This is a genomic window from Qipengyuania sp. HL-TH1 (assembly GCF_036365825.1).
Lineage (GTDB): Bacteria > Pseudomonadota > Alphaproteobacteria > Sphingomonadales > Sphingomonadaceae > Qipengyuania > Qipengyuania profunda.
Genome location: NZ_CP142675.1, coordinates 2386569 through 2443749, shown reverse-complemented (window position 1 = coordinate 2443749; position 57181 = coordinate 2386569). Strand labels below are relative to the sequence as shown.

55 protein-coding genes and 1 pseudogene (2 of these 56 only partly in view) are annotated in these 57181 nt (G+C 59.0%); 39 read left to right on the top strand and 17 right to left on the bottom strand.

All coding sequences use genetic code 11. The annotated features are described in order from the left end of the window. Positions 1-1005 carry the 3' portion of a tyrosine-type recombinase/integrase gene (locus VWN43_RS12585; protein WP_320181539.1) on the top strand. The gene continues 216 nt to the left of window position 1, outside the view, so 1005 of the gene's 1221 nt are visible here — the last part of the coding sequence; its start codon lies beyond the left edge, outside the window; it ends in the stop codon at positions 1003-1005. Between the two features lie 23 nt (positions 1006-1028). On the opposite strand, the gene VWN43_RS12580 is transcribed toward VWN43_RS12585, so the two are convergent. Beyond that, positions 1029-1250 carry a helix-turn-helix transcriptional regulator gene (locus tag VWN43_RS12580; protein WP_320181540.1) on the bottom strand — a complete coding sequence of 74 codons (222 nt, stop codon included), beginning with the start codon at positions 1248-1250 and terminating at the stop codon, positions 1029-1031. 371 nt (positions 1251-1621) lie between these two features. Here VWN43_RS12580 and VWN43_RS12575 point away from each other — a divergent pair, with 371 nt between their 5' ends. From VWN43_RS12575 to VWN43_RS12550, 6 genes are all read left to right on the top strand, one after another. Further along, a complete protein-coding gene (locus tag VWN43_RS12575; RefSeq protein ID WP_330767540.1) occupies positions 1622-1936 on the top strand; it encodes a HigA family addiction module antitoxin in 315 nt (104 codons plus the stop codon). Positions 1937-1966: 30 nt separating this feature from the next. Continuing rightward, positions 1967-4348 (top strand): EcoAI/FtnUII family type I restriction enzme subunit R, encoded by a 2382-nt coding sequence (gene hsdR / locus VWN43_RS12570; RefSeq protein WP_320181542.1) that lies wholly within the window; start codon positions 1967-1969, stop codon positions 4346-4348. A 62-nt stretch (positions 4349-4410) separates the two neighbouring features. Continuing rightward, positions 4411-5919: a class I SAM-dependent DNA methyltransferase gene (locus tag VWN43_RS12565; protein WP_320181543.1), complete on the top strand. Its 1509-nt coding sequence runs from the start codon at positions 4411-4413 to the stop codon at positions 5917-5919. Continuing rightward, positions 5919-7718, top strand: coding sequence for a restriction endonuclease subunit S (locus VWN43_RS12560; protein ID WP_320181544.1), 1800 nt, complete (start codon positions 5919-5921; stop codon positions 7716-7718). The genes VWN43_RS12565 and VWN43_RS12560 overlap by 1 nt, the downstream gene beginning before the upstream one ends. 607 nt (positions 7719-8325) lie before the next feature. Next, positions 8326-8556 (top strand): hypothetical protein, encoded by a 231-nt coding sequence (locus VWN43_RS12555; protein WP_320181545.1) that lies wholly within the window; start codon positions 8326-8328, stop codon positions 8554-8556. After that, entirely contained in the window at positions 8553-8936 is a 384-nt protein-coding gene (locus tag VWN43_RS12550) for a DUF3768 domain-containing protein (protein ID WP_320181546.1), read from the top strand. The genes VWN43_RS12555 and VWN43_RS12550 overlap by 4 nt, the downstream gene beginning before the upstream one ends. Positions 8937-8977: 41 nt before the next feature. On the opposite strand, the gene VWN43_RS12545 is transcribed toward VWN43_RS12550, so the two are convergent. Beyond that, positions 8978-9793: an HNH endonuclease gene (locus VWN43_RS12545; protein WP_320181547.1), complete on the bottom strand. Its 816-nt coding sequence runs from the start codon at positions 9791-9793 to the stop codon at positions 8978-8980. A gap of 249 nt (positions 9794-10042) precedes the next feature. Between VWN43_RS12545 and VWN43_RS12540 the strand changes: the two genes are divergently transcribed. The 3 genes from VWN43_RS12540 (at position 10043) to VWN43_RS12530 (ending at position 12085) form a co-directional block, all read left to right on the top strand. Further along, positions 10043-10267 carry a hypothetical protein gene (locus tag VWN43_RS12540; RefSeq protein WP_320181548.1) on the top strand — a complete coding sequence of 75 codons (225 nt, stop codon included), beginning with the start codon at positions 10043-10045 and terminating at the stop codon, positions 10265-10267. Between the two features lie 167 nt (positions 10268-10434). After that, on the top strand, positions 10435-11043 hold the full coding sequence (locus VWN43_RS12535) for a DUF6088 family protein (RefSeq protein ID WP_320181549.1): 609 nt from the start codon (positions 10435-10437) through the stop codon (positions 11041-11043). Further along, positions 11036-12085 carry a nucleotidyl transferase AbiEii/AbiGii toxin family protein gene (locus VWN43_RS12530; RefSeq protein ID WP_320181550.1) on the top strand — a complete coding sequence of 350 codons (1050 nt, stop codon included), beginning with the start codon at positions 11036-11038 and terminating at the stop codon, positions 12083-12085. The genes VWN43_RS12535 and VWN43_RS12530 overlap by 8 nt, the downstream gene beginning before the upstream one ends. An 11-nt stretch (positions 12086-12096) precedes the next feature. Here VWN43_RS12530 and VWN43_RS12525 read toward each other — a convergent pair whose 3' ends face one another. The 3 genes from VWN43_RS12525 to VWN43_RS12515 are packed head-to-tail and all read right to left on the bottom strand — an operon-like array spanning position 12097 to position 13648. After that, complete coding sequence (locus VWN43_RS12525; RefSeq protein WP_320181551.1) at positions 12097-13038, bottom strand: HEPN domain-containing protein; 942 nt, start codon at positions 13036-13038, stop codon at positions 12097-12099. A 51-nt stretch (positions 13039-13089) separates the two neighbouring features. Continuing rightward, on the bottom strand, positions 13090-13290 hold the full coding sequence (locus VWN43_RS12520; protein WP_320181552.1) for a conjugal transfer protein TraD: 201 nt from the start codon (positions 13288-13290) through the stop codon (positions 13090-13092). A gap of 37 nt (positions 13291-13327) precedes the next feature. After that, positions 13328-13648 carry a conjugal transfer protein TraD gene (locus VWN43_RS12515; protein ID WP_320181553.1) on the bottom strand — a complete coding sequence of 107 codons (321 nt, stop codon included), beginning with the start codon at positions 13646-13648 and terminating at the stop codon, positions 13328-13330. 156 nt (positions 13649-13804) lie between these two features. Here VWN43_RS12515 and traA point away from each other — a divergent pair, with 156 nt between their 5' ends. Next, positions 13805-16690 (top strand): Ti-type conjugative transfer relaxase TraA, encoded by a 2886-nt coding sequence (gene traA, locus VWN43_RS12510; protein ID WP_320182172.1) that lies wholly within the window; start codon positions 13805-13807, stop codon positions 16688-16690. A 103-nt stretch (positions 16691-16793) separates the two neighbouring features. Here the strand turns inward: traA and VWN43_RS12505 are convergent, their stop codons facing one another. Genes VWN43_RS12505 through VWN43_RS12490 form a run of 4 tightly spaced genes read right to left on the bottom strand, consistent with a single transcriptional unit; the run spans position 16794 to position 19832 of the window. Beyond that, complete coding sequence (locus VWN43_RS12505) at positions 16794-17825, bottom strand: CBASS cGAMP-activated phospholipase (RefSeq protein WP_063505801.1); 1032 nt, start codon at positions 17823-17825, stop codon at positions 16794-16796. Further along, positions 17815-18306, bottom strand: coding sequence for a type II CBASS E2 protein (locus VWN43_RS12500; RefSeq protein ID WP_197458258.1), 492 nt, complete (start codon positions 18304-18306; stop codon positions 17815-17817). Before VWN43_RS12500 ends, VWN43_RS12505 begins: the two co-directional genes overlap by 11 nt. Beyond that, the gene (locus VWN43_RS12495) at positions 18299-19600 is read right to left on the bottom strand and encodes a nucleotidyltransferase domain-containing protein (protein ID WP_320181555.1); all 1302 of its coding nucleotides are present in this window, start codon (positions 19598-19600) and stop codon (positions 18299-18301) included. The genes VWN43_RS12500 and VWN43_RS12495 overlap by 8 nt, the downstream gene beginning before the upstream one ends. 7 nt (positions 19601-19607) lie before the next feature. Next, the gene (locus VWN43_RS12490) at positions 19608-19832 is read right to left on the bottom strand and encodes a DUF2188 domain-containing protein (RefSeq protein ID WP_063505905.1); all 225 of its coding nucleotides are present in this window, start codon (positions 19830-19832) and stop codon (positions 19608-19610) included. Between the two features lie 184 nt (positions 19833-20016). Here VWN43_RS12490 and VWN43_RS12485 point away from each other — a divergent pair, with 184 nt between their 5' ends. The 3 genes from VWN43_RS12485 to VWN43_RS12475 are packed head-to-tail and all read left to right on the top strand — an operon-like array spanning position 20017 to position 21775. Next, a complete protein-coding gene (locus VWN43_RS12485) occupies positions 20017-20583 on the top strand; it encodes a hypothetical protein (RefSeq protein ID WP_063505904.1) in 567 nt (188 codons plus the stop codon). Beyond that, positions 20580-21014, top strand: coding sequence for a hypothetical protein (locus VWN43_RS12480; protein ID WP_063505903.1), 435 nt, complete (start codon positions 20580-20582; stop codon positions 21012-21014). The genes VWN43_RS12485 and VWN43_RS12480 overlap by 4 nt, the downstream gene beginning before the upstream one ends. Positions 21015-21019: 5 nt before the next feature. After that, the gene (locus VWN43_RS12475; RefSeq protein WP_063505902.1) at positions 21020-21775 is read left to right on the top strand and encodes an ImmA/IrrE family metallo-endopeptidase; all 756 of its coding nucleotides are present in this window, start codon (positions 21020-21022) and stop codon (positions 21773-21775) included. A gap of 131 nt (positions 21776-21906) precedes the next feature. Here VWN43_RS12475 and VWN43_RS12470 read toward each other — a convergent pair whose 3' ends face one another. Next, positions 21907-22065 carry a hypothetical protein gene (locus VWN43_RS12470; protein ID WP_320181556.1) on the bottom strand — a complete coding sequence of 53 codons (159 nt, stop codon included), beginning with the start codon at positions 22063-22065 and terminating at the stop codon, positions 21907-21909. Between the two features lie 68 nt (positions 22066-22133). On the opposite strand from VWN43_RS12470, the gene VWN43_RS12465 reads away from it, so the two are divergent. Both VWN43_RS12465 and VWN43_RS12460 read left to right on the top strand, forming a co-directional pair. After that, complete coding sequence (locus VWN43_RS12465; protein WP_156488746.1) at positions 22134-22757, top strand: hypothetical protein; 624 nt, start codon at positions 22134-22136, stop codon at positions 22755-22757. A gap of 656 nt (positions 22758-23413) precedes the next feature. Continuing rightward, positions 23414-24637, top strand: coding sequence for a tyrosine-type recombinase/integrase (locus tag VWN43_RS12460; protein WP_063506960.1), 1224 nt, complete (start codon positions 23414-23416; stop codon positions 24635-24637). A 136-nt stretch (positions 24638-24773) separates the two neighbouring features. On the opposite strand, the gene VWN43_RS12455 is transcribed toward VWN43_RS12460, so the two are convergent. The 3 genes from VWN43_RS12455 to VWN43_RS12445 form a co-directional block, all read right to left on the bottom strand. Further along, complete coding sequence (locus VWN43_RS12455) at positions 24774-24968, bottom strand: DUF6961 family protein (RefSeq protein ID WP_067695924.1); 195 nt, start codon at positions 24966-24968, stop codon at positions 24774-24776. Continuing rightward, positions 24959-25510 (bottom strand): thermonuclease family protein, encoded by a 552-nt coding sequence (locus VWN43_RS12450; RefSeq protein ID WP_197458270.1) that lies wholly within the window; start codon positions 25508-25510, stop codon positions 24959-24961. Before VWN43_RS12450 ends, VWN43_RS12455 begins: the two co-directional genes overlap by 10 nt. A 64-nt stretch (positions 25511-25574) precedes the next feature. Next, entirely contained in the window at positions 25575-26159 is a 585-nt protein-coding gene (locus VWN43_RS12445) for a lytic transglycosylase domain-containing protein (RefSeq protein ID WP_063506971.1), read from the bottom strand. 138 nt (positions 26160-26297) lie between these two features. Here VWN43_RS12445 and VWN43_RS12440 point away from each other — a divergent pair, with 138 nt between their 5' ends. The 5 genes from VWN43_RS12440 (at position 26298) to VWN43_RS12420 (ending at position 35564) form a co-directional block, all read left to right on the top strand. Continuing rightward, entirely contained in the window at positions 26298-27206 is a 909-nt protein-coding gene (locus VWN43_RS12440; protein ID WP_330767530.1) for a DUF7146 domain-containing protein, read from the top strand. A 75-nt stretch (positions 27207-27281) separates the two neighbouring features. Next, on the top strand, positions 27282-31529 hold the full coding sequence (locus tag VWN43_RS12435) for a strawberry notch family protein (protein WP_067695919.1): 4248 nt from the start codon (positions 27282-27284) through the stop codon (positions 31527-31529). Positions 31530-31633: 104 nt separating this feature from the next. Continuing rightward, complete coding sequence (locus tag VWN43_RS12430) at positions 31634-33607, top strand: ParB/RepB/Spo0J family partition protein (protein WP_067695916.1); 1974 nt, start codon at positions 31634-31636, stop codon at positions 33605-33607. A gap of 305 nt (positions 33608-33912) precedes the next feature. Then, entirely contained in the window at positions 33913-34656 is a 744-nt protein-coding gene (locus VWN43_RS12425; protein WP_067695913.1) for a recombinase family protein, read from the top strand. 458 nt (positions 34657-35114) lie between these two features. Continuing rightward, a complete protein-coding gene (locus VWN43_RS12420) occupies positions 35115-35564 on the top strand; it encodes a hypothetical protein (RefSeq protein ID WP_067695907.1) in 450 nt (149 codons plus the stop codon). Positions 35565-35599: 35 nt separating this feature from the next. Here VWN43_RS12420 and VWN43_RS12415 read toward each other — a convergent pair. After that, a pseudogene (locus VWN43_RS12415) lies at positions 35600-36951 on the bottom strand (IS3 family transposase). Between the two features lie 107 nt (positions 36952-37058). Here VWN43_RS12415 and VWN43_RS12410 point away from each other — a divergent pair. From VWN43_RS12410 to VWN43_RS12390, 5 genes are all read left to right on the top strand, one after another. Then, positions 37059-37682 (top strand): hypothetical protein, encoded by a 624-nt coding sequence (locus VWN43_RS12410; protein WP_067695897.1) that lies wholly within the window; start codon positions 37059-37061, stop codon positions 37680-37682. 44 nt (positions 37683-37726) lie between these two features. Then, a complete protein-coding gene (locus tag VWN43_RS12405; protein ID WP_157075206.1) occupies positions 37727-38089 on the top strand; it encodes a hypothetical protein in 363 nt (120 codons plus the stop codon). A gap of 127 nt (positions 38090-38216) precedes the next feature. Beyond that, a complete protein-coding gene (locus VWN43_RS12400; protein WP_083508390.1) occupies positions 38217-39014 on the top strand; it encodes a Fic family protein in 798 nt (265 codons plus the stop codon). 67 nt (positions 39015-39081) lie between these two features. Then, complete coding sequence (locus VWN43_RS12395) at positions 39082-40176, top strand: MvdC/MvdD family ATP grasp protein (RefSeq protein ID WP_198147725.1); 1095 nt, start codon at positions 39082-39084, stop codon at positions 40174-40176. Between the two features lie 139 nt (positions 40177-40315). Next, complete coding sequence (locus VWN43_RS12390; RefSeq protein ID WP_320181557.1) at positions 40316-41161, top strand: hypothetical protein; 846 nt, start codon at positions 40316-40318, stop codon at positions 41159-41161. Between the two features lie 192 nt (positions 41162-41353). Here VWN43_RS12390 and VWN43_RS12385 read toward each other — a convergent pair whose 3' ends face one another. Further along, on the bottom strand, positions 41354-42409 hold the full coding sequence (locus VWN43_RS12385) for a hypothetical protein (RefSeq protein ID WP_067695885.1): 1056 nt from the start codon (positions 42407-42409) through the stop codon (positions 41354-41356). 111 nt (positions 42410-42520) lie between these two features. Between VWN43_RS12385 and VWN43_RS12380 the strand changes: the two genes are divergently transcribed. The 7 genes from VWN43_RS12380 (at position 42521) to VWN43_RS12350 (ending at position 48421) form a co-directional block, all read left to right on the top strand. Then, a protein-coding gene (locus VWN43_RS12380; protein ID WP_320181558.1) for an IS3 family transposase occupies positions 42521-43662 on the top strand; the annotation gives its coding sequence in 2 pieces (ribosomal slippage) (positions 42521-42758 and positions 42758-43662; 1143 coding nt in all). A 19-nt stretch (positions 43663-43681) separates the two neighbouring features. After that, a complete protein-coding gene (locus tag VWN43_RS12375; protein WP_157075204.1) occupies positions 43682-44632 on the top strand; it encodes a patatin-like phospholipase family protein in 951 nt (316 codons plus the stop codon). A 245-nt stretch (positions 44633-44877) separates the two neighbouring features. Next, entirely contained in the window at positions 44878-45807 is a 930-nt protein-coding gene (locus VWN43_RS12370; RefSeq protein WP_067695873.1) for an ArdC family protein, read from the top strand. 11 nt (positions 45808-45818) lie between these two features. Further along, positions 45819-46259 carry a hypothetical protein gene (locus tag VWN43_RS12365; RefSeq protein ID WP_011413780.1) on the top strand — a complete coding sequence of 147 codons (441 nt, stop codon included), beginning with the start codon at positions 45819-45821 and terminating at the stop codon, positions 46257-46259. 219 nt (positions 46260-46478) lie between these two features. Continuing rightward, positions 46479-47414: a DUF2493 domain-containing protein gene (locus VWN43_RS12360; RefSeq protein WP_067695871.1), complete on the top strand. Its 936-nt coding sequence runs from the start codon at positions 46479-46481 to the stop codon at positions 47412-47414. A 70-nt stretch (positions 47415-47484) separates the two neighbouring features. Continuing rightward, the gene (locus VWN43_RS12355; RefSeq protein WP_067695868.1) at positions 47485-47754 is read left to right on the top strand and encodes a hypothetical protein; all 270 of its coding nucleotides are present in this window, start codon (positions 47485-47487) and stop codon (positions 47752-47754) included. A gap of 268 nt (positions 47755-48022) precedes the next feature. Next, positions 48023-48421, top strand: a complete 399-nt coding sequence (locus VWN43_RS12350; protein WP_067695865.1) for a single-stranded DNA-binding protein — start codon at positions 48023-48025, stop codon at positions 48419-48421. A 66-nt stretch (positions 48422-48487) separates the two neighbouring features. Here VWN43_RS12350 and VWN43_RS12345 read toward each other — a convergent pair whose 3' ends face one another. Then, positions 48488-48754, bottom strand: coding sequence for a DUF6437 family protein (locus tag VWN43_RS12345; protein WP_067695862.1), 267 nt, complete (start codon positions 48752-48754; stop codon positions 48488-48490). A 345-nt stretch (positions 48755-49099) separates the two neighbouring features. Here VWN43_RS12345 and VWN43_RS12340 point away from each other — a divergent pair, with 345 nt between their 5' ends. From VWN43_RS12340 to mobF, 4 genes are all read left to right on the top strand, one after another. Next, positions 49100-49321: a hypothetical protein gene (locus VWN43_RS12340; RefSeq protein ID WP_067696232.1), complete on the top strand. Its 222-nt coding sequence runs from the start codon at positions 49100-49102 to the stop codon at positions 49319-49321. A gap of 731 nt (positions 49322-50052) precedes the next feature. Continuing rightward, positions 50053-50385, top strand: coding sequence for a hypothetical protein (locus VWN43_RS12335; RefSeq protein ID WP_083508388.1), 333 nt, complete (start codon positions 50053-50055; stop codon positions 50383-50385). Next, on the top strand, positions 50375-52687 hold the full coding sequence (locus tag VWN43_RS12330) for a type IV secretion system DNA-binding domain-containing protein (RefSeq protein WP_067695856.1): 2313 nt from the start codon (positions 50375-50377) through the stop codon (positions 52685-52687). The genes VWN43_RS12335 and VWN43_RS12330 overlap by 11 nt, the downstream gene beginning before the upstream one ends. A gap of 59 nt (positions 52688-52746) precedes the next feature. Next, positions 52747-55671, top strand: coding sequence for a MobF family relaxase (gene mobF, locus VWN43_RS12325; protein ID WP_067695853.1), 2925 nt, complete (start codon positions 52747-52749; stop codon positions 55669-55671). 15 nt (positions 55672-55686) lie between these two features. On the opposite strand, the gene VWN43_RS12320 is transcribed toward mobF, so the two are convergent. Beyond that, on the bottom strand, positions 55687-56322 hold the full coding sequence (locus VWN43_RS12320) for a S24 family peptidase (protein WP_067695850.1): 636 nt from the start codon (positions 56320-56322) through the stop codon (positions 55687-55689). A 385-nt stretch (positions 56323-56707) separates the two neighbouring features. On the opposite strand from VWN43_RS12320, the gene VWN43_RS12315 reads away from it, so the two are divergent. Together VWN43_RS12315 and VWN43_RS12310 are read left to right on the top strand one after the other, a co-directional pair. Beyond that, entirely contained in the window at positions 56708-57058 is a 351-nt protein-coding gene (locus VWN43_RS12315; RefSeq protein WP_067695847.1) for a HigA family addiction module antitoxin, read from the top strand. Then, positions 57055-57181, top strand: the beginning of a protein-coding gene (locus VWN43_RS12310) for an N-6 DNA methylase (protein WP_067695844.1). It continues 1490 nt past the right edge of the window; only the first 127 of its 1617 coding nucleotides appear in the window; the start codon lies at positions 57055-57057; its stop codon lies beyond the right edge, outside the window. Before VWN43_RS12315 ends, VWN43_RS12310 begins: the two co-directional genes overlap by 4 nt.

Here is a 57181-nt window from a genome sequence, read left to right as displayed (position 1 = left end):
TCCAAGCTGGATGCGGGCAAGGACCCACTGGCTGAGCGCAAGCGTGAAAAGCTTGTCGCGGCGTTCAACGCGGCAAATACTTTTGTTGAGATCGCCAGGGAGTATATCGACAAGCGGGTCGCTGAAGGACAGTCGGAGGCGACCACGCAGAAAGCCAACTGGCTCCTCGAGCAGCTCAAGCCGATCTGGACCTTCCCAGTCGCGGACATCAAGCCTGTGGACTTGCTGGCTGCGCTCAAGCGGATTGAGGCGCGGGGGAAGTATGAAACCGCGCGGCGTTGCCGATCCTTTGCGGGCCGTGTCTTCCGCTATGCCGTCGCTACCGGACGCGGCGAGACGGATCCCAGTTCAATTCTGCGCGGCGCGCTGGTCGTGCCAAAGGTCACGCATCACGCGGCAATTCTTGATCCCAAGCAAATGGGTGAGTTGCTGCGCGCAATGGACGCATATGCGGGCAATGCAGTCACGCGACTTGCTATGCAGATGTCGGCGCACGTCATGGCGCGACCGGGTGAGATCCGCATGGCAAAGTGGTCTGAGATCGACTTCGACAATGCGGTCTGGAAAATTCCCGCCGAGCGCATGAAGATGCGCCGCGCGCATGAAGTTCCGTTGTCACGCCAGGTGCTCACCTATCTTGAAGAGCTCTTCGCTCTCACGGGGCCCGACGGGTTTGTCTTTCCGGCCTTCCATACTTGGCGACGTCCAATGAGCGAGAACACCGTCAATCAGGCCTTTCGCCGCATGGGCTATGCGACTGGTGAAGTGACGGCGCATGGGTTGCGAACCACCGCGTCGACCTTCCTCAACGAAAGCGGCAAGTGGTCGCCGGACGCCATCGAACGGTCGCTCGCTCATGCCGACGCCAACAGCGTTAGGGCAGTCTACAACCGGGGGCGCTACTGGGAGGAGCGCGTGACCATGCATCAATGGTGGAGCGATCATCTCGACATGCTGCGCGATGGCGCGGAAATCATGCAGATCAGCAAATCGGCAAGATTGTAGCTGCACAGCATGATTGTTCCGAACTAGTCAGAACTAGCCCCTCTTCGCGCTTCAGGTACGCGATAACCCGGCGGGTTTGCCACCCAGCGGTTGATCTCAGCTTCGCTCCAGCCCGCCCCATGGACACTGATCGGTATCTGCGGCGGGAACGTCCCTTCGGCGATCTTGCGGTATACGGTCGACCGCGACAGCCCTGTGCGGTGAAGAACGGTCTTGAGGCGGATGATACGGTCTGGATCTGGCATGTTCGGCATTCCATTGATTGGTGGTCGCTGACACCCCCTGCGATGAAATTGATGGTCTTGTCCGATGAGGAAAGAGCTACTTGCGCCGATCGAAGACAGGCGCGCAAAAGGCGGCTCCCGGTGACCTCTAACTGTATGGCGTCACTTGACGCCATACAGTTAGAGGATAGAAACCTTCATGCGAATCAACAACGTGACCCACTAAGGGTTGCGGCGCTTCATTGGGATTGACGATGCCAGCAGCTTGCAGCTCGCTGTTGTCTCCAAGGTGCGGCGGATCGTGTCGTTCTTCCAAGACATGGAGCGTCATCGACCTTGATTATGAAGACTACCCTTAGGAGGTGGCCATGAGCGCGACTGCAGGCATCCGCATGAAGAACCCCGCACATCCGGGCGGCTTCGTGAAGTCGGAGATTATCGAGCCGCTTGGCCTTTCGGTGACTGCGGCGGCGCAGGTTCTGGGCGTTACCCGCGCGACGCTTTCGACCTTGCTTAATGAGCATTCGCAGCTTTCTTCGGAAATGGCGCTGCGGATCGAAAAGGCTTTCGGCGTCCCGATGGACACGCTTATGCGGATGCAGAACAGTTACGATATTGCTCAAGCCCGGAAACGCGAAGGGGAGATCAAGGTTGCCCGTTTTGCGGGGCTAGATCGACCGATCGGTTCACAAGGGGCGAGTGTGTAAAGCTTCTTGCGAGCTTTTTTGGGGGCAAAGATGGACACCGAAGCAGATACGTGCCGCAAAGAAGTAGTCCCCAAGTTGGTGGAAGCCGGGTGGGATAACGCGCCCCATGCCATCAATGAGCAACGCACCTTCACTGACGGCCGAATTGTCTTTGTCGGGGGTAAGGCCCGGCGCGGACGCCAAAAACGCGCTGACTTTATCCTTCGCTATCGTACCGATTTCCCTATCGCGGTTGTCGAGGCAAAATCGAAATACAAGCATGCGGCCGATGGGCTTCAGCAAGCTCGCGAGTATGCCGAGATACTGGGCCTAAAGTTTGCCTATTCCACGAATGGGCGTGAAATCATCGAGATTGACTACACGACCGGCATCGAGCGTGAAGTGTCTTCCTATCCTTCGCCTGAGGAGCTTTGGGCCCGTCTCTCGGAGACTGAGGAAATCACTCCTGAGATTAAGGCGCATCTCCTCTCTCCGACCTATCCTGATAAATCGAAGCCGCTACGCTATTATCAGGAGATTGCGGTCAACCGCGCGGTCCAGGCAGTCCTGCAAGACCGCAAGCGCGTTCTGCTAACCTTGTGCACCGGCGCAGGAAAGACAGCCGTCGCGTTCCAGATTTCTTGGAAGCTCTGGAACGGGGGTTGGAATGCGAAAGGGACCAATCGTAAACCCAAGATTCTCTTCCTCGCGGACCGCAATGTCCTCGTAGACGATCCCAAGGACAAGGATTTCAGCGTTTTTGGCGACGCCCGCTTCAAGATCAGCGGAGGGGAAATCAGCAAGGGGCGCGACATTTACTTCGCGATATATCAGGCGATCGCTGGCAACGAAGCGCGCGACGGCATTTACAAAGATTATGCGAAGGACTTCTTTGACCTAATTATCGTTGATGAGTGCCATCGCGGCAGCGCTCGCGATGACAGCAACTGGCGCGAAATTCTTGAATGGTTCGATCAAGCCCATCAAATCGGCATGACGGCCACGCCTAAGCGCGAAGACAATGCCGATACCTACAGCTATTTCGGCGACCCCATATACGAATACAGCTTGGCGCAAGGCATCGCAGACGGCTTTCTCGCGCCTTATCGAGTCCATCGGGTTATCTCCGACTTCGATGCTGTTGGATGGCGACCGTCAAAAGGGGAGTTAGATCGCTACGGACGAGAAATTCCGGACTCGGAATACGGAACTCGTGATTTCGAAAGGGTCATCGCAGTGCGCTCGCGAACCGAAGCGTTTGCGGGACACCTAAGCACTTTCATGAAGGAAACGGATCGGTTTGCAAAAACCATAGTGTTCTGCGTGAACCAGGAACACGCACTGGAAATGCGAAATGCATTGGCCCGTTTGAACGCCGATCTGGTGAAAGACTATCCAGACTATGTATGTCGGGTAACGTCCGACGAAGGGGACATCGGCTCAGGTCACCGTGCCAATTTTCAGGACATCGACAAACGCACACCTGTCATTCTAACCACATCGCAATTGCTTACGACCGGCGTAGATGCCCCCACCTGCAAGAACGTTGTCCTGGCACGCGTCGTTGGATCCATGCCAGAGTTCAAGCAGATCATCGGACGCGGCACTCGGCTTCGAGCCGACTATGGCAAACTGGCGTTCAACATCATTGATTACACCGGAACGGCGACAGAGAAGTTCGCTGATCCCGCTTTTGATGGTGATCCGGTCAGAGAGCGCGAAGAGGTCATCAACGAAGAGGGTGACGTCATCGAAGAAGCCGACGTTTCCCCAGAAACAGACTTTAGCAATGAGGTTGATGACACCGCGTTCGAAGACCCAGTTGATGGCGGCTTGCCTGAGGAGATTGAGTCGGACGGCCCGAGAAAGTTCTATTATGATGGCGGCAAAGTCGAGATTATCAGGCAGCTGGTTTACGAACTCGACTCTGATGGCAAGAAGCTGGCCTGCCGTCATCTAACCGACTACACAGGCGATAAGGTTCGCACGCTATACCCGAATGCCTCCGAACTTCGTAAAGATTGGCTGGACCCTACCCGCCGTGCGGAAATTATCGATCAGCTCGAAGAAAAAGGGATCGATCCCGGCACTCTGGGCGAATCCGTTGGAAAGCCAGACGCGGATCCCTTCGATCTATTGTGCCATCTCGCCTACAACGCACCCTTGCGGACTCGGCGCGAGCGAGCCGACAGTCTCAAACGAAACGAAACAGAGTTTTTTGCCAAGCACGGCCCAGAGGCACGCGAGGTTCTCGACGCCCTAATAGAAAAATACGCCGAGCATGGCGCGGCTCAATTTACCCTTCCCGATGTACTCGAAATTCCGCCCTTCAACGATTGGGGCAACGTGATCGAGATCGCCGCCCGTTTCGGCGGAGGCAAAGCAATGCGTGAAGCCGTCAACGAACTCCAGATGCGCCTCTACGGCGCCTAGAAAGAAAACTGTAAGTGACACGTCGAACTAAATCCAAAGCACCTCTCACCACAGCTCAGCGCTTGGACAGCATCATAAAGTCTGCGCGCAAGATCATGCGCAAGGACAAAGGTCTAAACGGGGACCTTGATCGGCTTCCCATGCTCACTTGGATCATGTTCCTCAAATTTCTCGACGACATGGAATTGATCGAAGAGGAAAAGGCTGAGATGTCTGGCAAGCGCTTTCGCGGTGCAATTGAAGCGCCTTATCGCTGGCGGGATTGGGCTGCGGACGAGGCGGGCATCACGGGACCAGATCTGCTTCACTTTCTGACGGCAGAAGAAGCCGAACTTCCGGACGGTTCCACGGGGCCGGGCCTCTTTGCCTATCTCAAGGGCCTGCGCGGAGATAACGGCAAGCGCGACAGGAAGGATGTTGTCGCAACCGTATTTCGTGGGCTCACGAACCGCATGGAAAGCGGCTACTTGCTACGGGATGTGATCAACCTCGTTCACGGCATCCATTTTGATTCTTCCGAGGAGGTCCACACACTTGGACGGCTCTATGAAACCTTACTGCGCGAAATGCGTGATGCAGCGGGTGACAGCGGAGAATTCTACACTCCGCGTCCGATCGTCCGTTTCATGGTCCAAGTTACCGATCCGAAGATTGGCGAGAAGGTTCTCGATCCAGCATGTGGTACTGGCGGATTTCTGACCGAAGCCTTCACCCATATGGCCGATCAGGCCAACACGGTGGAAAAGCACAAGACCTTACAGGAAAGCAGCATTTTTGGCGGGGAAGCCAAATCCCTGCCTTTCCTGTTGGTGCAGATGAATTTGCTGCTGCACGGGCTTGAGGCGCCGCAGATCGATCCGGGCAATTCGCTCAGTACGCGCCTTGCAGAGATTGGTGAGGCTGACCGCTTTGAAGTGATCCTGTCGAACCCGCCTTTTGGGGGCGAGGAGGAAACTGGCATCCTCAACAACTTTCCCGAAGACCGCCGGACAACAGAAACAGCGCTACTGTTTTTGCAAATGATCATGCGCCGGCTGAAACGGCGCGGGAAAGGCCGCGCCGCCGTTGTTGTTCCGCATGGTGTGCTGTTTGGCACCGGCATTGCCGCGCGGATCAAGGCGGACTTGATCCGCGAATTTAATCTACATACCGTACTGCGCCTGCCTGAAGGTGTGTTCGCGCCCTACACGGATATTCCAACCAATGTGATCTTCTTCGATACCGCCAAAGCTACGGGCGATATCTGGTATTACGAACAGCCGAAGCCTGAAGGCCGGAAGAAGTATTCCAAAACCGCACCGCTGACTTCACCAGAATTACAGCCATGCTTGGACTGGTGGAGCGACAGAACACCCAACGAACAGGCCTGGAAAATCAAGGGCACCGATCTGATCGAAACCGATGAGGCAGGCCGCGTTGTCGCCTGCAACCTGGATCAGAAAAATCCCAATGCGGGCGGTGTGATCGATCACCGCACACCTTTGGAGATCGTGGACAGCATTTCAGCAAAGGAAGAGCGGATTTTAGGGATCGTGAGCGACATCAAGCGCACACTGGCGGAGCTGGCGTAGTGGCCTGGAAATCAGTGCCGCTTGGTGAGGTGGTGTCAGTTTCGATCGAAACTGTCGAGATTGACCCCACTGCAGCTTATCAGATGGCCGGGGTTTACAGCTTTGGGCGAGGCCTGTTCAGGCGAGAACCCCTGTCTGGCGCCGAAACATCATACAAACGGTTCCACAAATTGTCTGAAGGGATGATCGTCCTCAGCCAACTGAAGGCATGGGAAGGAGCGATCGCGCTTGTCGATAAACGCCATGCAGATTGTTTTCTCTCGACGCAATTTCCGACTTTTCGCTGCGACTCGGTTAGCGCCGATAGCGAATTTATCGCCTGGTTCTTACGACTGCCTTCCGTTTGGGAAAGGCTGCGTCAAGGCGCAAGGGGGATGGGCGCACGACGGGATACCGTTTCGCCAACGAAGTTCTTGGAACTTGAAATCCCGCTTCCCTCGCTAGACGAACAGCACGCCATCGCGCAGCGCCTAAATTATGTAGAGGCGCATTTGCAGGAGCGTGCAACGGTTCTTCAGGCGCTTGAGCGCGAGACCAGAGCGATGTTGCAAAACGCATTCAATAAGATCGTGGAAGGGGCAGACTATCGCCCGCTAGGAGAAGTAGCCCCTCTGGTGCGAAGACCCGTTGAGGTGGAGCTCGACGGAGAATATCCTGAGCTTGGCGTTCGTTCCTTTGGCAAAGGAACATTTCATAAGCCTGTGCTCACTGGTGCGGATGTTGGCAATAAGCGGTTATTTGAGATTCATGACGGTGATTTGCTGTTCAACATTGTGTTCGCTTGGGAAGGTGCGATCGCGGTTCCGGGCGAGAAGGATCATCAGCGAGTAGGTTCTCACCGATTTTTGACCTGCGTGCCTGAACCGGAATTGGCGACTGCCACTTTTCTGCGGTACTACCTCTTAAGCCCCGAGGGCCTGCACAAGATTGGTACAGCCTCACCAGGCGGCGCAGGCCGCAACCGGACCTTGGGGATCAAGAAAGCGGAGCAAATCACTGTGCCGGTTCCGTCTCTCGAAGCTCAGCTCGGCTTCGACAAGCTTTGCGCGTTGGCCGACGAAATACAGACGATCCGAGCGGAAACGGCAAAGGAAGCCGACGCATTGCTCCCCGCAATGTTGCATCAGATTTTTGAGCAGCAATCTTCCGCCTCGGCTGCACCAGCCGGAAAAACTGGCAATGTCGTATCACTCCCGGTTCCATCTGGCCGTAGTGAGGTTGACAGCCGGTTCAAGGAAGCCGTGCTTGTCGCTGCGATTATCAAAGCATTTCATGAGGAGGGCGGCCAACCGCTTGGCAATTTCCGGTTGCAGAAAGCGGTCTATTTCGCGCGAAGGTTTTTGGGCGAAACCGTTCTGGATGGCGAGTATCTTCGCAAAGCAGCAGGTCCGTATAACCCAACGATGCGCTATTCAGGCGGCATCAAAGTAGCGCTGGACAAGAACTGGATCACGCCAGCCTCCGGAAAATACGGGCCCGGGCACTCTCCCGGTGCAGCAATTGGTGAAGCGCAAAGCTGGATGGACAAATACAACTTTACCCAAGCCGCCGCATGGGTTCGCGATAAATTTAAATTCAAGCAGAAAGACATTTGGGAGCTGCTGGCGACAATCGATTACGCAATGCTAGCGCTCAGTCACCAGGGTACAAACCCCACTTCGCAGGCGGTTCTGAGTTACATCGACCAGGACCCGGAATGGCATCCGAAGATTGCCAAGCTCGGTCTCACGGAGCCTGCTATTCAAAATGCGATGGTGGAGCTGGAAAGCCTTTTTCCCGCCGCTATAGGCGCGAAGTGATTAAAGCGCCTTTGCCTCAGACCGTTTATTAAATCGGCGTAGGACATGGTGAAGGGTTGAGGCCAACATTGAGTTCGGACAGCAGATTGGGTGCTGCCCTCCGGGCGACCCGCTCTATCCGCTGCGCGGACCGGGCCTGTAGTCCCGGCCCATCCGGGTGACGATCGGGAGCAGTTCCAAGTTGAGCGGGAATTTCCGAAGGACGCGCTCGGTCCCGCGCATTCTGCGCTCCTGCGGGCGCGGTGTTCTTGTACTGACCCGCAGCCGCTCTCGCCTCTCTCCTTGCCGGGCAAGCGCCGGTCGCGCGCTCGCTTGAGACAGCGGCGCTGCATCTACGATGCAACAGCCTTGTCGCGCACTCGGCTTGCCGACACATCGCCCGACTGCGTCGCGCCGTGCGAGGGCGCCGTTTTTGTGAGCCGCTGACGCGGCCCGGGCAGCGCCTGACGGCGCAATCTTTTGTTGGAGGGAACGCCAAGGGCTTCGCCCTCTCGTTCCCAAACCGGAATCGACACCCCCGTGTGGCGGCCTTCGCCCGTTGGCCCGCGCCAGGGCATCGATTCCGGTTGTCCCTCCCCCTCCCATCCTCGCCGGAAGGCAGAGCCGCATGCCGCAGGCAGTGCGGCTTTCAGCCGGAGGAGAGCAGAAGGTGGGTGATTTGATGTTGAACTATCGCGCCTGCGGGGCGGAGTGCCGCGAGGACTGGCTGCGGATGCTGGCCAATGACAACGGGTTGCCGTTCGGGGCTGTGCAGCGTCTGGCGGAAAAACTGGGCGAGCGGCAGGATTTCGGCGAGCTGGTCAATTTATGCGAATGTGGCGTGAGGGCGGTGCAATGAGTGCTGGCACTCTTTCTCGCAGCGAACGGATCGCTCGGCTCAACGATAGGGCACGGCAAGCGATGGGTCTTGCCTGCGTTGCCGTGGTGACCGAGGGTTTCCGGGCCTTGCCCGAAGAGGATCAGTCGCATGTGCGCGAACTGGTTGAGACATTCGACGCCTTCACGCCGGATAGCGATCCTTACGGAGAACGCGATTTCGGGGCGATCTATCAAGATGGCGATGGCCGCTGGACTACTGAGCGACCGGCGCGGCCTGCCGAAACCGTATTCTGGAAGATCGATGCTTACGACCGCGACTTGCAGTTCGGTAGTGAGGATCCGGCCAATCCCGCTGTGACACGGCGGGTGCTGACCATCATGCTTGCCAGCGAATATTGAAGAAGGGCGGCAACTTGGAGTTCCGCGCGCCGCCTGACACGTCAGGCGGCGCGTTGATCCACGAAGCAGTGTTCGTTGTGCCAATCGAGAAACGCCGGTTCGGGATCGAACCGGATTGCTGATCGCAAAGTCGCCTTCTCGAATTGCGCAAAATAGTCGCGCGTCTCGCGGCTCTGGCTTTCGCGCAGTTGCCGCGAGACGCGAATGCGCCGTTGACGATCTACCGTGATAAGCCCGCGATCGAATGCGCGATCGAGCGTCGCTGACAGTAGAAGGCCATTGGCAGGATTGTGCCGGTTCTCGCTGTCTTTGCCCCATGGCTTGATGTGGCTCGCGGTTAGCAGGCGCGGATCGGCGATGCCGGTAACGCAACACGTCTCTTCGTAATTGGCGAGCACAGCGCGGCGAAAGAAGTCCTGGCCGATGCGTTGGTTGACGAGCGCCTGCGCCGTGGATTCGCCTTGATAGGGTTCGAACCGGAATTCGCTACGCTTCTCATTTAGGTGCGTCGGAGTGGGTGGTGCCTCGAACTGGCCGACCTGTGCAGTCCATAGGTCTTCGGCCCGCGAGACAAGTCCGGTCCAGTCCTGGCCAAACTCTGCATAAGTCGCGCGATCCAGCTTGGACGCACCATCCAGACCTTTCCGTCCGCTATCCGTGATCTTGGGGTCGAGGCTGGCGAAGTTGCACAGCTTCATCGCGACCGAGCTGTTTGTGCGCCCGAGCGCAGAGGCAAGCTCTTGGATTTCCGGATTGCCAGAGTGCAGCTTTCCGAACGGCAGCTGGAAATAGAGATACAGCGCAAGCACCGTCTCCTCTTCGCTCCAGCGTTTCCGTGAACTGCCCTCGATTGCCATGGCGAAGGTTTGGGCGAGAGTGATCCAGCGCGCAAGTGTGACGGTTCGCCATGTGTTTGCATGCCTTGCGATCAGGCGGTTCCGTTCTTGAGCACATAACTGGCCACACGCGGTCAGCCTTCAATGCCCGGCCCGCGCCGGTTCCCCCGGGCTCCGCCGGGGTCACCCGTGTTGGACATGAATTCTGCCCTTGGCCGTGCGGCCTTCCCGTTTGGTGCAACGAGCCACCACACACGAAAGGAAATCATTATGGCACGCAGCAATACCGCACCCGCGCAGGAAACCAATCCGCCGGACTTCCTCGCCTGGCATGTCGCCAACAAGGGCGACAAGGGCTTCTGGACCCGTATCGGAGCCGCGTGGTTCCATCGCGACCGCAAGGGGCTTTCGCTTCAACTGGAGATGGTGCCGATCAATGGCCGGATCGTCTTGCGTACGCCGCTGGACGACGAGAAGAAGGAACCGGGCGCTTAGCGCCCGGCCTTCATAGAAGACCCGCTTGGTGCGCTGCTTTGTGAGGCGTGGCGGGCTTTGTTGTAATCCTTGTACGGGCGCATTTAGCCACCGGCAGTCTCTCCCGCTCTGAGCTAATTGCTTGTTAGAAATATCTATGCTAATTTCTAACAGAAAGGAGGCCCGGAATGGCCGCGATGGTCGACAGAATCATGAAGCGCGTGCGCAGCAAAGGCCGTGGCTGGGCCTTTACGCCCAAAGACTTCATAGACTTCGGCACGCGCGGTTCGGTCGACATGGCTCTATCGCGTCTCGCCAAATCTGGCCAGATTCGCCGTGTCGGACGCGGCATTTACGACTACCCCAGGCTGCATGGCAAGCTGGGCGCGCTCAGCCCTGATCCAGACAGTCTTGCCCGCGCTCTTGCAAGCAAGAGCGGCGACAGGATCGGACCCGCTGGGGCAGCGGCGGCAAATCGCCTTGGTCTCTCCACACAGGTTCCGGCGAAGTCTGCCTACGCCACCGATGGCGCAACGCGCACGAAACGGGTGGCAGGGCGTACTGTGGCGCTCAAGCATGCGCGCGCGCCCATACTCGATAAAGCATCCAATCAAGCCAACGCGGTGCTTCAGGCCATGGCGCATATCGGGAAGGACGGTATGGACAGCGACATCATCCATCAGTTTGCGGCCAGATTGGGCGACGCCGACATGAAGGCCCTGATTAATGCTCGCCCTCAAATGACCGGATGGATGGGCGACGTCGTGCTGCGGATCGCGGAGGCTCGGCATGGATGAGTTTGCCCGAAGGGACGCCGCGGACCGACGCGCCTTCATTGAGGAAGCCGCTGGAAGGCGCGATCTGACGCCAACGATCATCGAGAAAGACTTCTGGGTCTGCTGGACGCTGCGGCGGCTCATGACCTGCAAAGAGCTAAACGGTCATCTGATGTTCAAAGGCGGAACGTCGCTCTCCAAGGCTTACGACATCATTCACCGCTTCTCGGAAGACATCGATCTCACCATCAGCAAAGGCGCCCCGCGCGTTAGCGAAGTGAACTCGCCGATGGAGGACGGGATAAGCGGCAAAGAGCGACAACGCAGGACCAAGGCGCTCAAGGAAGCGGCGCAAGGCTATGTTGCCAAGGACATCATGCCAGTACTCGCCAGGGAAATCGAAGCCGCGCTGGGGACTGCCGATGGCTGGAACCTCGAATTCGACTCTGACGACAATGAACGTCAGACCCTGCTGTTCAATTACCCGCAAACTACCGGCTATGGCCTGAACTACGGCAACGACTATGGCGGAGACGCCGACGCAGGCTACATCAAGCCGCGCATCAAGCTCGAATTCGGCGCGCGCGGCGACACAGAGCCGTCAGAACTGAAGGCGATCACGTCCTATCTGGCCGCCGAATTTCCTGACGAATTGCCGGACGCGATCGCCGAAATCCCGACCTTGGCGGCGACCCGTACTTTTTGGGAAAAGGTGACGATCCTTCACATGCTGCACCACAGCGGCAAGCTTCGCGATGGGATGTCACGGCATTATTACGACACGCTCATGCTCGCGCATGCCGGTATCGATGCGAAAGCCTTATCGAAACCGGACCTGCTGGCCGAGGTGGTACACAACAAGAGCCTGATGTTTGCGGACAAATCGGCCTCATATGAGACGGCAGTGCTCGGATCCCTTCAGCTTTTACCATCGGAGGCAATCGCTGAAGACCTTAAACGAGACTACAGCGCCATGAGCGAAATGTTCATGCAAGAGCCGCCTACCTTTGCGGAATTGCTTGAAGGGATCGAGGCACTCCAAAAGCGACTGAACGCGGCCTAGCTTCGCGCTGGTCAAGGCTTCAATTCGTCCGACGCCTTCGCCTCGGCCTCGAGCTTTTCGATCCGTTGAGAGCACACCTCGTGCACGACACGGCCCAGTTCCTCGACCTGTTCGCCTAGCCATTCGAGCTCGTCTTTTGTGATCCGGTAGTGCTTCGAGTAGCGCGCCTTGACGTAGGCTTCCTTTAGCTTCTCGAAGCGCGCGCGGTCGCGCTTTGTTTCACGTGGCCAGACGTAGGTCAGACGCGGATCGGTACGTTCGGCCTGGGTGCGCAGGAAACCGAGATTGTGCACGTGCGGAGTGTAAAACGTGCAGACGAGAAGAACGGTATGGTAGAGACGCTCACACGCTTGGTGCAGGTCGAAAGCGGCTTTCTTTAGGTCGCCATCGTCAACCGCATGGCCGTATCCACGCATGAAGCTCTGAGCGCTCGGTAACCAATCCTCGAAATACTCCTTCGCCATCGCAAGCGCCTGTGTGGGCGTTTTGGGCTTAGGTGTATGCAGTTCGGTTTCGTCGAACTGGTACAGCGCCACCCCGTCCTGCTTTACGTCCATGAAGAAGTAGCGCCCGTGTGCAAGCCCGTCGTTCACCTCCTGAAGGGTGTGGACGATGAAATTCACCGGCGTTTTGAGCGTGCCGGTGACCCCGTACTCGCGCATCAGCCGGTCATCGAGCTTCGCCCAGTATTTGACCCGATCGGTAAGCCGCTTGTCGTTGACGATGATGAGCAAGTCATAGTCGGACTGGTATCCCTTGGCAGTGTGCGGCTCATCGACCCAGGTCCCTCGTGCATAGCTGCCGTAGAGAATGACCTTGAGGATCCGGCCGGCCTTCTTCCAGTCATGCTTTGCGAGAGCGAAGGCGTCATCGAACTCTTCAAAGATCAGCTGGACGACGCGTTCGAGCTCGCGCTGCTTTTGCGGCGGCAGATGATCGAGATCGGTACGCATCCTCTTCAGCTTAGCAAAGCCGGACTCAGCCTGCACCCTTAATTCGCTCCATTATTGTTTGAAGGCCCGGCCACCACGCCGCCGCCACAGGGTCAGAGCCTGTTCGCGTTCTTCGCCCTGAAGTTTGCCCGCGACCGTGAGGAACGCGCCGAGCAGGACCGCACGGTCATCGTCAGTCAATTCGATGAGCCCTGCCTTCTGGACCAAACCGCCCAGTTCGATCAATTGTCGCGTGCGTTCACGTCGTTTCATCGCCCAGTCCTTCTTCTCGGTGCGGCGCTGTCGCGCTTCAAGCCGCAGTATTGCTGTCTGGACCTTTCGCGCTGCCTTGATTGTTGCCCTTAGGTTGGTTGCGCGTAGTCCGCGTCTTCCCCTGAAAGAATGCCAGGCCCTTCGTCGCCCAAGCCTCCCGCTTTTGAGGGTCATTGGTGGCCGCGATGGTTACGAGTGCGCCGGTCAGTTCCTCGATGCTGAGGGTGTCGGCACCAGTCGCAATCACCAGTTCGCCAAATTGCTTGACCTTGCGGGTCTTGAGCTGTGCTGCCTTCTCATTGAGGGCCTTGAGCTCGGCATCGAAATCTCTGGGTCTGCGCATGATTTTCTCCATCATTTTGTGATGAGATCATCCTAAAGCGGCCCGCCTCCGATTGCTGCAATGTTGCCGAGACGGGCTGATACGCGCCGGTCCCGAACAGGATTTTATCCTGTGAGGGCGCGCTTATACGTCGTGCCGACGTCGCTTGTTTGCAGTAACTGGCTTGCCGTCATGGCGATCTACCATTTCTCGGCAAAAGTCATTTCGCGCAGCGCGGGATCGAGCGCGGTGGCCTCCGCCGCCTACCGTTCCGCCGAGCGGCTCCACGATGATCGACTGGATCGTTCGCACGACTTCACCAACAAGTCGGGTGTCGTCCATTCCGAAGTGATGCTGCCCGAGGGTGCGCCCGAACGGCTCGGCTACCGCTCGACCCTGTGGAACGAGGTCGAGGCAACCGAACTGCGCAAGGACGCGCAGCTCTCGCGCGAGATCGAGTTCGCGATCCCGCACGAACTGAACCAGCAACAGGGTATCGAGCTTGCCCGGGACTTTGTGCGGTCCGAGTTCGTGGATCGCGGCATGATCGCCGACCTCAATGTCCATTGGGATGTGGGCGCGGACGGTCTCGCCAAGCCGCATGCCCATGTCATGCTCTCCATGCGCGAGGTAGGCGAAGACGGGTTCGGCAAGAAGGTGCGCGACTGGAACCGCACCGAATTGATCGAGACATGGCGCGAGCGCTGGGCAAGCCACGTCAACGAACGGCTGGCTGAGCTCGATATCGATGCGCGGATCGATCATCGCAGTCTGGAGGCGCAGGGGATCGAGCTGGAGCCTCAGACCAAGATCGGTGCGCCGTCATTGCGCATGGGGGCGGAAGCAGACCGGCTGATCGAACATCACGCCATCGCGCGCGAGAACGGCGAGCGGATCATCGCCAAACCCGACATTGCCCTCGATGCCATCACGAAGGGCCAGGCGACATTTACCCGCCGCGACTTGGCGAGGTTCGTCCATCGCCATTCGGATGGAAAGGACCAGTTTGATCGCGCGCTGAGCGCGGTGCAGTCTTCGCCTGATTTGGTTGCGCTCGGCAAGGATGGGAAGGGACAGGAGCGATTCACGTCGCGCGACATGATCGAGGTGGAGGCGCGGTTGGAACGCGCGACCGCTTCGATCGCCGAACGCGAACAGCACCGCGTGCACGAGCAGTTTCGCGACCGCGCGCTGGCCGCCGCCGAGCAGCGGGGTCTGTTTCTTTCAGGCGAGCAGCGCGCGGCCTTCGAGCATGCTACCGCCGGTAGAGATCTCGGCGTAGTCGTTGGCTATGCCGGGACCGGCAAGAGCGCGATGCTGGGCGTTGCCCGCGAGGCCTGGGAAAGCGCTGGGTACAATGTTTGCGGCGCGGCGTTATCCGGCATCGCGGCCGAAGGGCTGGAGAACGGCTCGGGCATCGCATCACGCACCATCGCCAGCCTCGAACATCAGTGGGCGCAGGGCCGAGACCGGCTCACCTCGCGTGATGTGCTGGTCATCGACGAGGCTGGCATGGTCGGCACGCGCCAGATGGAGCGGGTTCAGTCTGTCGCGAATGATGCCGGAGCCAAAGTCGTTATTGTGGGCGATCCGCAGCAGCTGCAGGCGATTGAGGCAGGCGCGGCGTTCCGCGCGATCCATGAGCGCCACGGCGGGGTCGAGATTACCGAGGTGCGGCGGCAGCGCGAGGACTGGCAGCGAGATGCCACGCGCCATCTGGCAACGGGCCGCACCGCCGAGGCATTGGACGCATATTCGGCAAACGGCATGGTGCATGTTGCCGAGACGCGCGACGCTGCGCGCGAGGAACTGATCGTGGGCTGGAATCGCGAACGCGCCGCACGACCCGATCAGTCACGCATCATTCTCACGCACACCAACGATGAGGTTCGCGCGCTCAATGAGCTGGCGCGCGACAGGCTGCGCGAGGACGGCGCGCTGGGCCAAGACGTTTCGATCAATGCCGAGCGCGGCACAAGACAGTTCGCGACCGGCGACCGGTTGATGTTCCTGCGCAACGACCGCGAGCTTGGCATCAAGAACGGGAGCCTCGGCACGATGCAATCGGTCAGCGCGCAGCGCATGGCGGTGCTGCTCGACGATGGTCGGAGCGTCGCGTTCGACACGAAGGACTATGCCCATTTCGACCACGGTTACGCCGCGACCATTCACAAATCGCAAGGTGTCACTGTGGACCGCGCCCATGTTCTGGCGACGCCGGGAATGGATCAGCACAGCAGCTATGTTGCACTATCCCGCCATCGCGACTCCGCCGACCTCCACTATGGCAGCGATGATTTTGCAGACCGCGACAAGCTCGCCCAAACTCTGTCGCGCGAGCGCGCCAAGGATATGGCAAGCGACTATGGCGAGATCGAGAGCATTGAGCGGCGGTTTGCCGAGCGGCGCGGGATCAGCTTCCGTGAGCGGGTTGCCGAGATTATTCGCAAGGTGCCAGAAAAAGTGCGCGGCCTGATCGATGGAATGCGCACGCCGGAAGCAGACCGCCAGATCAGGGCGCAGGCCGCTGTTCGACGTCACGCCCGCGCAGTTAGCAACTTGTTCATGGCGCAGGAAAATGGCGCGACCCTCGATCAGCGTGTCGAGCAGGGAAGTCAGGCGGCGCTGAAGAAGGAGCTTGCGACGGCGCGCAAGGAACTGGACGCGTTTGGTGCGAACTATTCACGCGACATCGAGCGGGCCTATCTTGCCGATCCACCGTTAGCGCATGAGGCGGCCAAGGGTGAAGTCCGACGTGCCATCCTTGCCATGAAGGCCGTGCAGAAGGCTCGCGGTGCAGGGCAGGAAAAGGCCGATCAGTTTGTGGATCGCTGGCAGAAGCTTCAGAGGAACAGCGAGCAAAGCTACAGGCATGGCGAGATGAGCAGTTACCGGTCAGCCCGCTCTGAGATGTCGAATATGGCAAAGAGCCTCCAGCGCGATCCCCAGCTTGAGTCGCTCCTCGCCAGTCGCAAGGCCGAGCTGGGCATCGGTATGACCAGCGGTCGCTCGCTTGGTGGCGAACTAGCCTTCCATCATGGCCTCGATCTTGGGCGAGGGCGGGCGATTGCGATTTAAGGGCAGTTGCCGACAGGCATGCAAAGCGGTCAGTCTGGAATGCGCCCCATGCCCGGTCATTCGACAGGTAGATTTGATGACCCAATAGTGGCCGTCTTTTCGGCTATGCATCAGTGTAGTGACGTTCCCTTGGGAGCGCAGCTTCGGCAAAAAACCGCGCGACTTCCTCTCTCAATTCGTCGAAATCCCGATCCGCCGATCTCGGAAGGATAGATAGCGCTCGATCGTAATCGTCCATTTCGATAGTCCCGTCATCGCCAGCGGGCTCGACCCGGAGACATGTATCAGGTCCGAGCAATAACTTGGCCTGAGCCGTTGCATTGTCGGTGGTCAGGAACATCGCCGCTTTGATCGCCCCTCGCCAAGAAACTGCGCCGCCTAGCGCCGCTTTCGGCCGCAATTCGAACGGCGGATTGCCGGTGCCAATGCTAAGGATGTCGATTTGGTCAGGTGAAATCTCATAGGCGCTCAATACGTCCACTAGTGCCACCATCACCGGGTTGTTTGCCCAAACGCCGCCGTCGATGAAAATTCGGCCTGAGGGCGTGTGTTCGTACCCTTTCAAATAGGTGGGAGCTGCGGAAGTCGCGCGGGCAACCTCCCAAGCCCGCGTCTTGTAGTCGTTGCGGAAATCGGAGTGGTGGTCGGTCTTGAACACCGCGATTTCGGTCTTGGGGACCAAAAAGGCGGGGATGACGACCCGCGTCGTTGCTTCGCCGAGGAAACGGTCGCCAAACCTTAGTCTCAGCGCCTTTTCCAATTCCTGGTGGTTGAGATGCGGCCGGAACAGCCAGCGGAAGCCTCGCCACCATTTGCCGAGCCGGGTAGTGGGCAACGGAGGAAATATTCTGCGTCCGTCGTTCGTGTAGAAATCCAGAATATCCGAGGTGGAATAGCCGAGCGCGAGTCCCAGCGCGATAATGCCGCCGGTTGACGTTCCGGCGATCATGTCGAAATAGGATGCCAGGGGCTTGCCAGCGGTCAGCTCCTGCTCGCATCGGGCAAGGAACTGAGCACTGTAGATGCCCTTGATCCCTCCGCCGTCGAGGGAAAGTATCTTGAAGACCTTGCCCTCCGGCCAGGGCTGGCGGCCCCGGCGAATCGCCAGGCTTCCGGCACGGCGATCAGTGAACATCAGCCACGGCTGCGCGAATGGACTCAGCTTCAATGGCGTTCATCTGTGCGACCGACTCGTATCCGACGCTCGGTCCCAGCCACTCCCCGGTGAGGTGCCACAGCTCGTAGTAGTGCAGCCACTCGCTAGTCCATTTCACTGTCGTCTCCGAGATGAGATCCGCATCGCTCCACTCCCGCCCGTCCGGATCGAACAGACAAAGCCCCGACTTTATAGGGTTGTCCGAATCAAACATCAGGTGAGGAATCTGGACATAGTTGCCTCCAGGCCGAGGCTCGATTGGCGGATCGGCGATCATCACATAGGGGCGATCAATCTTCCCCGGCCACCACAATATGTTCACGGCGTACGCTTGTGCGCGTGGCTTGAGCACTCCGCGCCAGACCACCAGGCCGTTTTCGTGACGCCGCCCGTGGAAGTTCGGCCACAGGCGGCGCATGGCATTCAGTTGTGCATGTGTGGATCTTGAGCCATCAGCCACCCGAGGCTTCTCCATCCGAGGGCAGGCGACCGGGATGGAAGCGATGCTGCGGAATTGGCTGCACTTCCTGTTTCGCGGCAGCAATCGCCGGTGTGTAGATCGTCCCGGAACCCGGCTTGATGAGCAAATCGCCCCCGCTTGTGGTTCGCCGATCGTAGCGATCCTTGAGAATGCGGCGTTCTTCCTGCCCGAACCGTTCGCCGAACAGTTCGTCGATCTTCTTCAGGATCGCGCTCTGCGAAGAGCAGTTCATCTTTTCGATGGCATCCGCGAGCAGGTCGAGGTGGTCCGCCAGCACGGTCATGTCGGATTCCGCCTCCGGCCATGCACGCGGCCAACGATCATTGATCTTGTCGGGTGGGTAGCTCGGATTCACTTCACGAGGCACCGTGCGGCGTGCCAGGTGCTCGCGCAGGCTATCGGAGATGAACTTCGACAGGGCATAGAGTTGAAGAGTAAGCCCGCCCTGAATCAGCCCCATGTCGCCGGTCAGCTTGGTGAGCCAGATCGACGGCGGCCGCTTCAGGCGCGAGTGCGTGTAGCGCAAGTTAAGGTAACGCTTCAGGAGCTTTAGCGCGACCGCTTCCTGCGCGTCGATCCGAGATGGGATCATCGGCGGAAGCGGTACTTGCTCGGCATCGGCGAGGATGCGGCGCTCCGCTTCGTCGACCACAATCAGGCGGGACAAGCCCGCCGCGTCGCGCGCAGCTTTAAGCCGCTGCTCAAACAGGCGCTCACCAATGCCTACCTGAGTCCGAAACCAACCGGTGAATCCCCAGGGATTCGAATCGACGCGATAGGTCGGTCCGGTATCTGGCGAATGGAAAATATGGCCGGGCCGCTCACCACCCATCCGCTGCCGACGATCCATGACGGTGACGTCCATGTGCATGAAGGCAAAGCGGATCTGAACGCAGCGGGTGCAACGAACCACCTCAACGGCGCCGGGGAAGTTCTTCAGTGTCTCGAACAGCTGGTCGAGCGGTTCGCTTTCGGGCCAGTGCAGCGGCACGTCAATTTCCACGATAGCGTCGACGTCGAAACGGTCGTCGTTGTCGCCGCTCAAGATCGTCGTGCTGGTAGCGACGGATCCTTGCGCATAGATCAAGCTCTCGCCATCGACGAGATATGGCCGCAACGGGCTCGTCGGACGTTCGACATATTCCTTGAGCCGCCGGTAGCGGTTTTCCGCGATCTCACGATCGTGCGGGCTGAGTTCGATGAGGACGGCTAGGTCGAGAAGAATCTCGTCGAGCGTAGAGGTATCGAGTTCGGGGGCGGGAGCAGTCGCCATTGTTCGGTTATCCTTTCGGGGGGAACGGATCGTTGCCGTAGCTGTTGCGTTCACGAATGCGACCATTGCGACCGTGGATCAGCACTTCGCTGGACTGATTCTGCGCGATGTCACGCGCTTGCTCGTTCGCCTCACGTTGCGTCTGATGCACCGAGGTCACGCGGTTATTGCCCGCGCCCCGAACCGCCCATCCATTCGCGTGGGGAACAACATGCTGGTTTTTTCCTGCCATGATATATGCCTCATCAGTTCGCCGACCAACATTTCGTACGACTTCGCCGCTAGTTGATCTTCTGAACACGTAGGCTGGTGGAAGCTGGGCCTCGGACATTGCCCAATTATTTTTTTCTCGTAACGTCCGAGATCGACGCCATCGCAGCCTATTGTGTCGAGGGGTCAAGAACGGGGGCAATGATTTGAGTACGGCGGTCCTCACGACGCAGGAGGTACAAGACGCTCTTGCCGCGCTAACGGCGGCCGACTTCTTGCGCCTAGAACGTGCAGCCGTAATTTATGCGGTCGGGATTGGGGTCGAGGCACGTGATGTCGTCAACGAAGCCATCCGAAGGGCGCTGGATGGCACACGAAAATGCCCGAAGGACTTGCCTCTCTTGAACTTTCTCATTGGCGCGATGCGCAGCATGGCGTGGGCCGCGCGAGAGAGCGAGAAGGAGGAACCCATGATCGAAAGTATGAGTTCCACTTTGGACGATGGCCAGGTTGTCATCGAACCGCGGGCCACCGATCGAAATGCGGAGGAGACGTTGCTGGAACGCGAAGATTCCCAAGCACGATTGAAGGCGCTTGAAGGTTTGTTCCACGACGATGAAGATGCTCAGCTCGTCCTTATGGGCGATCTCGAGGATATGAACGCCGGGGAAATACGCGCACTCGGCGACTGGGATGAAGCGACCTTCGCTACGATTCGGCGCAGGATGCGTCGGCGCATCAATGTCGCCTTTCCGAAAGGCTGGGTCCAATGACACGTAACACGACGCCTGGGCAAAAGCTGTTGCCGTTCGCAGACGCGTTGGTCGAGGACTGGATGACCCTTTCCGATGAAGAGGTGTTCGCGGAGACTCGTGCCGACGGGTTCGATCCGGAAGTTGTTGCCGCAGAACTGCGCGCCCATATTGAGGGCTTGGTTGCTGAAAGCGGGAAGTTGCGGCTCGCGCGCGCTCGCGCTGGACTAGCGGAAGCGCGAGCAGATCGCGCTGCCTCGAACTTGTTCCACCTGCCGATCTCGCGCAAGCAGGAGATTCTCGCACAGTTTGCGGCAAATGATGGCCGCCTCCGGGATCGCATGACCATGGCGGCGCGTAAGGGCGAGGGTGCATCCGAGCGTGAGATTGACGATATACTGCGGGATCTCCGCGACTTGGGTGCAATCGACGATCAAGGCAATCCGCGTTGAGGTCGATGAGCGCCGCCGAGAAGCTGTTGCGGGAACTAGGCATTGACGCCGCGAAGGACATTGATGTCGAGGCCATCGCCTGGGACGCGGGTGCAGAGGTCCGGTTTGCGAAGCTCGATAGCTGCGAGGCTCGTATAATCGGCTACGGTGATCGAGCGATCATCACCGTCGATTCCAGCGGGATTTGGCAACGGCGGCGCTTTTCGGTCGCGCATGAGCTGGGTCACTGGAAATATCATCGCGGCCGCTCGTTCGTTTGTCGTTCCGACGAGATCGGTAACCAAAGACGCAGCCTCACGGATCCGGAGCGCGTCGCGGATGCCTATGCCGCCGACCTGTTGCTGCCCGGTTTCCTCTTTGCGCCAATGGCGAAGCAGTACGGCAAAGCGACCTTCGATGCGGTGGATCAGATCAGAGCTGAATTTCAGACCAGTCGGACAGCAACAGCGCTGAGAATGGTGGACTATGGTCCGGAGCCCGCATTGCTCGTTTGTCACGGCCCAAACGGGAGGCGTTGGTTCAAACGCGGCCCCACTGTTCCTGACCGCTGGTTTCCGCGCGATGAGATTGACGCCGATTCCGACGCTCTTGAGGTTCTTCACGGCACGAAAGAACGGACGACCAGAAGCCTGATTGGCGCCGATGCTTGGTTTGATCGTTGGGAGGCGGAACGATACGAGGTCTATGAGCAGACCGTTCGGATGTCGACGGGTGACGCCCTCACTTTGGTAGTGATTAAATCCGCCGAAATGCTCGAGTAGAGTTCAACCCGAGCCTTGTTCGCACAAGGGCAGCTATCTCGAAAGGGTGGTCCCAAAAGCGCCTGTCGGCTCACGGCCCAATGTTGGCCAACGTGTCGCTTTGATCTTCACTTCCGACTTCGCTGGCATGGTTAGTGGGCCGTCTGTTCAAATTCCTGCCGCACCGGTTTCGACTGGTGCGTATCAGCAAGCAGCCATTCCGCTATAAGGTAGCCGTGCTGTGCATTGTTCACGTGGCCGCTGAGCAGCGGGTGGGGCACGTCGGGATCGCCGTTTGCAGAGTTCGACATCCGAGGATAACTCCGCTGAGGTCTTTGTGCTTGCCCAGCCGGGCCGGTGTTGGGCAGTATTGCTTGTCATGGACAGTCTTCCCGACCAACAGTCAATCCGCATGGGAGCCGCTCAAGAAGCGGTCGAACATCTCGGCCTTCTTAAACCGGGAGCCGCGGCAACGATCAAAGACTTGCTGTGCGATTTCCATGGGGAGCATCCGCGGTCGGTCTGCACCACTTACCGTAAAATGGGAGGTCAGCTCTCCGATGATGAAAAGCGTGCGATCGGAATCAGGGCAAACGCCTTTCTGAGCCGCGCGGCACTTGCCGAAATCAGCGAAAAAGGCATGCTGGATCCGATCCGAGCGCACGAGATCACGCTTTTGCGAGCATCTTTCGTGATCTTCCGGCACCGCAATGCGCAGTCCTATGCACGTATGATGGCCAACCATCCCGATTATCCGATCGAAATCCAATACGACGTATTTCATCCTGATGCTTGTACGGTCTGTTCCGGCCTCGACCGAACACCAGTGCCTGCCGATTGGGGGCTGTTCGCGCCGACGGGGTGCACGTGCTTGACGGCGCCCTACGGTTTACGGTCTGAAGTTGATTTCAACGCTCCGCTGCTTGCAGCGACGAAGAAAGTGGGAGCAAAATCCGCAAATTCGTTTCTCGCCAAAGTGCGCGCGTTCTTTACGCCCGACTAACCAACACTGTCGCAGGGCCCGGGACCGAAAAAGGCAGCGACGTGCGGACCATCCCCATGGCGTAACAGTCAGAGAAGCGTCCGCTTTTCCTAAAACTGTTTCAGAACCTGCCATTCCGTTTCCGGCCCATTAGTTGACTATGCTGCAGAGCGTTAGCGACCTTCGCGTACCTGTCGTATATTGCGCTGCGCACAAATGAGCAAAACAAGGGGTGCCTTGCCCTCACCGTTTGCAAGGTGCTGCCGCACGATTGCGAGCTTGCCAACGATTAATATCAAAGCCTACAGCCCCAATCGAGTTGATAAGAAAAGCTTGTGGTAAGACGTGATGAGATGTAATGAGAATAAGTGATTTCAATAGAGATTGGTAATCGAACCAATACTTTGAAATCATTTAGTGCCAGTGGTTGTGCCATATTCGTAGATCAAATTTCCCTTTGAAAACAATTACAAATTCTTATTAAGTATTATCGAGTCCTCTTCTGGGCACCATTTGTTCTTCTCACGTTCTCCCAAATAATCTATAAAACCCGCAGAAATCCTAGGGATTTGGCCCTTGGATCGTTCCGGATCGTCCCGCCTGTTCTCGGGGGTTCCAGACACTTTTGTGGGCCTTTTGAGGCCGTTTCGCAAAGGCCCAGATGAAAAGGCCCCCACATGCCGCTGACAGATACTCGCCTCCGCGCACTCAAGCCCAAGGATAAGCCGTACAAGGTAACCGATGAGCGCGGCCTATATGTTGAGGTCACGCCGACCGGCGGCAAACTTTGGCGATTCCGATACCGGATCGGCGGCGCGCAAAAGAAGCTCTGCATCGGCAGCTATCCCGACATCAGCCTCAAGCAAGCGCGAGACGCGGCCTACGAGGCGCGACGAGCTGTTGCTTCAGGGGGCGACCCGGCTTTTGAGAAGCGGAAGCGGAAAATCCGCGCAGAGTTCCTTTCTGCACAGACGTTCGAGGCAGTCGCACGTGAGTATATTGAACAGATGATGGTCCAGAACGGCCGCGCCGATGGCACGATCGTCAAGGCCAACTATTTCCTCGACAAGCTTGCGCCTGCCATCGGGAACCGACCCATCAACGAGATCGAGCCGTTCGAAGTTCTGGCTCCCCTCAAACGGCTGGAAGCCACCGGTAAGCACGAGACTGCGAAGAAATGTCGGTCGTTCGCAGGCCGCGTGTTTCGCTACGGTGTTGCTACCACCCGCTGCAAATCCGATCCGACCAGTATGCTGAAGGGCGCTCTCGTAACGCCGAGAGCCACGCATTATGCAGCAATCCTCGAGCCCACCGAGCTAGGTGGGCTGCTGCGCGCAATCGACGACTTTACTGGCTACATGGTGACGAAGTTGGCCTTGCAGATAGCGCCGCATGTGTTCGTACGCCCCGGCGAACTCCGGCACGCCGAATGGCATGAGATCGACCTCGTCGATGGGGTCTGGAAGATCCCTGCCGGTAAAATGAAAGCGCGCCGAGCGCATGCCGTCCCACTTTCCAAGCAGGTTAGAGGCTATCTCACTGATCTGGCCGAGATGCTCGGCCGCGAAGGATATGTTTTCCCATCTGCGCGCAGCTCCAAGCGTCCCATGAGTGAAAACACGCTCAATGCCGCATTCCGTCGCATGGGATACTCGAAGGAAGAAGTCACCGCTCATGGACTCCGGGCGACAGCATCGACATTCCTGAACGAGTCGGGCCTTTGGAATCCTGATGCGATCGAGCGTGCCTTGGCACATGGCGACAGCAATGTTGTGCGTGGCATCTACCATCGCGGCAAGCATTGGGACGAGCGCGTGCGGATGGCTCAATGGTGGAGCGACTACCTCGATGAGCTCCGGACTGGAGGAAAGGTCATCATGGGGAAGTTTGCGAAGGGTTGATCGGGAGATCGAATTTCTTCTCAGCCAGTGCAGGATTGAAGGCTCAGGACCAGCCCTATCAGGGACACTGACGCGAGCAAGGCGAACTCAATTCTGATGCCCCAGACCTTAAGCCACTTCCGCATCGTGCCGAGCCTCAGTTCGTAGAGCTTTGGCAGCTAAGCTGATCGAACCGTTCAGCAACAGTCTTCCACGTTGCTATGCCAGCCTCGTCCCCTTCGTTGGATAGCCGCTGGATTTGCTGCGCGATATACGCGGTTCCCTCTCCGCCATGGTTCTTTTCGACCCAGAGCGCGACGGCCCACAATTCCTGATCGCGGTTCAGCACCATGGTTCACGTCTCCCGGTCCAGGTTCGCGCCAGGCCTTCGCTGACCAGCTGATCGCCAAGCGAGCGGCCGCCGCGCGTTACAACCCGCAATTTGCGACCGTACTGATCCTCGTCTCTGCTACCGATGGTCCTCAGTTCAAAGGGCCCGCCATTCAGCAATTCGACAAGGCGGTGCGTCGCGCGCATGCCGAGCTGGTATTCATAGTCGCAACGAGGCTCGCTGATCTCGGGAGTGTCGATGTCGGCAATCCGGATTTTCACGCCATCAAGCCAGAAAGTATCTCCATCCACGACGCATGTGCGCCGGACGGATCCGCAGATGTCGAATTGTGGGGAGCTTGCTTGCTGGAATAAAGCCTGAGGCTGCTGATCGTCGTTAGCAAGGCTGGCATCATGGACTGACCAGTTGAGTGCCAGCATCCCTCCAGCAAATACGATCGCGAATGCTCCCAAACCCAACGCGATCTCCTTTCTCAGCTTCCGGCGCTTCTGTGCCTTCAACGCCTTGCGAAAGTCGAACGGCTCACCGGGGGTCTCATTCACTGGCGTTGTCCGTCTTCATTCCGGCACATGATTTCAGACAATAGCCGGAAATCAGGTAGTTTCGTCAATTGTACGTACCAATTGCTTGCCAACGTCCCAACACAGACCGGACATATTGCGGCGTTTCACCATTGTTGGGAATGCCGCGTGATCGGGAGACGGCACCTGGGCCCGCATTGTAAGCAGCCAAGGCCAGGTGGACCGCGTCGAACCGGTCCAACATGTCGCGAAGGTACCTGGCGCCACCGTCGATCGATGCAAGAGGGTCATGACGGTTCCGGACGCCCAGTTCTCGCGCCGTGGCTGGCATAAGCTGAGCAAGCCCGGCAGCACCGGCTGGACTCACAGCCATCGGATTGAAGCGGGACTCAGCCCAGATGAGAGCACGAAGCAGATTGGTCGGAAGCCCGTAACGGCGCTCGGCCTCGGCTATTGCCGCCATATACAGGCCTTCCCGGTAGGATACGTCTGCTGGCCCTGTTTGGTAGATTGCAGGTAGATATTGCCTTGCCGGCTGCTGGTCCGTCTTTGGTGGAACGATCGCGTGCTCGAACAAAGTGAAATCCTGGGCGCGGACCTGCTGTGAGGAGGTCGCGATCATCCCCAGACAGGCGACCGCTATCGCAGTCAGACGATTGAGGGAGGTCATCTCGACTTGTGCTCCATTGATTCGAATCGAAAGAGAACATAGATAGAACATATCCCTGTAGGAAAGCGGCGAACGCCTGCCTTTGGGAGAGGAGAGGAGCGCTGATGAGGGGGCTACTTTGCATGCTGAGGAGCTCGCATGTCCCTGTCTGTCCAAACTCATCCCAACCGGTCGCTTGCCGAGACCGCCCGTCGCATTTGCGAATCGCGAGGGGGCAAATGGTCCGGCACAAAGGGCATGGCCTGTTGCCCCGCGCATGATGACCGCACGCCGTCACTCGGTGTGTCGCTCGGTCGACAGGCTATCCTTTTCCATTGCTTTGCGGGATGTGATCAGCAGAGCGTATTGTCTGCATTGGCGCGTGAAGGTTTCGAGGCACCGGCGCTCTTTTCAGCTTCTGCGACTACCGAAGGTCCCGAGCAGACCAGAACGCGCAAACCCTCGGCGGCAGCGCTGAGGATCTGGCGCGATGCACAGCCACTGCGTGCCAGCCCGGCAAAGGCATATCTGGAGAGCCGCGGCATCCTTGCCGCATCTCCGGCGCTCCGCTTCCATTCACGAACGCCGCTTGGTCCGAAAGGACGAACCCCCTTTTTGCCGGCGATGATTGCGGCGGTCAACCTCGACGAGGGGCCGATCGCCATCCATCGCACTTTCCTTTCGGGCGATGCCAAGGCTGATTTCGACAAGCCGAAGCGCGCGCTTGGCGCGCTCGGTGAAGCTGCTGTTCGTCTCTTCGCTCCGGCCTCCGGCCTGCTCGGCCTTGCTGAAGGGATCGAGAGCGCAATGTCGGCTTATGCTCTTACCGGCATCCCCGTCTGGGCGACCCTGGGCAATGAGCGCTTCGGTCTCGTCAGCGTGCCTGAGAGCGTGACCGAGCTTCACCTCTTCGTCGATCACGATGCTGGCGGCGAGCTGGCTGCGTCGCGTGGCCTGGCCGCTTATGCCCGCGATGGGCGGACGATCCACGTTCGCAAACCATCCTCACGCGACACCGACTGGAACGATGAACTTACAGCATGGCTGCGCCGCAAAGCGGCGCGGTAGAGGAGAGAGAGCTTCTCGAATTCCTGATCCGGCAGAGGGCGTGTCCCGATGCCCCCATCAGGAGGACGAATTGCCATGTTTCAATCAGACCTGTTTCCCGCCGGCGAGCAGTTGCCGTCCATGCCCTTGGCCTATGCCATCGGCACCCGAGTTGCCGCGCTTCTTGCTTCGGGACGTCATCTTACCCGTACCGACATTTCCGGGCTGTTCGCCGAGGAGACTGGATCTTTGGACTGGGGAAGCGCCTGGACCATCGCTGACTACAATAACGCGGTCGAGATCGGCGCACTGCTCTGGTTGCGAGAGTCCTCACGGATCGATCTGGCGACGAACGTGCATGAAGCCGAAGCGCGGTTCGACTGGCTCCAAGCTGCCTTTCCGCCGCGGCATGTGCGCAGCGAAGCACAGGTCGAGCTCCAGCAGTTCTCGACCCCGCCAATGCTGGCCTGGCTGATGGCGAAGGCCGCAGCTGGCTGCGCGCAAGACACGCTCCTCGAACCGTCCGCAGGCAATGGTGCCCTTGCTCTTTGGGGCAGCGTCCAGAACGCTTCGCTGCTCCTCAACGAGATCGATCCGGCAAGACGAGACGGTCTGGCCCACGTCTTCCCCACGGCCACCATCACTGCGCATGACGGGGAACTGATCGCCGACTTGCTTCGCGGCCCTGTTCCGTCTGCCGTGCTGATGAACCCGCCGTTCGCTCACAGCCTGGAACGCGGCAAGGACGGTGAGACCGCTATGCGTCACCTACGCGGTGCAATCCGGGCCGCTGCTAATCGGGCGAGGATCGTCGCCATTATGCCTGAAGGCTTCGACGCCTCCGCCTTCGCCAAGGAACAGGACGAAGCATCGCTGCTCCTCGATGTTCGCCTGCAGCAGATGTTTCGCCGGACAGGGACGGGGATCGCTGTTCGCCTGGTTGTGTTCGACAAGACGCCGACTGCGTCCTCGCCTGCGATCACCGGAGATACTGCCGACCTCATCTCGCTCCACGAGCTTATCACTGCGCTTCCGCCACGCATACAGACCTCCGCCAACATCCACCGCCTGCCGCTCGGCAAGCCAGTGCGCCTCGTTGGCAAGACTTCGGCCCAAAGCGCGCCGGTTCGGCCGGTGGCGCCGTTCGCCGCGACACCAGCAGCCACGGCGAATGCGATCGACCTTGCCTATTCGGTCCTCGCCGACCCCGCGCCTGTGCCCGAACAGGCAGGCATCTACCTGCCTTACCGGCCCAGCCGCATCGCGTTCGAAGGCGCTCCGGCCCATCCCACCCCGCTCGTGGAATCGGTCGCCATGGGTTCGGTCGCGGCACCGCAGCCCGATGTTTGCCCGCGCCTTCCCGCATGTTGGCAGGCCGATGGCCTGCTGTCCGAAGCGCAATGCGAGACACTGGTCTACGCTGCCCAGGCATTTGCGCGCGATCTTCCGGGTCAGTTCAAGGTGAGCCAGGAAGGCACCTCGCTGGAACTCTCCGAGGACGGACACTCCTACCGCCAAGGCTTCTTCCTCGGCGACGGAACCGGAGCGGGCAAAGGACGGCAGATCGCCGCGGTCATCATGGATCGCTGGCTCGCAGGCGAGCGCCGACATGTCTGGATCACCAAGAACGAGGCGCTGCTCGAAGATGCACGCCGCGACTGGGAGGCGCTTGGCGGGCTGCCGCTCGATCTCCAGCCGCTCTCGCGCTGGAAACTCGGCCAGCCCGTAACGATGTCCGAAGGCATTCTCTTCGTCACCTATCCAACGCTGCGCTCGGGCCGCGCCGAGGATACGCGGCTCGACCAGATCCTTGCCTGGGCGGGCGAGGATTTCGACGGTGTGATCGCCTTTGACGAAGCCCACGCGATGGCCAATGCGCTTGGGGGCTCTTCAACCCGCGGCAAGGTCAAGGGCTCCGAACAGGGCATGGCGGGCCTCAGGTTGCAAAACCATCTCCCACGCGCCCGCGTGCTCTACGCGTCTGCCACTGGCGCTTCGGATATCGCCAACCTCGGTTACACTTCCCGCCTCGGCCTTTGGGGACCCGAGACCGCCTTTCCGACCCACGAGGCATTCATGACCGAGATCCGCGCTGGCGGCGTCGCGGCGATGGAGCTCGTCGCCCGTGATCTCAAGGCCCAGGGTCTCTATCTTGCCCGTGCGCTGTCCTTCGCCGGGGTCGAGTACGAGATCCTCGAACACAGCCTGACCGAAGCGCAGATAAAAATCTATGATGCCTATGCTGATGCCTGGGCGATCATTCACCGCAACCTCGAAGCTGCGCTCGAAGCAACCCGCGTGGTCGACGAGGACAGCGGCGACACGCTCAACCGCAATGCCAAGGCTGCGGCGCTATCGATCTTCGAAGGCACCAAGCAGCGCTTCTTTGCCCAGCTCCTGCTTTCGATGAAATTGCCGAGCCTGATCCCCGCGATGGAAGTAGCGCTTGGCGAAGAGCATTCGGTTGTCGTGCAGCTGGTCTCGACCGCCGAGGCCATGCTCGACCGGCGCCTTGCCGACCTTACCGTGGAAGAACGCGAAGCTCTCGATATCGATCTGTCCCCGCGTGAATACGTCATCGACTACCTTACGAAGAGCTTCCCGATACGATTGATGCAGGTCTTCGCCGACGAGGACGGCAATCTTCGCTCCGAGGCGATGAGCGACGGAGAGGGCAATCCCGTTTTCTGCCCGCGCGCCATTGCTGCGCGCGATGCGCTGATCGAACAGCTTTGCGCACTGCCGCCCATCGCCACTGCGCTCGATGCGATTATCGAACATTTCGGAACCGACGCCGTGGCCGAAGTCACGGGCCGGACCCGCAGGCTTGTCCTCGGCCGCGATGGTGAGCAGCGCCTCGAACGGCGTAGCCCCAGCGCCAATGTCGCCGAAGCGCAAACCTTCATGGAAGGGACCAAGCGCATCCTGGTCTTCTCGGATGCGGGCGGCACGGGGCGTTCCTATCATGCCGACTTGGGCGCCAGGAACCAGCAGCGCCGGGTTCACTTCCTGCTTGAACCGGGATGGCGCGCCGACAACGCCATCCAGGGCCTTGGTCGCACGAACCGCACCAATCAGGCCTCAGCCCCGCTGTTCCGCCCGGTCACCACAGATGTGAAGGGCGAGCGCCGGTTCATCTCGACTATTGCGCGAAGGCTCGACGCTTTGGGCGCGCTTACGCGCGGCCAGCGCCAGACCGGCGGACAGAACCTGTTCGACCCGGCCGACAATCTCGAAAGCGATTATGCGCGCGACGCGCTCAGCCGCTGGTTCCAGCTGCTCTATGACGGCAAGCTCGAAGCCACCACTTTCGGCCACTTCGTCGAGCGAACGGGCCTCCGTCTCGAAAACCCAGATGGGGGACTGACCGACAATCTCCCCACGATCCAGCGCTGGCTCAACCGCATCCTCGCGCTGCCGATCGCGCTCCAGAACGCCATCTTCGATGAATATCTTGGCCTCGTCGAAGCGCGGATCGAAGCCGCGCGCGAGGCCGGAACGCTCGATCAGGGACTGGAAACCGTGAAGGTCGATCGTTTCACGGTCCTCGCCGATGAACTCCTGCGCACCGACCCCGTGACCGGAGCGGAAACCCGCCTCGTCTCGCTCGAAGTGACGAGGCACCTGCGGCCTCTGCGCCTGCAGCGCCTGCTACGGATGCACGAGATTGGCAGCCCGCACGCAATCCCGATGCGCAATGCGCGCTCGGGCAAGGTCGCGCTGTCGATACCAGCCCGGCGTCTCATCGCCGACGACGGGGAGGTGATCGAACGTCGGCGCCTGCTGCGACCGCTCAAGTCCGCGAACTGGACGCTTGAGGCACTGGGTGAAAGCCACTGGGAAGAAACTGGCGTCACCGCGTTCACGAGCGCCTGGCGTGCCGAGGAAGAAGAGGCTGGCGCTTCACCGGTGACCGAGCGCGTCCATCTCGCTACCGGGCTGCTGCTCCCGGTCTGGAAGCGCCTGTCTGGCGATCATGTCCGGGTCACCCGGCTCGTTGCCGAGGACGGCCAGTCGATCATCGGACGTGAAGTGCTCGATGTTGATCTCTTTGCGATTTCCAAAACCTTTGGCCTGTCCGGGGTTACCGGACCATCGGCAGAGCAGATCGGCGACCTCGTCCTCGCAAGCGGAAAACCGCTGGGCCTCGCAAGCCATGATCCACTTACCGTGAAGCGCTCGTTGGTCGGCGGCGAACAGCGCCTCGAACTGACTGGCTTCTCGCCCGATCGGCTCGACTGGTACAAGAACAAGGGCTGCTTCACCGAGATTATCCGATACCGCACGCGGCTGTTCGTGCCAGTCTCCGCAGCCTCGTCGGTCCTCCCCGCGCTTGCCGCCTGATCCCTCGGGCAGACCCCAATCTCAGAATGAGAGTGGAGGGAGCCCTTTGGGCTTGTGGGCCTCGTGATCCTCACCTGCGCCTGCATCCTATCAGGAGAACACCCATGATCCAGTCAATTCCCTTGAAGAAGCTCGTCCCGAGTCCGCGCAACGTTCGCAAGTCGAGCGACGTGCTGGCCGACCTCCAGTTGCGGGCAGACATTGCTGCGCGCGGCCTGCTGCAGAACCTCGTCGTGCGCAAAGGAAAGCGCGGCAAGTTCGAGGTCGAGGCCGGCGGTCGCCGTCTCACCGCGCTGCAGGCGCTGGCCGAAGAGGGCACCTTGCCTGACACGCACGAAGTCACTTGCCTCGTTATCGAAGGCGAGGAAAGCGAAGTGCGCGAAGCAAGTCTTGCCGAGAACTTCCAGCGCCTCGCGATGAACCCCGCCGACGAGGCGCAGGCCTTCGCCTCCATCATCGAGGCAGGGGCTACCACGGAAAACGTGGCGCGCCGCTTCGGCCTCACTGTCCGGTTCGTCGAAGGACGTCTGCGCCTTGCAAGTCTCGCGCCTTGCGTCTTCGAAGCGCTCGCCGAAGGCACGATCACGCTCGACATGGCCAAGGCCTACGGCGCGATCTCCGACGTGGAGCGCCAGGCGCATGTCTATGCCGAACTGCAGGACGCCTGGTACCAGATCACGCCCGACACGATCCGCCGCATGGTGCTCGATGCCACGGTGCGCGGTTCCGATCCGCGTGCTGTTCTCGTCGGACGCGATGCCTATATCGCCGCAGGTGGCCGGATCGAGCGCGAACTGTTCGACGATGATGCCAGCGAGAGCTGGATCGACGTCGCGCTGCTCGAGGACCTAGCGCACAAGGCCATGGACGAAGCCGCAGAAAAGACCGCGCTCGAATATGGACTTGCCTGGATTCGGCCGACCCTTGGCAATTACGTCAGCCACGACCTTGTTGAAGGTCTGAGCCGTCTGCCTTGCGAGCCTGCGCCGATGACCGAACAGGAAGCGAAGGAACTTGGCGAGCTCGAGGCCGACTACGACCGCGTCGCCGCTGTGCTCGAAGACGAGGACAGCGACGAGGATGAGGTCGCCAAGGCCGAACAGGAACTCGTGGTAATCGACCGCGCCATGCGCGCGATCAATGATCGGCCGCCGGTACTCGCCGACGAGCTGAAATCCGAAGCTGGCGCCTTCCTAGTCCTCTCGCGAAATGGCGAGCCGACATTGGTCCAGCAATACTACACCGAGACCGAAGTCATCGCTGACGAATGTGTGGTCGAGGCCGTCGAGGAGAGCGGAGCGGCGAAGCCTAAAGGGAGCTCGCTGTCCCAGCGCCTGCTCGACGAGCTCGCGATGCAGCGCCGCGACATCCTCGCGATCCATCTCGCAAACGATCCGGCACTGGCACTCGACTTCATGGTCTTCACGCTCGCCGATGCCGATGGGCACGACTGGCGCGCCAAGAAAGCGTCGACGCTTGTCGGATCGGTAGCGTCCGGCCCGGTCACCGGGTTTGAGGCCAAGGATGCGCCGGCGAGTGCTGCTTTGGCCGAATTCGCGGGGTCGCTCGATGAAAGCTGGCGTGCTGGCGAGAGCGATGTCGAGCGGTTTGCCAGGTTCCGGGCGCTTACCGACGAGGCGCGCTCGGCCTGGCTTGGTCATGTCGTCTCGCGTGCACTCGTTGCCAGTCTTGCCTGCGAAGGCGAGCGTTCGGTGCCGATGCACGAGGCGCTCGGCTCGCTGCTCGAAATCGAGACCGCGCATTGGTGGCGTCCTACGGCTGCCAACTACTTCGACCGTGTTGCCAAGACCCGCACGCTCGAAGCGCTCGATGCCGCTGGTGGTCCCGAAATGGTCAGTCGCTACGCTGCGTCGAAGAAGGCAGAACTCGCGAGCGCTGCCGAACGCATTTTCTCGGGCAACTTCATCGGCGAGGCAGATATCAAGGAACGAGCGCAGGCCTGGGTGCCTTCGAGCATGCGTTTCGCCGGTTCGGAAGAAGTCGAATTGGCCGACCACGAAGGAGACGAGGCGGTGAACGCCGAAGCAACTGACGAAATTGCCGAGCAGGCTGCCTGACCCCTCCTGACAGGTCCAGGTCACTCGGCGGGCGGTCCGTCCCAATCGGGACGGGCCGCCTTTTCCATGCCAGATACTCGGCAGAAAACTATCAGTCCGCGTTTGGGTAAAAAGACAAGAGCAGACCTTGCAATGCTGGCAATCGACTTAGGCTGAAGGTCGATGGCTGATCGCTCCAAGGGGAGCGGTCAGGCGCGAGATGCCCTTGCTCTTCATATAGCCGCATAATTCTCCACATCCGGCGCTTAGACCTTCTCCGCCGATCGCAACGGGGCGATGTTTCGAAGGAATTTCGGAGTTTGCCCATGGATATCGAAGCTATCGCACCGTTGAAACGGTGCGCAATTTACACCCGCAAGAGCACTAACCAGCGCCTCGAACATGATGTCAATTCACTGGTTACGCAGCGCGAAATCAGTAGCGCCTATGTCAAGAGTCAGCAGTACAAGGGTTGGGTCGAGCTGCCCAACCGATACGACGATGGCGGCCATTCGGGGAGCGGAATGGATCGCCCTGCGCTCTCGCAGCTCATGCAGCATATCGAAGCAGGAGAAATCGACGTTGTCGTGGTGTACAAGATCGACCGGCTGACCGGTAGCCTTGCCGATTTCGTTAGGATGATCGAGATCTTCGATCGCCTTAACATAGCTCTGGTCTCCATCTCACAGGCCTTTGATACTTCCGACAGTATGGGCCTGATGATCCTCAATGTGCTGCTTACCTTCTCCCAGTTCGAACGCGAGCTTATCGCGGAAAGGGTGCGCGACAGCATCCGCACGCGCAAGCGGCACGGGAAAATGCACGGTGGTTTGCCGCCATTCGGCTATGTTGCCACTCCTCAGGGGTTAAAGGTCGACGAGCCAGAAGCTGAGATCGTCCGGTTTATCTTCGACGAGTTTCTGCGGACACGGCGATACACCCGCGTCATGACGGCCGTTCGCGAACGGGGTCTTTGCAGCTCGGTCAAGTATTCGCCGCGGGGCAAGCCTCATAACCTGAAGGTCGCAGGTTCAAATCCTGCCCCCGCAACCAACCGACAAAATGATTAAACCATTTTTTTCATAGGGGTTTTTTCTTTGTCTGCGGCACGCATTTGACGCTCAAAACTCCCCCGTGATACACTAAAATGGAGTCGCACAGCGCTCACACAAACGCACACAAAGGGAGGCGCTTTGGAAATACATCGAATCTTAGGTGACAAGGTCCGCCTCTACCGCCGTGCGGACGGCGGTAACTGGCACTGCTCCACATACCTCGACGGCAAGGAGTGGCGCAAAAGCACGAAGCTGCGCAGCCTCGGTCGCGCCAAAGACGTTGCCGAAGATTGGTATCTGGAGCTCTGCGCCAAAAAGAGATTTGGCGAGCTCGAGTCCGGCAAAACCTTTGCTCAGGCCGCAAAGCAATTTGAAAAGAGTACGAAGCGATCACCCGTGGCCGGCGCAGCCCCAAGTGGGTGCAGGGCCACAAAGACCGGATCAGGCTTCATTTACTACCTCACTTCGAAAAGATGCCCGTTAAGAGCATCACCTCCGGCACCGCTCAGGAATACCGTGTGAAGCGGATGACTAAGCCGGAAGGCTGGAACGATGACGAGAAGGAGTGGAAGCCGCCTGCGCGCAACACACTTCACAACGAAGTCGTAACGCTGAGCATGGTGCTGAAGACCGCCTACCGTCACGGATGGATCGAACACGTCCCAGATCTTTCAGATCCTTACCGTCGCCAAACCAAGGTCGAACATCGACCCTGGTTTACGCCAAACGAATATAAGCTATTGTATCAGGCCACGCGATCCAACGCGGCGGACCCGCAGCGTCCGCACTATCGGTGGCATGCGGAGCAGTTGCACGACTTTGTACTTTTCGCGGCCAATACCGGGCTCAGGCCGGACGAGCTCAAACAGCTTGAATTCCGCGATTGTCCGTCGTCAGAACATTTGGCACAACTCGCGGCGTAGGCTTACGGAGTGTGGGCCTTGTCTGGGTTTGATGTTTAGGCGGCGAGCCTGCGGTGTTGCAAGCGCCGATGTTCGAGTGTCTGTCGCTTGATCCTTTCTCTTCGTTCGATGATGGCGGTTGCCCTGCCGAAGTAGGCATCGGCAGGCGTCACGTTTTTCAGGCTCTCGTGGTAGCGCTGATGGTTGTAGTGCTCGGCGAAGGCCTTGATCTGCTGTTCGAGATCGCCAGGCAGGAAGTAGTTCTCCAGCAGGACGCGGTTCTTCAGCGTCTGGTGCCACCGCTCGATCTTGCCCTGGGTCTGCGGATGGAAGGGCGCACCGCGTATATGATCCATGGCCTTGCCTTCGAGATAGCTGGCCAGTTCTCCGGCGATGTAACTGGGACCGTTGTCACTGAGCAGGCGCGGCCTGTGCAGGACATTGGCATGGTCGCAGCCTGAGGCGGTCAGTGCCATGTCGAGCGTCTCGGTGACGTCCTCAGCCTTCATCGTCGTGCAGAGCTTCCAGGCGATGATGTAGCGTGAGTAGTCGTCGAGCACAGTCGAGAGGTAGACCCAGCCCCACCCGATGATCTTGAAGTAGGTGAAGTCCGTCTGCCACATCTCGTTGGGCTGGGTGGTCTGGGTGTGGAACGCCTCTGCCGCCTTGATCACCGTGTAGGCCGGGCTGGTGATGAGGTCGTGGGCCTTCAGGAGGCGATAGACCGTGGCTTCCGACACGAAGTAGCGCTTCTCGTCGGTGAAGCGCACGGCCAGCTCGCGCGGGGACAGCTCGGTCTGCTCCAGTGCCATCTCGACGATCTGCTGCTGGATATCGTCTCCGATGCGGTTCCACACCCGGCTCGGCGCTGAAGGGCGGTCCTGAAGCGCCTCGGGCCCGCCCTCGAGGAAGCGATCGTACCAGCGGTAGAAGGTGCGCCTAGCCACACCGAGCTGATCCAGCGTGCGCTTGGCAGGCAGATGCGACTGCTCGACGATCCTGATAATCTCGAGCTTCTCGGATGCGGGATACCTCATTCGTCGTCACCCCCATCCGCGATCATGCTTTTTTTGAGCAGCCGGTTCTCCAAAGTGAGATCGGCCACACACTCCTTCAGATCGCGTGCCTCACGGCGCAAATCCTTCACCTCGTCCGTGGTCGCAGCACGCGCAGTATCGCCAGCCAGGCGACGCTTGCCGGCTTCCATGAACTCCTTGGACCAGGTGTAATACAAGCTCTGGGCGATCCCTTCGCGGCGACACAGCTCGGCGATGGAGTCATCACCGCGCAGGCCATCGAGCACGATCCGGATCTTGTCTTCTGCAGAGAAATGCCGACGGGTCTTGCGGCGGATGTCCTTCACCACCTGCTCGGCAGGCGATTTGGACCTTGAGGATTTGGGCTTCATCTTCGTTCCTTCGTCACTACGACGAAGCCCAAATCCTCCTTAAATCACAACCGCCAATCTGTGCCATAGGTGCTGACGGGGGACACCACACCGAACAGAGCCTTGCGTTGTTCCGCCGCAGCTTTGTCCAGGCAGATGGTGCCTATCAGGCATTCCGCGAGCAGGCGCGCAACAAGGGGCTTCGGCATGCGCAAAACGAACTCCTGAGACGGCCCTCCCAATTTGGCGAGGTCGCGCTTGCGCCTACCCCGGCGGACCTAGAGGCTGTGGCGCCTTCACTGCGAAGCATTCAATATACCGAGAAGAAGATGTTCGAGGTCCGCCTTAGCGCAGACGACACACTTCTTGAAGCTGCCGCGCTGGAACGGGCGATGAGCGAGCATGGCATCTCCGGTCCGCGGTGGCAGCATTCCGCCCGCGCAAGACAGAATAGTCTTGCCGCGCAGATCTCGGCAGGGCGAGACGCACTTGAACGCGCTTTGAGTGAACCCGATGGACGCAGGCTTATTCTGATGGCCGAGGCCCGCGCCGCGAGCATCAAGCTCGATCAAGATACCTACAGGCGTCTTGATCAACACCAGAGGACCAAACTCAAGGCTATTGCGGAAGCTTTAAAGAAACCTGAGAATGCGGAGCGCCTCCGCGCCTTGGAGAAGGCGCGGACCGAGCAAGAGCGAAAACCGTTCCAGGATCAGGCTGATCCTCGAAAGTATCAATACTATCAGCGATGAGCCCGCGCGCTTCCAGACAAGCGCCGGGCGGTATAAATTTCACAGTGGACGCTAACGCCAATCCGCCGCCCGACGCCGTGCCTCTCGAACCTATATTCGAGAGGCTCATTAATCCGAAGACCGGTGAGCAGGTAATTCGACCGCTTGCGCGTAGCGCCACTCGAAATGGCCGCATCTATTTCCAGCCCATGCCGCTCATCTTTGGTGTGCCAGTGCGCGCGAAGATGCCGGTGCGACGGAGCACAATGAGCTTGCCGCCACGCAGCGACGCCGACGGGAAGAACTATGTTTGGGGCGGGCACCTAGAAAAATGCGTCGACCCCGATACCGGGGCAATTTGGTATGAACCGGTGGTCTACATCGTCGAGCAAGCTGCGCATCCAAATGGACGGCTGGTGCCCAAATAGATCCATGTCCGAGGCAAATAAGTCGGCGACAGAGGAGCTTGGGAGCCCACATTCCCTCGTCCCGACTATGACGTTGGCGTCGACGCCGACTAAGTGAAAAAGGGCGTCTACGGGCGCCCTTTTTTCGATGGCTTTGCTCAATAGGGTCGCAATGCGAGAGGACCGATTTACCTTACCGGAATGCTCACCGCACCTGACGGAACGATATTGTGAGCTGGAGAGTGTCGTCACCTCGCTCAACCGATACTACGAAAATGCAGTGTGGCGGAGCTACGGGAGCGAAGTTCGAGCCTCGGGACTCCTGCAAACTGTTTCTTTGCACGATGAGCGCATAGCGACGCATCCTCGGATTTCTTACCGCGCGCCGAGCCTGGCGACCTTTCAAGAAAGGCTATGCTCGGAGCCGGTTCTCGTCGAGCGATGGGAGCAGTTCCTCGATTGGCAAGTCAACCCTGAGTGGGCCATTGAGATGGGCTCAAAATTGCTCGGCGAAGTGGCCCAATTTCGCAACAATGAAATAGTCAAGCCACGGATGGGGCATGTTGCGGGTTGGAAATACATAAATGTAGAGAATTCGCGGCTATGGCATCCGGAATTGAAGAATGTCCGAGCGCGTCGATCCTTTCCTCCGTTGTTGGAGGCGGTAATTCTATACGCGGTCTTCGTAATTTTTCATCCTTTAAAAGAAGGCAATGGACGTGTGGCGCGCGCAATTTTTCATGGAAATCTTGCAAATCGAGGAGTGATTTCAGCACCCTTTCTTCCGCTAGGCCCCATGATTTATCATTATGGAAACTCTTTCACGCCGGCATTCCGCGGCATGGCCCAAGACGGAAGATGGGAGGAATTTCTCCAATTCATGTTAGATCTCATCGAACTCTGCTGCCAATTCACAGCATTGGAGAGAGGTATCTCGGAGCTTTAGAATGACCAATTTTCGATCCCCACGTGTGCTTATCGTCGCAGAGCCCCAAGATCACACGGCCTACGTAATGGCATTTTTGCTGGAGAGGAGGGGTGTTCAGGTCGAATTCTTTATGCCAAGCCTCATTCCCTATTACGATGAGCAAACCACTTACGTGGGCGACGGGTGGTCATTCTCAACCGAGAGCCAAACGATCCTGGGTCCTGATGTCGTCTATGATACCGTCTGGCTCCGACGGACGGCGGGAGACTCCGTCAAGGAGTTTGAAATCCACGAAGATGATCGGCCATATATAGAGCAAATTCACAAAGCTCACCGGAAATCAATTCTGTCGATGATTGATGTTATGTGCAAGAATGCCGGGAGTCTGATGGTCAACGATTTTCCAGCTAAGATGATTGGAAACAGTAAGCATCTGCAACTGATTATTGCGGCACAACTCGGCTTGCAAATCCCACAGACCCTAATCACCAACTCACCTGAACAGGTGGAGCGCTTCCGTGAGAAAGCTCGAGGACGGCTCATTTGCAAATCGCTTCTTCCTCACACTTGGAAGGGAGAGCAATCGAGTTGGCACGCCTATTCGGCAATTTTCCCGCCACGTTCCTCGCGCACTGACGAAGCTGTAAGACTTCAGCCGGCTATCTTCCAACAATATATAGAAAAGAAGTATGAGGCGAGGGTAACTATCTTCGGGGAGAAACAATTCGGCATAGCGATCGAATCCCAGGGACATGAAAAGGCAATCGTAGACTGGAGAATGTCTGGTTTGAGTGGCGTAAAGTGCTATCCCTATGAGCTATCACCGTCCTTATTCGAGAAGTGCTTGCAGCTAATGAAGGAGCTTAACCTAACGTATGGGGCGTTTGATTTTATCATAACGCCTGACGATGAAGTTGTCTTCTTGGAAGTGAACGAGAGCGGACAATTCCTTTTCTTGGAGAATAAATGCCCAGAGGTTCCTATCACCGACGCGTTTTGCCACTTTCTGGCTTGGGGAACCCTAAGCGACTGGGATGCGTCCAGCGCCCAAAACCTGTTTCCCGATGTGCTGAGTGACCCGGAATACCAAAAGTACATTGAGCAGTTTAAGTTTTTCCCTAGCCCTGATTTGGGCTTTGTGACCGATATTGGTGAGCAGGTCCCCGCGCTTTCTGCTTAGCTATCTGGAGTGCTTTGTAATGGGATATGATCAGGTCCTACGAAGTGGCGCATTCCTGAGAATGTTTAGAACTGTGCCGATATCTCTTTGCCTCCTAGGGGCGGGTGCTTTGCATGCGGGGCGGACAGACGCCAGCAGCTTGGCGGGTCTACAAGGTTCATGGTACGTTTGTGCAGAAAGTCAGGCAATTTTCCGAATTGATTTGACCAAGGAGGAAGCGTGGAGTGCCTCTCTTCTTGCACCGTCTGAATATCTGACGGACGGAGAAGATTTTTGGCAGGTGTCCGGCCCCGCCGTCTCGCGAAGATCTCTTTGGATTGAGGAACAGGAAGGTACTCTCGCAATTGCGTTTGAAGATCCCGGTGACCCTGACAACCCCGACATCATCGAGTTAAGTCCCGTAGATCAAACCAAGGGGGAATTTTCATTTAAACTGCTACCCTTTGAGCCTTTCACCATGCTGAGGGCTCCGAGTGAGGGAAAATGCGCATTTGAAGATTGGGACTCAAACGCCCGCTATAGTCACCTTAGATTTCGCCCAAGTAACCGCGAAATCGCGTCGATCTTTGACGAAGACCAGCGCGAAAGAAGCGACGCTGCCTCGTTAGATGACCAAGGGCTGCATTTGCTGGCACTCCGGGATCGAGAAAGGCGGAATCGAGCAAAGAGTTTGCTGCGGGAAGGTCAATTGAAATCAGGAAGGGACTTTTATTTCGCTGCATTCATCTTTCAACACGGCGAAGAGCCATCGGATTATTTACAAGCACACGCTTTGGCGATGGTCGCACTGGCACGCGGTGAACCGTCCGCACGCTGGATTGCGGCAGCTTCCCTCGATCGCTTTTTGCTGGCGACAAATCAGCCGCAAATCTTTGGCACACAGTTCCAGGTTGAGGATAAAAAGCCGTCGTTGCGCCTCCCGTATGATCCTGATGTTATTTCTCCTCACGTCTTGGAGGCCTTGGGGGTTCAGAAGTCGCACTAGCGCTGTAAGGATGACAGTTCCAACTACTCGAATTTCGTGGGGGCCTTACCCGTGTATTGTGGGGCTTGATCCCAAGAATGTGATCATTAGGTGCGCCAATCTAATGTGCGCGGCTGAACGGAACTAGGGACGATCTCCTACTGCCTGGAACACGAAACTGCCGTTTCGCTCGTGTTCTCGAACAGTTCGAAGTTATGGTGCTTCCCAGACCAGCGCCGTGCCTAGGCGATCAAAATGTGAGATACGAACCTGCTCGGACATCTGTGCAAGTGCGAACTCCAATGGAACCGGGTCCGCAAAAACTAGGTGGCTCTCGACGTCGGTCAAATCGGCGACCTTGGTGAACCTCGCCACAGCGTCGATATTGCCGCGAAGAATTTCGACGCGATCAAGGTGTTTACGCAGATAATCGGGCTTTCCATTCTCACGGATGACGCCCCGGAAATCAGCGAGTTGCTCCGCCACTTCGCCGTAGGTCTTCCGAAAATGCACATCCTTGCACTCAACGATCAATACCCGGCGGCTGTTCGAATCCCATGCTAGAACATCGACGTCGCCGTAGTTCCTGTCTTGGCGCTCGCCCAAGATCTTGGGGATTGTCACCTCGGTCTCGGTGCACCATCCGAGTTCTCTCAAGCGCTCCGCTACTTTCAGCGTGAAATCGTGTCCTTTCTTGTCGGCAGCCTTGCCAGCCCAACGCTTCATTTTCGGCGAAAGCTGAGTTTGCGGGAACTCACCGCGAAGCAGATTTCCAAGCATATATTTGAAACTGTCGCGCATCTGGCCAGGAGCAAATATGAGCGTTGGATCGCTATCCTCATCAAGCTGGATCAATGGGCGCCGTAGTAGCGAAAGCTGTCGGCGGAAGCGCCAAGGATGCCGGTCGCGATCCTCGAACCCGTCAGGCGTTTCCCGCCATGTGGAACGCGGCAAGTGGATAAGTGCGTCTAAGAGGCTCGCGACGGAAGAGGAGGTAATTGGCCAAGCCCCGTCACCGATCGCTAGAAGTTCACTTTTCTTGAGCTGCTGAACAGCGGACTCCGCCTTGATGCCAATGTCTTCAATCGCATCTACGAGCGCTCGGGTTTCGTCAAAACCTGCGCCGAACTGCTCTTGCCACGCCTCAACGAATTCCGGGGAAAGAAGGTGTTCGGCTTTCGGTGTCGTTTCATATTCCGTCAACTGCTCGGGATAGCTCTCGGCATCTGATGCAATCCGCCGCTCATTCGTTACGTGCGCATGAGGCATGATGATGTCATCGATAAACCCAAACCTCGCATGGATGTCGCCTAACGGGGTGTGAATAGCCCCTAGATTTGTGGACGCTTTCTTTCCTAATTTTGAGGACAGGAGGCGACGATGGGGAAGGCTAATTTCAGCGATGAGTTCAAGCGCGATGCGGTGGCCCAGATCACCGAGCGGGGCTACCGGGTGGCGGAGGTTTCCGAGCGACTCGGCGTGAGCCAGCATTCGCTGTATGCATGGAAGAGACAGTTCGCAAAGCGGCCCGAAGATGGATCAAAGGACGCCGAGATCCGGCAACTGAAGCGCGAGCTGCAGCGGGTGACCGAGGAGCGCGACATCCTAAAAAAAGCCACCGCGTATTTCGCCAGGGATGCAAAGTGAGATACGCGTTCGTGGCCGAGCATCGCACGCTGTTCCCGGTGCGCGCGATGTGCCGGTGTCTTCGCATCCAGCCCAGCGGCTTCTACGCCTGGTTGAAGAACCCGCTGAGCAGACGGGCGAAGGAAGATGTTCGCCAGACTGCGATGATCCGGCAGGCGTGGGAAGACAGCGGCAAGGTCTATGGCTACCGCAAACTGCACGACGACCTGCTCGATCAGGGCGAGACCTGCTGCCCGAACCGGGTGGCGCGTCTCGCCAGTCGTCAGGCGGGTATTAAAGCGAAGATCGGCTACAAGCGCAGGCCGGGCAGCTATGGCGGCAAGCCATCTAGGGTGGTCGACAACACGCTGGCCCGCCAGTTCGATGTCGCGGCACCGGACAAGACATGGGTGACCGACATCACCTACATAAGAACACAGGAAGGCTTTGCCTATCTGGCGGTGGTGATCGACCTTTACTCCCGCCGCGTAGTGGGCTGGTCGATGCAGAACCGCCAGACCACCGACCTGGTCCTGCAGGCATTGCTGATGGCGGTGTGGCGCAGGAAGCCAAAAGGGAAGGTTCTGATCCACTCGGATCAGGGATCGCAGTTCACCAGCATGGACTGGACGTCCTTCCTGAAGGCCCACAATCTGGAGCACTCGATGAGCCGCCGTGGCAACTGCCATGACAACGCAGTGGTCGAGAGCTTCTTCAACCTGCTCAAACGCGAACGCGTCCGGCGGCGGACCTATCGCTCACGAGACGAGGCCAGACAGGATGTGTTCGATTACATCGAGATGTTCTACAACCCGATACGCAAGCATGTGAGAAACGGGATGCTGTCACCCGTAGAGTTCGAACGGCAGCAGATGATGAGCACCGAGGGCGTCTAGAAAACTAGGGGCTATTCAGTTGCGACAAGGTTTTGTCTGGCCGGCAGCCTACGAAGCGGTCTTTAGTTTGGAAGGGCTGAAGGCGCTCTTCACCGTCTTGCTCATATCCCTTGATCGATTGGCCGCTTTGCCGACGAAGCTGATGATTTCACTATTGCCAGTGAGTCCACGCCGCGATCGCTGGCCATACCGGACGATCCTCCACCGCAGAGCAAGTCGAACGACAATTTTGAGGCGAGTTTTCGACAAAGTCTTTGGTTCGAAGCGCCTGTCCGAATTGCGTGGTGATCGACCCAGGTTGATCATAGTCGCCTGTGAGTTGCGCGCAAAGGCTGCGTTCTACTTTACAAGAGAAAAGTTGCATTGCTGGCGATACGGTTCAGCGACCTCCGAAGATACAAGCCTGGCAGATGCAGTCGCAGCATCAGCAGCATACCCGTTGGCACTGCCAGCGCTTGATACCACCGTTGAGTTCGAGCGCAACGGAACAAAGCGCTCTGATCGGATCTCACTCACTGACGGAGGAGTCTACGACAATCTCGGCTTGATGCCGTTTTGGCCGGACCGCGATCACTCCATAAGCTTGGAGGTTGATCCGGTTTACAAATTGATCGCATGTCGTGCGGGCTACTCGCTGGATGTTGGCGAGCCCTCGTCGTTAATGCCAGCACGCATGGCAGCAGTTTTTGAAAGCATTTTTGCGAGGGCTCAGAACGCATCCACCACTCGGCTCTTCGATCTGCAACGAGCCGGAAGGATCGGTGGCTTCATAATGCCGTATCTCGGACAAGACGACGCGCGACTCTCGAACAAACCAGATGACTTTATATCCGGCGACACAGTTGCTGGTTATGGAACCAATTTTTCGGCGATGGATGATGAATGGATCGATCGCCTTTCTTTAAGAGGTGAGCAGCTCGTGGTCTCCTTGGTGAGCGAGCATTGGCCAGAGATCCAGGCGAAAAACTAGCGAACGAGGAGTTCTGAGGTCTGTCCGGTGGCAACCGCGATGCATGCCTTGATCTTCGAAAGTCGCCTCCTGAGAAAAGGTTTGGGCTATCCTCCGCGCTCGACACCTCTGGAAGTGTCTATTGAACAAATAGCGCGTGAGATGAAGCTCGCGCCTGCGGTAGCCGCCACATGTAAAAGAGAGAGGAGGGAGCTTTGCCTTTCCTGAGCCGGGGCATGCCCGTCCCGGCGATCAGGAGAGCTCCCATGACCAAGTCCCGCCGCACTACTTCGACTTCGCCAGCCCAGCGCATTACCGCCGCCATTATCGAAAAACTCGAGCAAGGCACAAAGCCCTGGGTCAAGCCTTGGCGCGGTGTGCCCGTCTCGCGGCCGTTGCGCTCCTGCGGAACGCCCTATCGCGGCATGAATACCTTCTGGTTGTGGATGGTGGCCGATGGCAACGGCTACGTCTCGCCCTATTGGATGACTTACCGCCAGTGTCAGGCGCTCGGCGGACAGGTCCGCAAAGGCGAGAAATCGACCATCGCGATCTTCTACAAGAACTACACCAAGGAGGTCGAGAACACCGAAGGCGAAGCTGACACCGAGTACCGGCGCGTCCTCAAAGCTTATGCCGTGTTCAATGCCGACCAGTGCGACGGCCTCCCCGAGTTCTATCATCCCAAGCCACTCATTGCCGCGCTGGAGCCCAAAGGACGCGAAGAGCGGCTTGATACCTTTTTCGCCGAGATCGGCGCTGACCTGCGGCATTCTGGAGCCCAGGCCTATTACGAGCCGCAGCGTGACCGGGTCACCATGCCGCCAGCCGAACTCTTCGAAGCCTATGACCACTACTACGCGACGCTTGCACACGAGCTGTCGCACTGGACGGGGCATTCTTCGCGGCTCGACCGCGATCTCAAGAACCGCTTCGGGAGCGATGCCTATGCTGCCGAGGAACTGATCGCCGAGCTGTCCTCGGCCATTCTCGGGGCCGAACTGGGTCTTCCGGTCACCCACCTCGACCATCACGCCAGCTACATCGCGTCCTGGCTCAAGATCCTCAAATCGGACGAGCGCGCGATCCTGACCGCTGCGGCCAAGGCCGAGGAAGCGGCCAGCCTGTTGCTTGATCTTGGGGGTCACCAATTCGGCGAGAGCGAGGACGATATCGACCTTGCTGACGCCGCCTGAGGAGCAGTGAGATGGGACGTTCCGTCAGTTATCCGACCGGCTCCGTGGTGGCCTTTCGCCTGCTTGATGAGGGCGAAGGCGACGATGTCGACTGGGTCTACGAGTGCCTCGTCGACGAGGTCATCGATAACACGAAGGCGACCTTTCCTTCTTTCGAGCGTTTCGATGGATGGCGCGGCCGCGAGGACAGAATCCTCTTGCGCAACGCCTTCGCCGATTGCGGCATATCGACCTATTGCGGCCTTGCCGCGATCTGGCTCGCCGAGCGTGACGATGCCCGGTACTGGGAGGCGGATTTCTACAACCCACGAACGGCGAGGGCACGGCACTGGCTTACCCAGGTGTCGGATAGGTTCATCGACCTGTTCGGGGATCTGCGCCTGGTCGGGCGGTTCTCGAATGGCGAAGCGATCTTCGAGCGCTCCCGATCGAAGTGCGACACCGGGTCCTGATCCTGCCTCATCCCAGTCCGCCGGGAGAGGCCCTTGGGCCGGTCGGGGCGCGCCGCAACCTGCGGCCCGTCGGCCCGTGTTACCCGCGCCAGCCTAGGGCCGCAGGTTTCCCGCTTCGCGGTGCGTCTCGCCCCTTGTCCCGGCCCTGATCGGGCTCCGGCGGACAGGACCGAGGCAATGGTGCCTCCTCGCCTTGTCCCCGCGATCAGGAGACACCTCATGTACGACAGCTTCATCGACCAGTTGAGCGGCCTCGATCTCTCAGGCCTCAGCATCAGGCCGGCCCCATTCAACGAGACCGACTTTCCCTGCGAGGATGCGATCGAACAGACGCTTGGCGCAGTCTGGTCCGACCTTTTTGCGATGTTTTCCGACACTGCCCTGGAAGCAGATGCCGAGGATATTGCCTGGGGTATGGTCAACCTTTTCCACCGCGCCGCCAGCCGCAAGTCGGCTCAACTTGACCAGGCCAGCGACGAGATCCGGGTCCTCCTTGCATCCGCCGATGGCTCCGAAGTGCATTCGAGCAATCTTGAAGAGCAGGTCGAGCGCGCGCAGGCCGCCGAAGCCAGCATGCTGGCCTTCGAGCAGATGCGCGAGGCTGCGGCAGCACTTTACCGCGACGAGACCGGTTCCTCGTGGAAGCCCGTTTCCGGCTCGCGCACGAGCCATTCGCGAAACCTTACCTCGGCCGTGATCGATGCCCGCGATTTCCTCCGCGCACGCGCCGAGAACCGGCGTAATGCCCTGATCCCGGAAGGCACTCCGGTGGTTTTCGCCGGTGGTCGCCAGAGCTTCGAAAGCGCCGAGGACGCGCGCGTTTATGCCGACAATATCTGGGCGACGCTGGACAAGGTTCGCGACGTGGTTCCCGATCTCTTCCTGGTCCATGGCGGCGACGGCAAGGGTGCCGATCGCCTGGCCGCCAGCTGGGCCGAACGCCGCGAAGTCCAGCAGCTGACCTATTCGCTCGATCGTCGGCTTGGTGCCCGCGCCGGGTTCAAGCGCAACGAGCAGATGCTCTCGCTCAATCCGCGTTATGTCGTCGCCTTTCCGGGCAATGGCGTCACCGAACGACTGGTGATCGATGCTAAGACGCGCCGGATCACCGTGGTCGATCGTCGCGGCCTCTTGGGCACTTCTCCTGGGTCCTGAGGGGCCCTTCATCATCTTCATCTGAATTGCCTGGATGTGCATTCAGCGCCGACCCGAATATGAACCGGTCATGCAACTTGACGTTCTGCTACAGCGCTACTTTGCCACCAGCGACCTTTCCGGGGTTGCCCCAGACACCTTTGCAGCCGGCATTGAACATTGCCGGGTCGATCTCGGCCTTGAGAAGGATCGGGGCAAGCGCTTTGCATTGTGGTCGTTCCTACACATGTTCGGGTCCGCCCCCGATCTCGATGTGGCGTTCGAGAACGAGGAAGACCGGGAAGCAGCCCGCAACTTCATGGATCTACTGGCGGCATCGGAAGGCGATGGAGCAGGCTGATTGCAGTAGGGTCTTGGCACCTTCAGACCCGCACCCGATACCCATCCGGCTTTCTTCGCGAACAGTCCTGAATCAGGTCAGCTGAGTACAGCAACCCGTTCCTTTCCGGCCGTGTGGTCGCGCTTCGCGCGCCTGCCCGCACCACCCGTCATGAACAGGTTCCCCTTGGAGCTTCGCTCCTGCGGTGCAGTCCTCCCATGCCCTGCTTCTTTGGCAAGTTCGCAAGCCGGAGATGGTCTCCGGTTTGAGGAACTGAAGGACTACTATCATGACCAATATCGCAATCCTCACCGGCCGCATCGCCCGCGATCCCGACACCCGCGAGACCAAGGGAGGCACCAACGTCACCGGGATCACCGTCGTCACCGATCGCCCCGCACGCGACAAGGACGGCAAGACCTACAAGGACGAGAACGGCTATACCGCCAAGGAAAGTGAGTTCCACCGGGTGACCTGTTTCAACGGCCTCGCCAAGACCGTCGGGCAGTACTGCTCCAAGGGCCAGTTGGTCAGCGTGCAGGGCCGCATCCACTACACCCAGTGGGAGGACAAGGACGGGGTCACGCGCTACGGCACCGAGATCCTCGCCGACAAGGTCGACTTCCTCTCCCGCGGTAGTGGTTCGAGCGACGACAACGACAACACCGACGCTCCCGATATCGACTGACATCGATCCCGATCGTCCCCTTACGAAGAGGCTCTGCCGCAAGCGGCAGGGCCTCTTCCTCTGGGGTTACTGGGTTCCCGGCGCTGCATTCGAAGCACGTGTTGCACCGCGCCCCGTCAGTTTCTCGATCGCGGCATCCTCGCCGAGTTTCCCGAGTTCTTCGGCAACCTTCCTCAGGCCCCTCTTCGAGAAGCTTTCGAGACCACTTCCCAGGATGATTTCGCCGAGTTCTCTGGCCGCCTGCACTTCAAGTTCGCGTTGTCTGGCGTCGAGCGCCTCGCGGTCTGCTTCGAGCTTTTGCAGGGCTGCTATCGCGCTCCTGTTTCGGGGCATGTTACTTGTCCTTTTGTCCCCCTCGGATCTGCTCCCCGGTTGGTTTCATGCCCGCGTCATCGGGGTGTAGGAAAGACAATTCGCACGCAGCAGATGTTTGATATTGGGCGGAGGTGGTGGGTCCTTGCTCACGGTTCTCCCAGCATGATGGCCTTGCGCCTCCCGCCTCAAGGACGGCGGGGCCCCACCATTTTGCCCGCCACCGGATTGCATCCGGCGGCGAACAAAATCGTTACCCCCACCGCCGCTATCGCGGTCGCCCATCCGGGCGATCCCTGACCCGGGATGCACAAGACCATCGCGCGCACCTCCTGTCGTCTCACGACAGAAATCAGGAGGATTATCATGGCTTATTCGATGCATTGCGCCCTTCCGTCACGGAGCTATTTCGAGGCTCTGGAGACAGCCGAGAAGAGAGCGCTGCACAGCTTCTTCGATCAGCACGTTATCGAGGATGACGAACTCGGGTACTTTGCCCTCGACGAGGGTGACTACAACATATTGCCAGTGCATCTCGCAGCGCGGGTGGTCCACACGGTCCACGGCGGCATGCTCGACGAGTTTTGAGACTTCCGACAGGGCGGGAACCGGAAGCGGTTCCTGCCCTTTTTTCTTGTTCGCCGGGTAGTCCATCGAAGCACAAGAAACCGGTTCGGTCGGTTGCTCTGACGGCCGCCCACCGCAATGCGGCGCCGCCCGATAAGTGGAGCGGGGCTGTGGACGCACTCTGTCCCGCGCATCTTGCGATGCGCTCCTGAGGGTGCGGCGTAATTTGTTCTTGGGCCCCGCGCGCACTTGCGAACCGGCACCGGGTCGGGCGGCGGGAAGCTTGGGCACGCGACAGGTCCCGCTTGCTTTGCTTCCCACGCGCCCTTGGCCGCTGCCTCTTTCGCAGGTGCTGTCTTCGGCTGGAGGCGTCCAACTGCTTTCTATCTGCATGCTGTGAGCTGCCAGGCTTGGTTGCTCGCGCTCCAACATGGAGATCGGGAAAAGTCGTCCTTGATGAATCCCCCTCATTGCCTGGACCACCTCGCGCACTTGGGAACAAAGGAGCACACCCTACCCCGCGATTTCGGGATTAATCTTTCTGTTATTGCTAAAGAATGTGGTTTTGGGCGAAATCAACCCGTCTGCGAGTAGAGCGGCTTTGCGCTGATCCGCTGACAACTCACATCCATCTATCACCTTGAAATATAGTCCGAATCTTTCGATTGACTGCGAGTTGTTCACGATTTATTCTCATTGCCACCTTCCGCAAGGTGAGCCAGGTTCCGTCGGCCCGACAAGGAACCTGTTTCATGACCCGACAAGATCGGCTTCAGACATTCGTATCTCTCTCCGTGGGTAACTGGGTTCGCCAGTGTGCCGCGGACCATGGCGTCAGTGTCAGCGTCTTTATTCGTGACCTCATCGTCGCAGCGTGGCAGCGCGATAACGAGGCGAAGGACAGGCCCGCAGGGCTCGATCCCGCGCGCCAGGCAATCTTCATTTCGGTGGCGCTCGATGCGCTTCTGGCCAGCCACCCTGACGCGAGTTTGCGCGACCGTACTCACGAGGCATACCGGCGACGCCTCGAGCGTCTTGGCCTCCTCGTCAACGCAAACATGGGAGGCCAATCCCATGAAGCATAATCTCCTGAATTTCACCCGCGGGAGCCAGTTGCTCGGCCACTTTGGTTTCATGTTTGCAGCCGGCCTGAAGGGCCCCTTGATTGTCACCGGCCTGGTAGCGGTCGGCACCTGCTATTGGGAGGTGCGGTCGGCTCTGAGTGATCACCAGATCTACCTGGTCTGGATGCATATCTACGCCAGTCTCTATGCCTTCATGGAGTTCGATCCGGCCAAGCTGGTCAACCTTGAACTGCTTGACGGCGAAAGGGTCGGCCTCCCGTTCGGCATCGTTCGCGAGTTCCCGCCGATGCGCGAGGCGGTCGAGGCGTTTCGTACGGCAGTGAAGCAGGGATTGCTGGTTTCGGCAGTACTGCTGATCCCGGCCTTCGTGTTCTTCTGGTGGTTCGCCGAGCGCTTTGGCGGTCGGTCAAAGGAGCGCAAGCACGAGCGCGGCGCAATGCTTGTTTCGCTCGACGAACTCGAAGAAGAAATCGAGCGTCACAACAAGGCATTCAGGGCCGAAGAACTGGGCCGCAAGTTTGGCTGGAAGTGGCGGCTTGCGAGCTCGTCGGCGCTGGCCGAAGCAGGCCATTACCAACCCGCACATCTCGCCGGTGTAAGCTGGCCGTGGCGGCTCGAGCAGAGCCACGCCATGCTCATCGGTACGACCGGAACCGGCAAGACCGTGGCGCTCACCGAACTTGTTGCCGAAGCGCGTGAACGCGGCCAGCGCGCGGTCATTTTCGACCTCACAGGGGCATTCATTGAGGCCTTCTACGATCCTGCACGCGACATCATTCTCAATCCTGTCGATGTGCGGTGCCCGCTTTGGAGCGTGTTCAACGACTGCACGACGGAAGCTGAGTTTCATGCTGCCGCTGAAGCGCTCGTGCCCCATGACGGGGGTGGTTCAGAACAGTTCTGGGTGCTTGCGGCGCGCATGCTGTTTGTCGAGATGTGTCTTCATCTTGCCCGTACCGGCACTGCAACCAATGAGGCGTTGGCACGGCGGCTGATGACCGCTGATCTGTCCGAGGTGCATAAGCTGATGCGCGGTACCATGGCCGATCCGCTGACCGCTCCGGAAGCGGCCCGCATGGCGGAATCGATCCGCGCTGTGTTCAATGCGAATGCGAAAGTGCTCAAGCTTTTGCCCTCATCCGGACCGCGCTTTTCGGTCCGCGACTGGGTCAAAGGCGACTACCAGGCGGGCTCGATCCTGTTCCTTTCTGCCCGCTATGTCGACATGAGCATCTCCTCGCAGTTGCTGACGCTGTGGCTCGACACGGCGATGAATACGCTGATGACGCTCGAGCGCACACATGACCTGCGGATGTGGTTCCTGATCGACGAGCTCGGTGCCCTTCACCGACTACCGGCGCTTGAAAAGGGGTTGCAAACGGCGCGCAACTTCGGCGGTGCGATCGTCACCGGGGTGCATGCGTTTGCCAAGCTCAAGGAAGTCTACGGCGAGAACATGGCCATGACACTTTCCTCGCTTGCGCGAACGAAGCTCATCCTAGCGACGGCCGATCGAGAGACAGCGACCTGGTGCTCCGATTTCATCGGCCACCGGCAGGTGCGCGACATGGAAGAAGGCTATAGCTACGGGTACAACAATGCGCGCGATGCGGTCAGCCTGACGCCGAGGCGGCAGATCGAGCCATTGCTCCTGCCCGACCAGTTTATGAACCTTCCGAGGTTGTCGGCCTACATCAAATTTCCCGACGGATTCCCCGCTGCGCCGGTATCGCTCATTCCGCGCACGCGTGGCCGTATTGCCGAGGGATTCATCGCCCGCGAGAAACCGCTCATTAAGCCTGACCAGGGTCCTGCGGCAACGGCGCTTCAAGCAAGACCGGGTTCGAAACCGATTGATGAGCATCCCGCCTCGAACGACGACGGTGCCGGTAAACCTGTCGATACAAAGCAGCTCAAACTCGACTTGGAGGGGCAGCGCCGTGTCGCCGATGAACCGCAGGATCGGCAGGAGCCTGTGCCGCTTGAAAAGCTGAATGCAGGACGCGCTACTGGTGAGCTCGGTGCCGAAACCCGTTCCGATACGCATCTGGATGCAGGTCCAACGCTACCTCTCGCCGCAGTGCAAACCGGTGAGGATGCACCAGCAATGGGCGCGGAACAGCATCCGTCCGAACCCGGAACCGCCGGCGATGACACAGGTGGCAAGGCTGGTTCGACGCAACGAGGCCGTTCAGCTGCCAACGGGCGCCAGCCTCTCATACCGGTCGAGAAAGACCTGCGTGAAGGTGCGGTCGCAGATCCTCCGGAAAAGGATTTCGGCGAGTTCGAGCCCGACATGTGAAAGGCAAATAGGGAGGGATTACCCGGCCGCGAGGGGAGCCGTGACGAGGACCAAACTGGATGCTTTCCGTCGCCAATGTGCGCTCCCCTTCGGCTGCTGCGAGCTATTTCGCGGCAGACAATTACTACACCGGCGCCGATGCCGATCGTTCCGGAACCTGGGTCGGGAAGGGAGCGGAACGACTTGGCCTTGAGGGCCGCGTCAGCGCCGAGCAATTCGATGCCTTGCTGCGGGGAGAGCTTCCCGGCGGTATCCAGGTCGGCAACGCGGGCCAGGCCCACAGGCCGGGAACCGACCTCACATTTTCACTCCCGAAAAGCTGGTCGCTGCTCGCGCTGGTGGGCGGCGACCAGCGGATTATCGATGCTTATCGTGAGGCCGTCATCGAGACCTTGCGCTGGGCAGAAAAGAACGCGGCGCAGACCCGGATGGGCAGTCAGGCTGGTTACGGGAAGGTCGCGACAGATAACCTGACGATTGGTCTTTTCCAGCACGACACCAACCGCAACCAGGAGCCAAACCTGCATTTTCACGCGGTCGTGGCGAATGTCACGCAAGGCAGCGACGGAAAGTGGCGCGCGCTTCGCAACGACAAACTTTGGTCGTTCAACACGCTGCTCAACTCGATGACCATGGCTCGCTTTCGTCTGGCAGTCGAGAAAATGGGCTACGAGGCTGGGCCGGTTGGAAAGCATGGCAACTTCGAAGCAGCGGGCATTGCCCGCCAGCAAGTTATGGCCTTTTCGACGCGGCGCGAAGAAGTCCTCGACGCGGTACGCCAGCTGGGGGAGAATACTCCGAAAACCCGCGACATTGCTGTGCTCGATACAAGGAAAAGCAAGGCGCCCGTTAGGGACCGGGAAGGCCTTCTCGATGGGTGGCGGCAGAAATCCCAGGAAGTCGGGATTGACCTTACCGGCTTGATCGATGCGTCGCAGATGCGCGCTGCAACAAAGGACATTCCCAGCTCGAAAGAAGGGAACCTTCTGCAGCGTGGAATTGCGAAGCTGAGAGAGTTCGCGCAGCGGATCAAGGGCAATCCGGCGGATCCACTGATCCCTGCCCATGTCCTCAAGCAAGATGCACCGACCATCGCGGCAGCGCAGGCCGTTGCTTCCGCGGTGCGCCATCTCTCGCAGCGCGAGGCAGCCTTTCCCCGTGAGGGATTGCTGAAGGCGGCGCTCGATTTTGGGCTGCCGACGACGGTGGACCACATCGAAACCCGTGTGAACGCATTGATCAGAAGCGGCGCACTCGAATCCGGCAAAGGCGAGCACAAAGGCTGGCTGGCGAGCCGGGAGGCGCTTGACCTTGAAAGCACCATTATTGCGAATGTCGACCAGGGACGAGGTGCGGTGTTGCCCATCCTGGATCGGGCGGACGCTGCAGAGCGGGTTCAGGCTGTTGCTGCGCTCAACCACGGAATTTCGCTCAACGAAGGACAGGAGAATGCGGCTGGCCTTGTCCTTTCGTCGCGTGACCGGACCGTAGCGATCCAGGGCATAGCCGGGGCGGGCAAAAGCAGCGTGATGAAGCCTGTTGCCCAGCTGCTTCGCGAGGAAGGCAAGCAGGTACTGGGGCTCGCCGTGCAGAACACGCTCGTCCAGATGCTCGAGCGCGACACCGGCATCCGTTCGATGACCATCGCCCGCTTTCTCGCGCAATGGGGCAGGCTTCTGCACGAGCCGGGAAATGCCACGTTGCTGCGTGAGGCTCGGAGCGCTCTCGGAGACCATGTCCTGGTGCTCGATGAGGCGTCGATGGTGTCGAACGAGGACAAGGCCAAGCTGGTACGGCTGGCGAACCTTGCAGAAGTCCAGCGCCTGGTTCTCGTCGGCGACAAGCGACAGCTAGCCGCCGTCGATGCCGGTAAGCCCTTCGACCTCGTCCAGCAGGCCGGGATCGAGCGCGCCAACATGGATGTGAATTTACGCGGCCGCGATCCCATACTGCGGCGAGCCCAGGCCGCAGCGCAGGAGGGACGCATCGACGATGCGCTCCAGGCTCTTGCTCCTTCAACCATCGAAGCTCGTGGGGACAGCGCGATTGTTGCTGCCGAAAAGTGGCTTTCGCTCAGCCCGGCGGATCGGGATCGGACGTCGATCTACGCTTCGGGACGGGCCTTACGTTCTGCGGTCAACGAGGCTGTGCAGTGCGGACTCAAGGCCAACGGCGAGCTCGGCCCACGATCGGGCCGGCTGACCGTTCATTCGCGGGTGAATGTGACACACGAGGAGCTGCGCTATCTTCGCACTTACCAACCAGGCATGGTCCTTAACTTCCGCTCGCGCGACAGCACCCAGAAACTCTCCAAGGGTGACTACACCGTCAAGACCATTGACCATGCGCGGAAGCAGCTCGTGCTTGAGGACAGGAAAGGACGGCTTCGCAAGTTCAATCCCGCGCGCTTGCGGCCGGGCGCAGACGATAGCCGGCTGTCGCTCTTCGAGCGCAAATCGCTGTCCATCATTGAAGGTGACAAAATCCGTTGGACCGACAACGACCACAAGCGCGGGCTGTTCAACGCCGACCAGGCGAGGATCGTGGCCATCGACACAAAGGGCGTCTTGGTCGAGACATCAGTGGGCAAGGAGCTCCGCCTGAACCGCGGCGACCCCATGCTCAAATGCATGGACCTCGCCTACGCCCTCAATGCGCATATGGCGCAGGGACTTACTTCGGATCGCGGGATCGCAGTGATGGACAGCCGCGAACGCAATCTCGCCAATCGGCAGACTTTCCTGGTCACGGTCACCCGGCTTCGCGACGGCCTTACGCTGATTGCAGATAATGCCGAGAAACTCGGCCGGGCCATCAAGTCCAACAGCGGCGAGAAAGCGTCGGCCCTTGAAGTAACGCAAAGGCTCAAGGCGGCAGCGGCCAAGGGCCTTTCGCAAGACGAGGATGTCCGCAGCCCTTCGCCTGCAAGTGACAAGCCCGAACTCACGAAGGAAAGGGTAAAGCATTTCGAAATCGGGATCTGAGCCGACGAGAGCTTTCTATACCGCCCGCCCAAACCAGATGACCCGTCCGACCACTTGGATCTCGGACCGGTCGACATCGTCCCAGCTCGGATAGGCCGAATTATCGCTGCTGATGGTGATATTGCGGCCACCGGGCTTGAGCGTCACGCGCTTGACCACCAGCGCATCGTCGGCGCGCAGGACGTAGATACCGTCGCGCAGCCGCGAGCCTTGGTCCGATGCATCGACCAGCACCTCGTCGCCATCGCTGAGTGTCGGCTCCATGGAGTCGCCCAAGACGTGGATGATCGAAAGGCTGGCGCTCTTCGCCCGGGTCAACCGGCCAAGCCAGCGTTCGTCGAAACCGAAGCGGGTATGGGCGGTCTCGCTTTCGGCAATCGCTCCAAAGCCCGCCGATGCATCGACATTGAGCACGGGTATTTCGATCAACCCGTCACGCATGGGTGCGGGCGGTCCGCCAAGCACTTGCTCGTCGACCCCGAAGAAGCTGGCAAGCGTGCGCCGGTCATCGTCATCCAGTTTGCGCGGCGATCCACGCTTGATGAATTGCTGAATGTAGGACGAGTTTCTTCCGATCATCCGCGAGATCGAGGAATATCCGAGCCGTCGCTGCTGGATCAGGCGATCGAGCTCCTCTCTGACATGTTCCATGTGTCGTTCCTTCTAGCGGTCTCAGGAGAGAAGGAAATCTCCTAGACTCGATGGAACCTTCCTACTAAGAACAAAACAGGAACACAAGTGTTGAGTGAGTCGAGGAAGGCCATGAAATTGCTGGATCGCATTGAACGACATCTGAAGGAATCGCACATTTCGGCGACACGGTTCGGTCGTCGCGCGGTTGGCGATCCGCGCTTCGTGCTTGACCTACGAGCTGGCCGCAGGCCGCGCCGCCGAACAGTCGAGAAGGTAGAGAATTATCTAGCTCGACGCTCGTGAGGCTGCTTTCAGCTCCAATTGACAGTGGAACAAAAAAAACAAAAAGGTACACTTGTAACCCGTAGCGTTACAGGGCAATAGACTGCAAAGGGGATACCAAATGGGTACTGCGACACAGTTTAGAACGGAGCATCCCGGGCACCCTGGTCGGTTCTTGAAAATCAAGTTGATTGACGAGCGTGGGATATCCGTCACGGAGGCAGCAAAGGCTCTAGGCGTCGCGCGTCCTTCGCTATCCAAACTCATCAACCAACGAGTTCATTTGTCTCCAGAGATGGCAGTTCGGTTGGAGAAGGCATTCGGATTTCCATTGGAAGCGATGATGCAGATGCAGACTGCATTTGACATCGCCGAAGCTCGCAAGAAAAACAGAGAAATTGAGGTGCAGCCGTTCCAATTTGTTGGAACCACGTCGATGAGCCAAAGCGCAAATCGGGAGGCGGTCCGATGACTGATCTCCCCATTCTCTTCGCGTCAGAGAAGGAACTGATTTCGGCAGCCTTGCAACTCGGCGCGCTCGATGTCGGGCATGGGTTATCGGAGGCTGAAAAGAGGCTCGCTGCAAGCTCTGCCA

Coding starts and splice junctions, on each gene's coding strand:
- VWN43_RS12580 (WP_320181540.1), bottom strand. CDS start 1,250: ATGCCAGATCCAGACCGTATCATCCGCCTCAAGACCGTTCTTCACCGC.
- VWN43_RS12575 (WP_330767540.1), top strand. CDS start 1,622: ATGAAGAACCCCGCACATCCGGGCGGCTTCGTGAAGTCGGAGATTATC.
- hsdR (WP_320181542.1), top strand. CDS start 1,967: ATGGACACCGAAGCAGATACGTGCCGCAAAGAAGTAGTCCCCAAGTTG.
- VWN43_RS12555 (WP_320181545.1), top strand. CDS start 8,326: ATGCCGCAGGCAGTGCGGCTTTCAGCCGGAGGAGAGCAGAAGGTGGGT.
- VWN43_RS12550 (WP_320181546.1), top strand. CDS start 8,553: ATGAGTGCTGGCACTCTTTCTCGCAGCGAACGGATCGCTCGGCTCAAC.
- VWN43_RS12545 (WP_320181547.1), bottom strand. CDS start 9,793: ATGGCAATCGAGGGCAGTTCACGGAAACGCTGGAGCGAAGAGGAGACG.
- VWN43_RS12540 (WP_320181548.1), top strand. CDS start 10,043: ATGGCACGCAGCAATACCGCACCCGCGCAGGAAACCAATCCGCCGGAC.
- VWN43_RS12535 (WP_320181549.1), top strand. CDS start 10,435: ATGGCCGCGATGGTCGACAGAATCATGAAGCGCGTGCGCAGCAAAGGC.
- VWN43_RS12530 (WP_320181550.1), top strand. CDS start 11,036: ATGGATGAGTTTGCCCGAAGGGACGCCGCGGACCGACGCGCCTTCATT.
- VWN43_RS12525 (WP_320181551.1), bottom strand. CDS start 13,038: ATGCGTACCGATCTCGATCATCTGCCGCCGCAAAAGCAGCGCGAGCTC.
- VWN43_RS12520 (WP_320181552.1), bottom strand. CDS start 13,290: ATGAAACGACGTGAACGCACGCGACAATTGATCGAACTGGGCGGTTTG.
- VWN43_RS12515 (WP_320181553.1), bottom strand. CDS start 13,648: ATGATGGAGAAAATCATGCGCAGACCCAGAGATTTCGATGCCGAGCTC.
- traA (WP_320182172.1), top strand. CDS start 13,805: ATGGCGATCTACCATTTCTCGGCAAAAGTCATTTCGCGCAGCGCGGGA.
- VWN43_RS12505 (WP_063505801.1), bottom strand. CDS start 17,825: ATGTTCACTGATCGCCGTGCCGGAAGCCTGGCGATTCGCCGGGGCCGC.
- VWN43_RS12495 (WP_320181555.1), bottom strand. CDS start 19,600: ATGGCGACTGCTCCCGCCCCCGAACTCGATACCTCTACGCTCGACGAG.
- VWN43_RS12490 (WP_063505905.1), bottom strand. CDS start 19,832: ATGGCAGGAAAAAACCAGCATGTTGTTCCCCACGCGAATGGATGGGCG.
- VWN43_RS12480 (WP_063505903.1), top strand. CDS start 20,580: ATGACACGTAACACGACGCCTGGGCAAAAGCTGTTGCCGTTCGCAGAC.
- VWN43_RS12475 (WP_063505902.1), top strand. CDS start 21,020: ATGAGCGCCGCCGAGAAGCTGTTGCGGGAACTAGGCATTGACGCCGCG.
- VWN43_RS12470 (WP_320181556.1), bottom strand. CDS start 22,065: ATGTCGAACTCTGCAAACGGCGATCCCGACGTGCCCCACCCGCTGCTC.
- VWN43_RS12465 (WP_156488746.1), top strand. CDS start 22,134: ATGGACAGTCTTCCCGACCAACAGTCAATCCGCATGGGAGCCGCTCAA.
- VWN43_RS12460 (WP_063506960.1), top strand. CDS start 23,414: ATGCCGCTGACAGATACTCGCCTCCGCGCACTCAAGCCCAAGGATAAG.
- VWN43_RS12455 (WP_067695924.1), bottom strand. CDS start 24,968: ATGGTGCTGAACCGCGATCAGGAATTGTGGGCCGTCGCGCTCTGGGTC.
- VWN43_RS12445 (WP_063506971.1), bottom strand. CDS start 26,159: ATGACCTCCCTCAATCGTCTGACTGCGATAGCGGTCGCCTGTCTGGGG.
- VWN43_RS12440 (WP_330767530.1), top strand. CDS start 26,298: ATGTCCCTGTCTGTCCAAACTCATCCCAACCGGTCGCTTGCCGAGACC.
- VWN43_RS12435 (WP_067695919.1), top strand. CDS start 27,282: ATGTTTCAATCAGACCTGTTTCCCGCCGGCGAGCAGTTGCCGTCCATG.
- VWN43_RS12430 (WP_067695916.1), top strand. CDS start 31,634: ATGATCCAGTCAATTCCCTTGAAGAAGCTCGTCCCGAGTCCGCGCAAC.
- VWN43_RS12425 (WP_067695913.1), top strand. CDS start 33,913: ATGGATATCGAAGCTATCGCACCGTTGAAACGGTGCGCAATTTACACC.
- VWN43_RS12420 (WP_067695907.1), top strand. CDS start 35,115: ATGCCCGTTAAGAGCATCACCTCCGGCACCGCTCAGGAATACCGTGTG.
- VWN43_RS12400 (WP_083508390.1), top strand. CDS start 38,217: ATGGCTTTGCTCAATAGGGTCGCAATGCGAGAGGACCGATTTACCTTA.
- VWN43_RS12395 (WP_198147725.1), top strand. CDS start 39,082: ATGGCATTTTTGCTGGAGAGGAGGGGTGTTCAGGTCGAATTCTTTATG.
- VWN43_RS12385 (WP_067695885.1), bottom strand. CDS start 42,409: ATGCCTCATGCGCACGTAACGAATGAGCGGCGGATTGCATCAGATGCC.
- VWN43_RS12370 (WP_067695873.1), top strand. CDS start 44,878: ATGACCAAGTCCCGCCGCACTACTTCGACTTCGCCAGCCCAGCGCATT.
- VWN43_RS12365 (WP_011413780.1), top strand. CDS start 45,819: ATGGGACGTTCCGTCAGTTATCCGACCGGCTCCGTGGTGGCCTTTCGC.
- VWN43_RS12360 (WP_067695871.1), top strand. CDS start 46,479: ATGTACGACAGCTTCATCGACCAGTTGAGCGGCCTCGATCTCTCAGGC.
- VWN43_RS12355 (WP_067695868.1), top strand. CDS start 47,485: ATGCAACTTGACGTTCTGCTACAGCGCTACTTTGCCACCAGCGACCTT.
- VWN43_RS12350 (WP_067695865.1), top strand. CDS start 48,023: ATGACCAATATCGCAATCCTCACCGGCCGCATCGCCCGCGATCCCGAC.
- VWN43_RS12345 (WP_067695862.1), bottom strand. CDS start 48,754: ATGCCCCGAAACAGGAGCGCGATAGCAGCCCTGCAAAAGCTCGAAGCA.
- VWN43_RS12340 (WP_067696232.1), top strand. CDS start 49,100: ATGGCTTATTCGATGCATTGCGCCCTTCCGTCACGGAGCTATTTCGAG.
- VWN43_RS12335 (WP_083508388.1), top strand. CDS start 50,053: ATGACCCGACAAGATCGGCTTCAGACATTCGTATCTCTCTCCGTGGGT.
- VWN43_RS12330 (WP_067695856.1), top strand. CDS start 50,375: ATGAAGCATAATCTCCTGAATTTCACCCGCGGGAGCCAGTTGCTCGGC.
- mobF (WP_067695853.1), top strand. CDS start 52,747: ATGCTTTCCGTCGCCAATGTGCGCTCCCCTTCGGCTGCTGCGAGCTAT.
- VWN43_RS12320 (WP_067695850.1), bottom strand. CDS start 56,322: ATGGAACATGTCAGAGAGGAGCTCGATCGCCTGATCCAGCAGCGACGG.
- VWN43_RS12315 (WP_067695847.1), top strand. CDS start 56,708: ATGGGTACTGCGACACAGTTTAGAACGGAGCATCCCGGGCACCCTGGT.